47 protein-coding genes and 1 tRNA gene (1 of these 48 running past the window's edge) are annotated in these 56,988 nt (G+C 70.4%); 29 read left to right on the top strand and 19 right to left on the bottom strand.

The genetic code is table 11. From position 1 onward, the window contains the following. Nucleotides 1-445 precede the first annotated feature (445 nt). From OHS16_RS20425 to OHS16_RS20415, 3 genes are read right to left on the bottom strand one after another with little or no spacing between them, the layout of a single operon-like run. The gene (locus OHS16_RS20425) at nucleotides 446-2,119 is read right to left on the bottom strand and encodes a thiamine pyrophosphate-binding protein (protein ID WP_328538661.1); all 1,674 of its coding nucleotides are present in this window, start codon (nucleotides 2,117-2,119) and stop codon (nucleotides 446-448) included. Beyond that, nucleotides 2,116-3,084: an agmatinase gene (gene speB, locus OHS16_RS20420; protein ID WP_328538660.1), complete on the bottom strand. Its 969-nt coding sequence runs from the start codon at nucleotides 3,082-3,084 to the stop codon at nucleotides 2,116-2,118. Before speB ends, OHS16_RS20425 begins: the two co-directional genes overlap by 4 nt. A 42-nt stretch (nucleotides 3,085-3,126) precedes the next feature. Then, nucleotides 3,127-4,602, bottom strand: coding sequence for a sodium:solute symporter (locus OHS16_RS20415; protein ID WP_328538659.1), 1,476 nt, complete (start codon nucleotides 4,600-4,602; stop codon nucleotides 3,127-3,129). Between the two features lie 132 nt (nucleotides 4,603-4,734). On the opposite strand from OHS16_RS20415, the gene OHS16_RS20410 reads away from it, so the two are divergent. From OHS16_RS20410 to OHS16_RS20400, 3 genes are all read left to right on the top strand, one after another. Next, nucleotides 4,735-6,183, top strand: a complete 1,449-nt coding sequence (locus tag OHS16_RS20410; RefSeq protein ID WP_328538658.1) for a PucR family transcriptional regulator — start codon at nucleotides 4,735-4,737, stop codon at nucleotides 6,181-6,183. Between the two features lie 229 nt (nucleotides 6,184-6,412). Next, nucleotides 6,413-7,570: an acyl-CoA dehydrogenase family protein gene (locus OHS16_RS20405; protein WP_328538657.1), complete on the top strand. Its 1,158-nt coding sequence runs from the start codon at nucleotides 6,413-6,415 to the stop codon at nucleotides 7,568-7,570. A 20-nt stretch (nucleotides 7,571-7,590) separates the two neighbouring features. Then, nucleotides 7,591-8,472, top strand: a complete 882-nt coding sequence (locus OHS16_RS20400) for an acyl-CoA thioesterase (protein WP_328538656.1) — start codon at nucleotides 7,591-7,593, stop codon at nucleotides 8,470-8,472. Nucleotides 8,473-8,631: 159 nt separating this feature from the next. Here the strand turns inward: OHS16_RS20400 and OHS16_RS20395 are convergent, their stop codons facing one another. Together OHS16_RS20395 and OHS16_RS20390 are read right to left on the bottom strand one after the other, a co-directional pair. Next, nucleotides 8,632-9,411: a phosphatase gene (locus OHS16_RS20395; RefSeq protein ID WP_328538655.1), complete on the bottom strand. Its 780-nt coding sequence runs from the start codon at nucleotides 9,409-9,411 to the stop codon at nucleotides 8,632-8,634. A 31-nt stretch (nucleotides 9,412-9,442) separates the two neighbouring features. After that, complete coding sequence (locus OHS16_RS20390) at nucleotides 9,443-10,057, bottom strand: SACE_7040 family transcriptional regulator (protein ID WP_328538654.1); 615 nt, start codon at nucleotides 10,055-10,057, stop codon at nucleotides 9,443-9,445. An 84-nt stretch (nucleotides 10,058-10,141) separates the two neighbouring features. Between OHS16_RS20390 and OHS16_RS20385 the strand changes: the two genes are divergently transcribed. From OHS16_RS20385 to OHS16_RS20370, 4 genes are read left to right on the top strand one after another with little or no spacing between them, the layout of a single operon-like run. After that, nucleotides 10,142-11,749 carry a carboxyl transferase domain-containing protein gene (locus OHS16_RS20385; RefSeq protein ID WP_328538653.1) on the top strand — a complete coding sequence of 536 codons (1,608 nt, stop codon included), beginning with the start codon at nucleotides 10,142-10,144 and terminating at the stop codon, nucleotides 11,747-11,749. A gap of 5 nt (nucleotides 11,750-11,754) precedes the next feature. Beyond that, complete coding sequence (locus tag OHS16_RS20380) at nucleotides 11,755-13,752, top strand: acetyl/propionyl/methylcrotonyl-CoA carboxylase subunit alpha (protein ID WP_328538652.1); 1,998 nt, start codon at nucleotides 11,755-11,757, stop codon at nucleotides 13,750-13,752. After that, entirely contained in the window at nucleotides 13,749-14,690 is a 942-nt protein-coding gene (locus OHS16_RS20375) for a hydroxymethylglutaryl-CoA lyase (RefSeq protein ID WP_328538651.1), read from the top strand. Before OHS16_RS20380 ends, OHS16_RS20375 begins: the two co-directional genes overlap by 4 nt. Nucleotides 14,691-14,693: 3 nt before the next feature. Next, complete coding sequence (locus tag OHS16_RS20370; RefSeq protein ID WP_328538650.1) at nucleotides 14,694-15,851, top strand: acyl-CoA dehydrogenase family protein; 1,158 nt, start codon at nucleotides 14,694-14,696, stop codon at nucleotides 15,849-15,851. A gap of 73 nt (nucleotides 15,852-15,924) precedes the next feature. Here the strand turns inward: OHS16_RS20370 and OHS16_RS20365 are convergent, their stop codons facing one another. Beyond that, nucleotides 15,925-17,721 (bottom strand): SpoIIE family protein phosphatase, encoded by a 1,797-nt coding sequence (locus OHS16_RS20365; protein WP_328538649.1) that lies wholly within the window; start codon nucleotides 17,719-17,721, stop codon nucleotides 15,925-15,927. Between the two features lie 406 nt (nucleotides 17,722-18,127). On the opposite strand from OHS16_RS20365, the gene OHS16_RS20360 reads away from it, so the two are divergent. The 6 genes from OHS16_RS20360 (at nucleotide 18,128) to OHS16_RS20335 (ending at nucleotide 25,173) form a co-directional block, all read left to right on the top strand. Beyond that, on the top strand, nucleotides 18,128-19,156 hold the full coding sequence (locus OHS16_RS20360; RefSeq protein ID WP_328540921.1) for an ABC transporter substrate-binding protein: 1,029 nt from the start codon (nucleotides 18,128-18,130) through the stop codon (nucleotides 19,154-19,156). A gap of 4 nt (nucleotides 19,157-19,160) precedes the next feature. After that, entirely contained in the window at nucleotides 19,161-20,006 is an 846-nt protein-coding gene (locus tag OHS16_RS20355; protein WP_328538648.1) for a siderophore-interacting protein, read from the top strand. 134 nt (nucleotides 20,007-20,140) lie between these two features. Then, nucleotides 20,141-21,580: a pyridoxal phosphate-dependent decarboxylase family protein gene (locus OHS16_RS20350; RefSeq protein WP_328538647.1), complete on the top strand. Its 1,440-nt coding sequence runs from the start codon at nucleotides 20,141-20,143 to the stop codon at nucleotides 21,578-21,580. After that, the gene (locus OHS16_RS20345) at nucleotides 21,570-22,850 is read left to right on the top strand and encodes a lysine N(6)-hydroxylase/L-ornithine N(5)-oxygenase family protein (protein ID WP_328538646.1); all 1,281 of its coding nucleotides are present in this window, start codon (nucleotides 21,570-21,572) and stop codon (nucleotides 22,848-22,850) included. The genes OHS16_RS20350 and OHS16_RS20345 overlap by 11 nt, the downstream gene beginning before the upstream one ends. Beyond that, nucleotides 22,847-23,425, top strand: a complete 579-nt coding sequence (locus OHS16_RS20340) for a GNAT family N-acetyltransferase (RefSeq protein WP_328538645.1) — start codon at nucleotides 22,847-22,849, stop codon at nucleotides 23,423-23,425. The genes OHS16_RS20345 and OHS16_RS20340 overlap by 4 nt, the downstream gene beginning before the upstream one ends. Beyond that, nucleotides 23,422-25,173 carry an IucA/IucC family protein gene (locus OHS16_RS20335; protein WP_328538644.1) on the top strand — a complete coding sequence of 584 codons (1,752 nt, stop codon included), beginning with the start codon at nucleotides 23,422-23,424 and terminating at the stop codon, nucleotides 25,171-25,173. Before OHS16_RS20340 ends, OHS16_RS20335 begins: the two co-directional genes overlap by 4 nt. A 60-nt stretch (nucleotides 25,174-25,233) precedes the next feature. Here the strand turns inward: OHS16_RS20335 and OHS16_RS20330 are convergent, their stop codons facing one another. Further along, the gene (locus OHS16_RS20330; protein ID WP_328538643.1) at nucleotides 25,234-26,871 is read right to left on the bottom strand and encodes a beta-N-acetylhexosaminidase; all 1,638 of its coding nucleotides are present in this window, start codon (nucleotides 26,869-26,871) and stop codon (nucleotides 25,234-25,236) included. A 412-nt stretch (nucleotides 26,872-27,283) separates the two neighbouring features. On the opposite strand from OHS16_RS20330, the gene OHS16_RS20325 reads away from it, so the two are divergent. Beyond that, nucleotides 27,284-27,559 (top strand): hypothetical protein, encoded by a 276-nt coding sequence (locus OHS16_RS20325; RefSeq protein WP_328538642.1) that lies wholly within the window; start codon nucleotides 27,284-27,286, stop codon nucleotides 27,557-27,559. A gap of 26 nt (nucleotides 27,560-27,585) precedes the next feature. Beyond that, the gene (gene glmS / locus OHS16_RS20320) at nucleotides 27,586-29,403 is read left to right on the top strand and encodes a glutamine--fructose-6-phosphate transaminase (isomerizing) (RefSeq protein ID WP_328538641.1); all 1,818 of its coding nucleotides are present in this window, start codon (nucleotides 27,586-27,588) and stop codon (nucleotides 29,401-29,403) included. Between the two features lie 449 nt (nucleotides 29,404-29,852). On the opposite strand, the gene OHS16_RS20315 is transcribed toward glmS, so the two are convergent. After that, nucleotides 29,853-30,374, bottom strand: a complete 522-nt coding sequence (locus OHS16_RS20315) for a universal stress protein (protein WP_328540920.1) — start codon at nucleotides 30,372-30,374, stop codon at nucleotides 29,853-29,855. Between the two features lie 276 nt (nucleotides 30,375-30,650). On the opposite strand from OHS16_RS20315, the gene OHS16_RS20310 reads away from it, so the two are divergent. The 5 genes from OHS16_RS20310 (at nucleotide 30,651) to OHS16_RS20290 (ending at nucleotide 34,642) form a co-directional block, all read left to right on the top strand. Then, complete coding sequence (locus OHS16_RS20310) at nucleotides 30,651-31,064, top strand: hypothetical protein (protein ID WP_328538640.1); 414 nt, start codon at nucleotides 30,651-30,653, stop codon at nucleotides 31,062-31,064. A gap of 402 nt (nucleotides 31,065-31,466) precedes the next feature. Beyond that, nucleotides 31,467-32,675 (top strand): helix-turn-helix domain-containing protein, encoded by a 1,209-nt coding sequence (locus OHS16_RS20305; RefSeq protein WP_328538639.1) that lies wholly within the window; start codon nucleotides 31,467-31,469, stop codon nucleotides 32,673-32,675. A gap of 64 nt (nucleotides 32,676-32,739) precedes the next feature. Continuing rightward, a complete protein-coding gene (orn, locus tag OHS16_RS20300; protein ID WP_328538638.1) occupies nucleotides 32,740-33,342 on the top strand; it encodes an oligoribonuclease in 603 nt (200 codons plus the stop codon). A 113-nt stretch (nucleotides 33,343-33,455) separates the two neighbouring features. Next, nucleotides 33,456-33,528 (top strand) — tRNA-His (locus OHS16_RS20295). Between the two features lie 265 nt (nucleotides 33,529-33,793). Continuing rightward, the gene (locus tag OHS16_RS20290; RefSeq protein WP_328538637.1) at nucleotides 33,794-34,642 is read left to right on the top strand and encodes a peptidoglycan-binding protein; all 849 of its coding nucleotides are present in this window, start codon (nucleotides 33,794-33,796) and stop codon (nucleotides 34,640-34,642) included. 20 nt (nucleotides 34,643-34,662) lie between these two features. Here OHS16_RS20290 and OHS16_RS20285 read toward each other — a convergent pair whose 3' ends face one another. The 5 genes from OHS16_RS20285 to OHS16_RS20265 form a co-directional block, all read right to left on the bottom strand. Beyond that, nucleotides 34,663-35,712 carry a LacI family DNA-binding transcriptional regulator gene (locus OHS16_RS20285; protein ID WP_328538636.1) on the bottom strand — a complete coding sequence of 350 codons (1,050 nt, stop codon included), beginning with the start codon at nucleotides 35,710-35,712 and terminating at the stop codon, nucleotides 34,663-34,665. A gap of 346 nt (nucleotides 35,713-36,058) precedes the next feature. Next, on the bottom strand, nucleotides 36,059-37,522 hold the full coding sequence (locus tag OHS16_RS20280; protein ID WP_328538635.1) for a GH1 family beta-glucosidase: 1,464 nt from the start codon (nucleotides 37,520-37,522) through the stop codon (nucleotides 36,059-36,061). A 128-nt stretch (nucleotides 37,523-37,650) separates the two neighbouring features. Further along, complete coding sequence (locus OHS16_RS20275) at nucleotides 37,651-38,568, bottom strand: carbohydrate ABC transporter permease (RefSeq protein WP_328538634.1); 918 nt, start codon at nucleotides 38,566-38,568, stop codon at nucleotides 37,651-37,653. Between the two features lie 15 nt (nucleotides 38,569-38,583). Next, a complete protein-coding gene (locus OHS16_RS20270) occupies nucleotides 38,584-39,576 on the bottom strand; it encodes a carbohydrate ABC transporter permease (protein ID WP_328538633.1) in 993 nt (330 codons plus the stop codon). A gap of 187 nt (nucleotides 39,577-39,763) precedes the next feature. Continuing rightward, complete coding sequence (locus tag OHS16_RS20265; protein WP_328538632.1) at nucleotides 39,764-41,089, bottom strand: ABC transporter substrate-binding protein; 1,326 nt, start codon at nucleotides 41,087-41,089, stop codon at nucleotides 39,764-39,766. A gap of 630 nt (nucleotides 41,090-41,719) precedes the next feature. Between OHS16_RS20265 and OHS16_RS20260 the strand changes: the two genes are divergently transcribed. Further along, complete coding sequence (locus OHS16_RS20260; RefSeq protein ID WP_328538631.1) at nucleotides 41,720-42,325, top strand: TetR family transcriptional regulator; 606 nt, start codon at nucleotides 41,720-41,722, stop codon at nucleotides 42,323-42,325. Nucleotides 42,326-42,408: 83 nt separating this feature from the next. Here the strand turns inward: OHS16_RS20260 and OHS16_RS20255 are convergent, their stop codons facing one another. From OHS16_RS20255 to OHS16_RS20245, 3 genes are all read right to left on the bottom strand, one after another. Further along, the gene (locus tag OHS16_RS20255) at nucleotides 42,409-43,872 is read right to left on the bottom strand and encodes a glycoside hydrolase family 18 protein (RefSeq protein ID WP_328538630.1); all 1,464 of its coding nucleotides are present in this window, start codon (nucleotides 43,870-43,872) and stop codon (nucleotides 42,409-42,411) included. 271 nt (nucleotides 43,873-44,143) lie between these two features. Further along, complete coding sequence (locus tag OHS16_RS20250; RefSeq protein WP_328538629.1) at nucleotides 44,144-45,535, bottom strand: HAMP domain-containing sensor histidine kinase; 1,392 nt, start codon at nucleotides 45,533-45,535, stop codon at nucleotides 44,144-44,146. Next, nucleotides 45,532-46,221: a response regulator transcription factor gene (locus OHS16_RS20245; RefSeq protein WP_328538628.1), complete on the bottom strand. Its 690-nt coding sequence runs from the start codon at nucleotides 46,219-46,221 to the stop codon at nucleotides 45,532-45,534. The genes OHS16_RS20250 and OHS16_RS20245 overlap by 4 nt, the downstream gene beginning before the upstream one ends. 87 nt (nucleotides 46,222-46,308) lie before the next feature. Between OHS16_RS20245 and OHS16_RS20240 the strand changes: the two genes are divergently transcribed. Continuing rightward, nucleotides 46,309-46,845, top strand: coding sequence for a hypothetical protein (locus OHS16_RS20240; protein WP_328538627.1), 537 nt, complete (start codon nucleotides 46,309-46,311; stop codon nucleotides 46,843-46,845). A gap of 114 nt (nucleotides 46,846-46,959) precedes the next feature. Here OHS16_RS20240 and OHS16_RS20235 read toward each other — a convergent pair whose 3' ends face one another. Then, nucleotides 46,960-47,823, bottom strand: coding sequence for a spermidine synthase (locus OHS16_RS20235; protein ID WP_328538626.1), 864 nt, complete (start codon nucleotides 47,821-47,823; stop codon nucleotides 46,960-46,962). A gap of 43 nt (nucleotides 47,824-47,866) precedes the next feature. Continuing rightward, entirely contained in the window at nucleotides 47,867-48,304 is a 438-nt protein-coding gene (locus OHS16_RS20230) for a hypothetical protein (RefSeq protein WP_443042783.1), read from the bottom strand. Between the two features lie 218 nt (nucleotides 48,305-48,522). Between OHS16_RS20230 and OHS16_RS20225 the strand changes: the two genes are divergently transcribed. After that, nucleotides 48,523-49,893 (top strand): tetratricopeptide repeat protein, encoded by a 1,371-nt coding sequence (locus tag OHS16_RS20225; RefSeq protein ID WP_328538624.1) that lies wholly within the window; start codon nucleotides 48,523-48,525, stop codon nucleotides 49,891-49,893. Nucleotides 49,894-49,929: 36 nt separating this feature from the next. Here the strand turns inward: OHS16_RS20225 and OHS16_RS20220 are convergent, their stop codons facing one another. Then, on the bottom strand, nucleotides 49,930-50,526 hold the full coding sequence (locus OHS16_RS20220; protein WP_328538623.1) for a histidine phosphatase family protein: 597 nt from the start codon (nucleotides 50,524-50,526) through the stop codon (nucleotides 49,930-49,932). A 186-nt stretch (nucleotides 50,527-50,712) separates the two neighbouring features. Between OHS16_RS20220 and OHS16_RS20215 the strand changes: the two genes are divergently transcribed. The 6 genes from OHS16_RS20215 to OHS16_RS20190 all read left to right on the top strand — a co-directional run. Continuing rightward, nucleotides 50,713-51,612: a phosphatase PAP2 family protein gene (locus OHS16_RS20215; protein ID WP_443042655.1), complete on the top strand. Its 900-nt coding sequence runs from the start codon at nucleotides 50,713-50,715 to the stop codon at nucleotides 51,610-51,612. Next, a complete protein-coding gene (locus OHS16_RS20210; protein WP_328538621.1) occupies nucleotides 51,521-52,672 on the top strand; it encodes a hypothetical protein in 1,152 nt (383 codons plus the stop codon). The genes OHS16_RS20215 and OHS16_RS20210 overlap by 92 nt, the downstream gene beginning before the upstream one ends. A gap of 46 nt (nucleotides 52,673-52,718) precedes the next feature. Further along, nucleotides 52,719-54,335 (top strand): hypothetical protein, encoded by a 1,617-nt coding sequence (locus tag OHS16_RS20205; protein WP_328538620.1) that lies wholly within the window; start codon nucleotides 52,719-52,721, stop codon nucleotides 54,333-54,335. Continuing rightward, nucleotides 54,332-55,669 (top strand): AAA family ATPase, encoded by a 1,338-nt coding sequence (locus tag OHS16_RS20200; RefSeq protein ID WP_328538619.1) that lies wholly within the window; start codon nucleotides 54,332-54,334, stop codon nucleotides 55,667-55,669. Before OHS16_RS20205 ends, OHS16_RS20200 begins: the two co-directional genes overlap by 4 nt. Nucleotides 55,670-55,991: 322 nt before the next feature. After that, nucleotides 55,992-56,333, top strand: coding sequence for a hypothetical protein (locus OHS16_RS20195; RefSeq protein ID WP_328538618.1), 342 nt, complete (start codon nucleotides 55,992-55,994; stop codon nucleotides 56,331-56,333). 197 nt (nucleotides 56,334-56,530) lie between these two features. Next, nucleotides 56,531-56,988, top strand: the 5' portion of a protein-coding gene (locus OHS16_RS20190) for a bifunctional DNA primase/polymerase (protein ID WP_328538617.1). It continues 208 nt past the right edge of the window; only the first 458 of its 666 coding nucleotides appear in the window; its start codon is at nucleotides 56,531-56,533; its stop codon lies beyond the right edge, outside the window.

The raw sequence follows: 56,988 nt of genomic DNA, 5'->3' as shown, positions 1-56,988 counted from the left end.
AGCGCGTTCCCGGCAGGCCTGTAAGGGCTGACTCACGGGTGGCGTGAAAGTTGCACGACCGGCGTCCGTTCCACGCAAAGGCCGGCATCCAGTGCACCATCCGTGGCAGCCGTTCGGACCGCCGCGTTGCCGATGTCACACAGAAGTGCGTGTGACATCCGCAACGCGCAGGGGTCCGGTCGCCTCGCCGTCCACGGGGGTCCCTGGTGCGCCCTTCGGGCAACGGGGCGCCGGGGAGCACGTCACCGGAAGCAGGCCGCCAGGTCAACGAACACGCCACCGGGGGCCGGCCGAGAACACCGCGGCCCGGTGACGGGTCCCACCCGCCGGACTACGCCAGGGCCGCTCCCCGCACCACAGAACCGCCTCGCGGACCCACCTGGCAGGCCCACCTCACGGACCCGTCTCGCAGGCCTGCCTCACAGACCCGCCTCAGAGACCCGCCTCACAGATGCGTAGGAGCGAACATCCTGAGGACCGCGGGCAGTACGACCACCGACGGGCCCTCCGAGGCGAAGGACCTGGCCAGGTCTCCGGCGAGGGAGTCCGGGGTCGTGCGGACCGCCCGGACGCCGAAGGACTCGGCGAGTGCGACGAAGTCGGGGCGGGCGAGTTCGGTGGCGGTGGCCTCGCCGAAGGTGTCCGTCATGTACTCGCGCAGGATGCCGTAGCCGCCGTCGTCCACGATCAGCCAGGTGACCGGCAGGTCGTACTGCCGGACGGTGGCCAGTTCGGCGATGGAGTACATCGCGCCGCCGTCACCCGAGACAGCCAGCACGGGCTTCGTACGATCAGCCGCGGCGGCACCGATCGCCGCGGGGAACCCGTAGCCGAGCCCGCCGGCGCCCTGCGCCGAGTGCAGAGCGCCCGGCCAGGCGGACCAGGCCCAGTAGGCGAGGATCGTCATGTCCCAGAAGCTCGGCGATGCGGCGGGCAGCGCCTCCCGGACCGAGGCCAGGATCCGCTGTTCCAGGCCGAGATCCTGGCCCGCGATCCGTTCCCTCACCCGTGCGAGGACCGTGCGCACCGCGTCCGCGGCCGTCGGGTCGGTCCGCTCGGACACCGTCTCGATGAGGGCCGAGAGCGCGGCCCTGGCGTCGGCGTGGATACCGAGCCCCGCATGGTTGGACTCCAGCTTCCCGAGGTCCGCCTCGATCTGGATGACCTCGCCGCGCGGCTTGAACGTGTGGTAGTTCGACGAGAGTTCACCGAGGCCCGAGCCCACGACGAGCAGGACGTCCGCCGCTTCGAGGAAGTCGGTGGTGTGCCGGTCCTCCATCCAGGACTGGAGCGAGAGCGGGTGCTCCCAAGGGAAGGCACCCTTGCCGCCGAAAGTGCAGACCACCGGAGCGTCGAGCTTCTCGGCGAGGGCGAGCAGTTTGCCCGCCGCGTCCGACCGTACGACCCCGCCGCCGGCGATGATCACCGGTCGTTCGGCGCTCGAGAGCAGATGAGCTGCCACCGCGGTCAGCTCCGGGCGGGGCTCCAGATCGCGCGGGGTGGCGTCCAGAGCGGTGACCACCGGGAGCCGGGTCTCGGCGAGCAGCACGTCCTGCGGGATCTCCACCCAGACCGGGCCGTGCGGCGCCGTGAGTGCCGACTCCCAGGCCGCCGCGATCGCCGAGGGGATCTGGGAGGGTGTGCGGACCGTGTGCACGGACTTCACGACCCCCCGGAACGAGGCCTGCTGATCGCGGAGTTCATGAAGGTAGCCGCGGCGTCCGCCGCCGAGCCCGGCCGTCGGGATCTGGCTGGAGACGGCGAGCACCGGGGCGCTGGCCGCTGCCGCCTCCTGGAGCGCGGCGAGCGAGGTGAGCGCGCCGGGGCCGGTGGACAGCAGCAGCGGTGCCACCTCACCGGTGACCCGGCCGTAGGCGTCGGCGGCGAAGCCGGCGTTGTTCTCCACCCGGAGGCCGACATACGACAGCGCGGAGCGGCGCAGCGCGTCGAACATCCCCAGCGCGTGCTGGCCGGGGAGGCCGAACACCGTGGTGGCACCGAGTCCCTGCAGGGTTTCGACGACCAGGTCGCCGCCGTTGCGCCCGGGCGGGGGGTTCAGGGCCGCCTCGGTCTGCTCAGCGGTGGGACGGGACGTCTCCTGGTGGTGGTCGTGCGTCATTCGGCGCGCGCCTCGGCAATCTGTCGCGACATGATCGTGGTGAGTTCGTACGCCGCGTGGGAGGCGGCGACCGAGGTGATCTCGGCGTGGTCGTACGCGGGGGCGACCTCGACCAGATCGGCCGAGACGAGGTGGCAGGAGGCCAGACCGCGGACGATCTCCAGGAGTTCGCGGGAGGTCAGTCCACCCGCCTCCGGGGTCCCGGTGCCGGGCGCGTGCGCCGGGTCGAGCACGTCGATGTCGATGGAGATGTAGAGCGGGCGGTCGCCGATCCGCTGGCGCAGCTGGTCCGTCACCTCGTCGACGCCGCGCCGCATCACATCGGCCGACGTGACGATGCCGAAGCCCATCTTGGCGTCGTCGTCGAGGTCCTGCTTGCCGTAGAGGGGACCGCGGGTGCCCACGTGGGAGAGCGCGGAGGTGTCGAGGATGCCCTCCTCGACGGCCCTGCGGAACGGCGTGCCGTGCGTGTACGCGGCACCGAAGTAGGTGTCCCAGGTGTCCAGATGCGCGTCGAAGTGCAGCAGGGCGACCGGGCCGTGCTGCTTCGCCACCGAGCGCAGCAGCGGCAGCGCGATGGTGTGGTCCCCGCCGAGCGTCATCATCCGGGCGCCGGTGGAGAGCAGGTCGTCGGCCGCGGCCTCGATCGTCTCGACGGCCTCATCGATGTGGAACGGGTTGGCGGCGATGTCCCCGGCGTCGGCGACCTGCGCCAGCGCGAACGGCGAGGCGTCCTGCGCCGGGTTGTAGGGGCGCAGCAGCCGCGAGGCCTCCCGGATCGCGTTGCCGCCGAAGCGTGCTCCGGGCCGGTAGGAGACGCCACTGTCGAAGGGCACACCGACGACGGCGACATCGGCACGGCCGACCTCGTCGAGCCTGGGCAGACGGGCGAACGTGGCGGGTCCGGCGTACCGCGGGATGCGGGACGAGTCGACGGGGCCGCGCGGCGGTTCGGTGCTGCTCATGGAATATGCCCTTCTTTTCACGGATTTCAGCGGTTTGTCACTTTAGCTGTGTGACGGAACGGCCTGCGTTTCGGGTTCCGCCGCCTCGGCGTCGGAACCCCGCCCGGCGAGGCGTTCGCGCCACGCCGCGAGCACAGCGGGGTCGGTCGGCTTCGTCGCCAGCGAGACGACGACATAGGACACCAGGGAGGCCACCAGACCGTAGTAGATCGGCTCGTTGGCCAGAGCTCCGTACTTCCACATCAGGCCGAGCACGGTGAGCCCGCCGATACTGACGGCCGCCAGCGCCCCGTGGACCGTGCCACGCTTCCACAGGAGCCCGCCCAGAATCGGCACCAACAGGCCACCGACCAGCAGGTTGTAGGCCACGGTGAGCGCTTCGACGACATTGTTCAGCGCGATGGCGATACAGATCACCAGCATCCCCATGACAAGGATGAAGGCACGATTGCCGCGCACCTCGTCGTGGTCGGAGTCCCGGCCGCCCCTCAGCCCCCGCAGCCGTGACCAGATGTCGTTGTTGGCGACGGTGGCGCAGGCGATCAGCGCCCCCGATGACGTCGACATCACCGCGGCAAGCGCGGCGGCAAGCACCAGACCGCGTACGCCGACGGGCAGTTCGTCCTTGACGATGGTCGCGAAGGCGGCGTCGGCGCTGGGCAGCTTCGGGTACATGACCTTCGCCGCTGTCCCGATGACCGCACCGGCCACGGCGTACACCAGGCAGTAGGTGCCGGCGACGGTGCCGCCGATCCTGGCGACCTTGTCGCCGCGCGCGGTGAACACCCGCTGCCAGATGTCCTGGCCGATCAGCATGCCGAAGGTGTAGATCAGGACATAGGTGAAGATCGTCTCGCCGCCGATGCCGAGCGGGTCGAAGTAGCTGGTCGGCAGCTTGGCCTTCATCTCCGAGAAGCCACCGGCCTTCACCACGGCGATGGGCAGGAGCAGCAGCAGTACCCCCACGGTCTTGACGACGAACTGCACCATGTCGGTGAGGGTGATCGACCACATACCGCCGAGCGTCGAGTACGCGACGACGATCGCACCGCCGAGGATGATCGCCACGGTCCGGTTCATGTCGAAGAGGACATCGAAGATGGTGGCGTAGGCGATGGTCGAGGTGACCGCGAGCATCAGGGTGTACGCCCACATCACCACACCGGAGATGACTCCGGCCCGGCCGCCGTAGCGCAGGTCGAGCATTTCGGAGACGGTGTAGACCTTGAGACGGGCTATGCGCGCCGAGAAGAAGACACTCAGCGCGAGCAGGCCCAGTCCGATGGTGACGACCATCCAGGCGCCGGAGAGCCCGTACTGGTAGCCGAGCCCGACGCCGCCGATGGTGGAGGCCCCGCCGAGCACGATCGCGGCCATGGTGCCCGAGTACATCGCCGGCCCGAGCCTGCGGCCCGCCACCAGGAAATCGGACTTGGACTTGGCGCGGCGCATGCCCCACCAACCCATGGCGAGCATGCCCACCAGGTAGACGACGATCACTGCGTAGTCGACTGCCATGAGCCCTCCCTCTGTTCCGCTCTTCGGTGGCCGGCTGTGGCCTGCTGTCGAGGGTTGACACTAGGTGGCCGGAAAGCGACGTTGAAGTGTACGTTTCATCCATTGACTCTCCGACCGATGGATGGAACGTCCATGCCGGATCCCGCCGCTCCCCCGACCTCCCCCGTTCCGCTGACCGCGCTGCTCGCTCGCCGGGATCTCGGGCTGCGCCTGCTCGCGGGCCCGGCCGCCGAGGAGTCGGCCGTGCACTGGGTGCACACCAGCGAGATGGCGGACCCGTATCCGTATCTGCTCGGTGGCGAACTGCTGCTGACCGCGGGTGTGCAGCTCAGCGACCCGGACCGCTATGTCGAGCGGATCGTGGCCGCGGGCGGGGCGGCGCTCGGTTTCGGGGTCGCCCCGGTGTACGACACGGTGCCCGCCCCGCTGGCCGAAGCCTGTGACCGGCACGGTCTACCGCTTGTCGAGGTGCCGCCGGGGACCCCGTTCACCGCGGTGGCCCGCGCCGTCTGGGGGCTGATGGCCGAGGCCCGTCACCATGAGCTGCGCCGGGTGTCGGGGGCCCAGCAGGGACTGGCCGCCGCTGCGGCCCGGCCCGACCCGGTCCCCGCGGTACTGCGCCAGCTGGCCACCCGGCTGGACGGCCGGACCGTGCTGTTCGCACCGGACGGTACGGCCCTGCGGGCGGCGGGAAGGGAACCCGGCCCGGAGGTGAGCAGCGCACTCGCGGCCATGACCCGGGTCGTGCGTCCGGGGTCCGGCAGGCCGGCCCCGGCGTCCGCCACCGACACCGCCGGCTCGGGCCACCTGGCCGCGTACTCCGTCGCCGGCAGCGAGGGCCTCGTACTCGGCGTCGCCACCTCCCACCGCGAGCCCGGCGACCACACCATCGCCGGGGTCGCCGTCGTACTCCTCTCCTTGCTCACCGCCCCGCAGCAGGGAGCCGACGAGGCGGCCCGCTCGTCGGCCCTGGTACGGCTGCTGCTCGGCGCGGAGCCCGCCGATGTGGCACCTCTGCTCGGCGAAGGGCCGTGGACCGTGGTGCATGCCCATGGCGAGGGAACCCCACCCCAGCTCGGCAGCCCGTTGGTGGATGTGCGGGCGGACACCGTACGGATCCTGCTGCCCGCCGGGCACGAGGTGACCGGACATCCGGGCTGGACCCTGGGTGTCAGCTCCGCCACCACGCCCCGCGACCTCGCGGCCGCCGACGCCCAGGCCGGCCGGGCGCTGCGCCGGGCGGAGGCGACCCGCACCCCACTGGTCCGGCACGGCGGCACCGGCATCGCCGCACTCCTCGACCCGGAAGAGGCCGCGGCACACGCCCGTACGCTGCTTGCCACGCTGGGCCCGGAAGGACCGCTGCACGAAACCCTGCGCAACTGGCTGGCTCTGCACGGCAGCTGGGACCGTACGGCAGTGGCACTCGGCGTGCACCGCAACACCGTCCGCCAGCGGATCGCCCGCTGCGCGGCGCTGCTCGGCGCCGACCTGGACGACATGGACGTACGGGCCGAGTTGTGGTTCGCGCTGCGCTGGACCGAGGGACAGGCCGGTTCTCACCACTCGGCGGACCGCTGAGCTCCCGCCTCACAGACCCGGCGCCGGGCACGGGGGCGGCATGCTCCCGGCCCGGGCGATTCGTCCGTGACGGCGGGCCCGGGGCCCGCGCCCCGGAGCGCCGGGCGTGCTGAGGCTCACTCTGGACAGTCGGAGTGACCTACCGGTAACTTTGCCTGAGCAAGCGCTTAGGTGGACTACTCAGACGCCCGCCCAGAACGCCATCCAGAACCCGCAGAGGAGCATTCCCGTGCGCCGTACCGTTTACAACGAGGACCACGAGGCGTTCCGGGACACCATCCGGGCCTTCATCGAGGCCGAGGTCGTTCCGGTCTACGAGGAGTGGCTGACAGCCGGCCAGGCTCCCCGCGAGTTCTACTACAAGCTCGGCGAGCTGGGCATCTTCGGCATCGAGGTGCCCGAGGAGTTCGGCGGCGCCGGCGAGGAGTCGTTCAAGTTCCAGGCGATCATCTCCGAGGAGTGCGCCCGCGCCGGTGTCTCCTTCGGCGGTTCCAGCGTGCATGTCGCACTCTGCCTGCCGTATCTGAAGGCCTACGCCACCGATGAGCAGAAGAAGCGCTGGCTCCCGGACTTCGTCAGTGGCACCTCGATGTACGCCATCGCGATGACCGAGCCCGGCACCGGCTCCGACCTGGCAGGCATGAAGACCACCGCCAGGCTCTCCGAGGACGGCACGCACTACATCCTCAACGGCGCCAAGACCTTCATCACCGGCGGCGTGCACGCCGACCGCGTCATCGTGTGCGCCCGCACCGCCGCCCCGACCGCGGAGGACCGCCGCCACGGCATATCCCTCCTCGTCGTCGACACCACGTCCGATGGCTACGCGGTCGGCCGTAAGCTCGACAAGCTCGGACTGAAGACCTCCGACACCGCCGAGCTCTCCTTCACCGATGTCAGGGTCCCGGTCGAGGACCTGCTCGGCGAGGAGAACAAGGGCTTCTCCTACCTCGGCCAGAACCTGCCGCAGGAACGTCTCGGCATCGCTGTCGGCGCCTACGCGCAGGCCGCGGCCGCCGTCCGTTTCGCCCAGCAGTACGTGCAGGACCGGACCGTGTTCGGCAAGACCGTCGCGTCCTTCCAGAACACCAAGTTCGAGCTGGCCGCCTGCAAGGCGGAGGTCGACGCCGCCGAGGCGGTCAGCGACCGCGCCCTGGAAGCCCACGACCTGGGCGAGCTGTCCGCAGCGGAGGCCGCGTCCGCGAAGCTCTTCTGCACCGAGGTCGCGCACCGCGTGATCGACAAGTGCCTCCAGCTGCACGGGGGTTACGGCTACATGAACGAGTACCCGATCGCCCGCCTCTACGCGGACAACCGCGTCAACCGCATCTACGGCGGCACCAGCGAGGTCATGAAGATGATCATCGCCAAGAACATGGGCCTCTAGGAGCAGAGCGCACCGATCCCATGAACCCGGCACTTGAGTCCCTGCTCGATCTGCTCGACCTCGAGCAGATCGAGCAGGACATCTTCCGCGGCCTGAGCCGCTCCGCCGTCGTACCGCGGGTCTTCGGCGGCCAGGTCGCCGCCCAGGCCCTGGTAGCGGCGGGGCGCACCGTGCCCGCGGAACGCTCGACCAATTCCCTGCACTCCTACTTCCTGCGCCCCGGCGACCCGGGCGCGCCGATCGTCTACACGGTCGACCGCATCCGTGACGGCCGCTCCTTCACGACCCGCCGGGTGGTCGCCGTCCAGCACGGTCAGCCGATCTTCCATCTCACGGCGTCGTTCCAGACGTACGAGGAGGGCCTGGAGCACCAGGCGGCCATGCCGCAGGCTCCCGACCCGGAGACGCTCCCCACGGCCGCCGAGATGCTGCCGCGGCACGCGGACCGCTTCCTCGATCCGAGCGTGGTGGACCGGCTGCTGGAGGCCAGGGCCGCGGTCGATCTGCGGTATGTCGACGCGCCTCCGTTCGCCACGGTCGGCACCCCGCGCGAACCGCGTTCGCAGGTCTGGTTCCGCACCAGCGGCAAGCTCGACGGAGCGATCGACCAGCCACTGCTGCACGTCTGTCTGGCGACTTACGTCTCCGACATGACACTGCTCGACTCGGTGCTGCTCGCGCACGGCCGCGGTGGTTGGGCGACCGGCGACGTCGTCGGGGCGAGCCTGGACCACGCGATGTGGTTCCACCGTCCGTTCAGGGCAGACGAATGGCTGCTGTACGACCAGGAGTCGCCGTCCGCTTCGGGCGGACGCGGTCTCGGGCAGGCCCGTATCTACACCCGGGACGGGCAGCTCGCGGTCACCGTGATCCAGGAGGGCGTGGTCCGGGTACCGCGCTGACACACATGCGAACAGCTCGGCCTCCCGGCGCGTGGTGCGGTCAGGCACCGCGGTCCGGGAGCACGAGACGGCTCCCGCTCGTCGTGCCATGACCGCCGGAAAAGGGGTGCCCGGGCGTCGGCACGGGCACCGGGCCGGCAGACCGGACCGGCCGCACCCTCAGAGCAGCCCCGCCGAGTCCAGCAGATAGGCGGTCATCGGGTCGTAGTAGCGCGGGTCGGTGACATGGTCGTCGAGCGGGACGGTGACCTGCATGGTGCCCTCGGCCTCGCCGATGAAGAGCGCGGGGTCGTTGCAGTCGGCATAGCCGACGGAGTCGATACCGCGCTGGCCCGCGCAGCCCGCCCAGCCGTGGTCGGCGACGACCAGGTCGGGCAGCGCACGCCCCTCGCGTTCCAGACCGTCCAGGATGGCCGCCATCGGCGCGGGTGAGTGGGTGTGCCACAGCGTCGCGCCGCGCTCCAGCACCGCGACGTCCGCGAACTGGAAGACCATGCACTCGTCGGCGGTCAGGCCACCGGGAATCCTGATGACCTCGCATCCGGCGGCGCGCAGCGCGTCCGCCGTGGCGCGGTGCACGTCGAGCAGGCCGCCGGGGTGCCCGGTCGCGAACAGCACCCGCTCGCCGGCCGCCGCGGCCTTGCGCAGCCGGGCCGCCATCCGTTCCAGCGCGTCGACCGTCAGCTCCGGGTCGATCGTGTCCTGGCCGCGCCGGTGCCCGGGGTCGTCGTTCACACCGCAGCGTTCGGCCATCACCGCGAGGACGTCCTGCTCGTCCGCCCAGCGGTCACCGAGCTCGAGGCCGAGCCAGAAGTTACGGTCCCCGTTGGACAGCTTGCGGTAGTGGGAGAGGTTGTTGTCGCGCGGTGTGGCGACGTCTCCTGCGATACGGGTACGGACGAGGTGGTCGACGAGTTCGGCGCGGCTGGGTATCGGCATGGGCCCATTGTGCCGTCAGGCGCCTGTCCCGTCAGTCCGGCAGCGCGGCCGTCTCCCTGGTCCGTGCCAGCGCGTCGAAGGCGCCGTGCGCGAGGCGCCGCAGCAGGATCTCGGTGACGGTCCGGCCGGGGAGGCCTCCGGTGCCCAGATGCGGGGTGGAGTTCAGCAGCCCGAAGACGGCGTGCACGGCGGCGCGTGCCTCCTGCTCCGCGGTGTGCGGGTGGAGCTCCCTGACCACCGTGACCCACAGCTCGACGTACTGCCGCTGAAGCCTGCGGACGGCCTTGCGGTCGCTGTCGCGCAGCCGGTCGAGCTCCCGGTCGTGGACGGTGATCAGCGGGCGGTCGTCCAGCGCGAAGTCGATGTGCCCGTCGATGAGTGAGCCGAGCACCGCGTCGGGCCCGCCGACGGCATGCGCGGCACGCTGCCTGCCCCCTTCGAGCAGCCGTTCGCTGATCCCGACGAGCAGCTCGGCGAGCATCGCGTCCTTGCCTGCGAAGTGGCGGTAGAGGCCAGGACCGCTGATCCCCACGGCGGCGCCTATCTCGTCGACACCCACGCCGTGGAAGCCGCGCTCCGCGAAGAGGCGCGCGGCCTCCTTGAGAATCTGCTCGCGTCGCGTCGGGGCGTCCGTCCTGGTGGTCATGGGTCCATTCTAGACAGCGGGGTTAGCGAGCGTTAACCTTGCCGAAACATGTTAACGGTCACTAACACCAAGGGGGCCCGACGGATGCAGCAGGCACCGGTGCTGGCGAGCGCGGCCGATCCCGCGTCGGAGGCCTGGCGGGCCAACGAGTCGGCACACGAAACACTCGCCGCCGAGCTGCGCGGCCGGCTCGCGGCGGCCCGCCTCGGCGGCGGGGAGAAGTCCCGCGCGCGTCATGTGGCACGCGGAAAGCTGCTGCCGCGGGACAGGGTCGACACGCTCCTCGACCCCGGCTCCCCGTTCCTCGAGCTGGCGCCTCTGGCCGCCGAGGGGATGTACGGCGGGGCGGCCCCGGCGGCGGGGGTGATCGCCGGGATCGGCCGGGTCAGCGGCCGTGAGGTGGTGATCGTCGCCAATGACGCCACCGTCAAGGGCGGCACGTACTACCCGATGACCGTGAAGAAGCATCTGCGGGCGCAGGAGGTGGCGCTGGAGAACCGGCTCCCCTGTCTGTACCTGGTGGACTCCGGCGGCGCCTTCCTGCCCATGCAGGACGAGGTCTTCCCGGACCGGGAGCACTTCGGCCGGATCTTCTACAACCAGGCCCGGATGTCCGGCGCGGGCATCCCGCAGATCGCCGCGGTGCTCGGTTCCTGCACGGCGGGCGGCGCGTACGTGCCCGCGATGAGCGACGAGGCCGTGATCGTCCGCAACCAGGGCACCATCTTCCTGGGCGGGCCGCCGCTGGTGAAGGCCGCGACCGGCGAGGTCGTGACGGCGGAGGAGCTGGGCGGCGGAGAGGTGCACTCCCGGGTGTCGGGGGTCACCGACCATCTCGCCGAGGACGACGCGCACGCACTGCGGATCGTCCGGACCATCGTGTCCACCCTGCCGGAGCGCGGCGCGCTCCCCTGGTCGGTCGAGCCGGTCGATGAGCCGAAGGCCGACCCTGCCGGACTGTACGGCGCTGTGCCGGTCGACTCCCGTACGCCCTACGACGTGCGCGAGGTCATCGCCCGGATCACCGACGGCTCGCGGTTCGCGGAGTTCAAGTCGGAGTTCGGCACCACGCTGGTGACGGGCTTCGCCCGGATCCACGGGCACCCGGTCGGCATCATCGCCAACAACGGCATCCTCTTCTCCGAGTCCGCCCAGAAGGGCGCCCACTTCATCGAGCTGTGCGACCAGCGCGGCATTCCACTGCTCTTCCTCCAGAACATCTCCGGCTTCATGGTCGGCCGCAGCTATGAGGCGGGCGGCATCGCCAAGCACGGCGCCAAGATGGTCACCGCGGTGGCCTGCGCGCGGGTGCCGAAGCTGACGGTGGTCGTCGGCGGTTCGTACGGCGCGGGGAACTACTCGATGTGCGGGCGGGCCTACTCGCCGCGCTTCCTGTGGATGTGGCCCAACGCCAAGATCTCGGTGATGGGCGGCGAGCAGGCCGCTTCGGTGCTCGCCACCGTCAAGCGCGACCAGCTGGGCGACGACTGGAGCGCGGCGGACGAAGAGGCGTTCAAGGACCCGATCCGTGCCCAGTACGAGCAGCAGGGCAATGCCTACTACGCGACGGCCCGGCTCTGGGACGACGGCGTGATCGACCCGCTGGAGACCCGCCAGGTCGTCGGCCTCGCCCTGACCGCCTGCGCCAATGCCCCACTCGACGACCCCGGCTACGGCGTCTTCCGGATGTGATGAGGATGAAAATGTTCGACAGCGTTCTGATCGCCAACCGGGGCGAGATCGCCGTCCGTGTCATCCGTACGCTGCGGGAGCTGGGCATCCGCTCGGTGGCCGTCTTCAGCGACGCGGACGCGGACGCCCGGCACGTACGGGAGGCGGACACCGCGGTCCGTATCGGGCCGGCGGCCGCCTCCGAGAGCTACCTGTCGGTGGAGCGGCTGCTGGACGCCGCGGCCCGCAGCGGCGCGCAGGCCGTGCACCCGGGCTACGGCTTCCTCGCCGAGAACGCGGCCTTCGCACAGGCCTGCACGGACGCGGGTCTGGTCTTCATCGGCCCTCCCGCGTCCGCCATCTCCCTGATGGGCGACAAGATCCGCGCCAAGGCGACGGTGCAGACCGCGGGTGTCCCGGTGGTCCCCGGCTCGTCGGGCAGCGGTCTGACCGACGCGGAACTGGCGGCAGCGGCCCGCGACATCGGCATGCCGGTGCTGCTCAAGCCATCGGCCGGCGGTGGCGGCAAGGGCATGCACCTGGTCCGGGACGCGGACCTGCTGGCCGATGAGATCGCGTCGGCCCGGCGCGAGGCCCGTTCGTCGTTCGGTGACGACACGCTCCTGGTCGAGCGGTGGATCGACCGGCCGCGCCATATCGAGATCCAGGTCCTGGCGGACGGCCACGGCAATGTGATCCATCTGGCCGAGCGCGAGTGCTCGCTGCAGCGACGCCATCAGAAGATCATCGAGGAGGCTCCGTCCGTCCTGCTGGACCCGGCCACCCGGGCGGCGATGGGTGAGGCGGCCGTGCAGGCGGCCCGCAGTTGTGGATACGCCGGCGCGGGCACGGTGGAGTTCATCGTCCCCGGCAACGACCCCTCCTCGTACTACTTCATGGAGATGAACACCCGTCTCCAGGTCGAGCACCCGGTGACCGAGCTGATCACCGGAATCGACCTTGTCGAGTGGCAGGTCCGCGTCGCCGCCGGTGAGCAACTCCCCTTCACCCAGCAGGACATCGTCCTCACCGGTCATGCGGTGGAGGCCCGTGTCTGTGCCGAGGACCCGGCCCGGGGCTTCCTGCCGTCCGGTGGCACAGTCCTGTCGCTGCACGAGCCGCAGGAGTGGGGGTCCCCCCTGCTCGAGCGGATCCGAGAGCTTGGAGGAGGCGTACGCACCGACTCGGGCCTGAGCGAGGGCGCCGAGGTCGGCAGTCTCTACGACCCGATGCTCTCGAAGGTCATCGCGTACGGCCCCGACCGGGCGACGGCGCTGCGCAAGCTGCGCGCGGCGCTGGCGGACACCGTCACCCTGGGCGTTCCGACCAACGCGGGCTTTCTGCGCCGGCTGCTCGCCCACCCGGCGGTGGTGGCGGGCGAGCTGGACACCGGGCTGGTGGAGCGCGAGGCGGACGGCCTGGTCGACGGCACGGTACCGCCCGAGGTGTACACGGCGGCCGCGGCCGTGCGCCGGGCCGGTGCGGCGCCCCGGCCGGACGGCCCCGGCGGCTGGACCGACCCGTTCTCGGTGCCGAGCGGCTGGCGGCTCGGCGGTACGGCGGCGCCGCTGGCCCACTGGCTGCGCGTCCCGGGCCATGAGCCGGTACGCGCCGAGGGTGAAGGCCGGGTGGAACCGCGTTCGGTCTCCGTCACCGTCGACGGCACCGTGCACACCTTCCACCGGGCCGGGGACTGGCTCGGCCGGGACGGGGACGCCTGGCACGTCCAGGACCACGACCCCGTCGAAGCCACCCTGGACGCGGCGGCAGGGCGCGGCGGCGCCGGATCGCTCACTGCTCCGATGCCCGGCACCGTCACCGTGGTGAAGGTGGCCACCGGGGACGAAGTGGTCGCGGGACAGGGGCTGCTGGTGGTGGAGGCGATGAAGATGGAGCACCTCATCACCGCCCCGCACGCCGGCACCGTGACCGAACTCGACGTCAAGCCGGGCACCACCGTCGCCATGGACCAGATCCTGGCCGTGGTCACCCCGGCCGCCGGCTCTCCGCAGGAGGAATCATGAGCAACGGACTGCCGATGTCCGTGCCTTCGCCCGGTCTGCCACCGCGGATCCGTATCCATGAGGTCGGTGCCCGCGACGGGCTGCAGAACGAGAAGACCGTCGTACCGACCGAGGTCAAGGCGGAGTTCATCCACCGGCTGGCCGGCGCGGGCCTGACCACCATCGAGGCGACCAGCTTCGTGCACCCCAAGTGGGTCCCCCAGCTGGCCGACGCCGAGCAGCTCTTCCCACAGCTGCGGGACATCTCCGGGGCCTGCCTGCCGGTCCTCGTGCCGAACGCCCGCGGGCTGGAGCGCGCCCTGGATCTCGGGGCCCGGCGGATCGCCGTCTTCGGCAGCGCGACCGAGTCGTTCGCCAAGGCCAATCTCAACCGGACCGTGGACGAATCGCTCGCCATGTTCGAACCGGTGGTCGATCAGGCGCGCACGGCCGGGATGCATGTCCGCGGCTATCTCTCGATGTGCTTCGGCGACCCCTGGGAGGGGCCCGTACCGGTCGCTCAGGTCATCTCGGTGGCCAGGCGGCTGATGGACCTGGGCTGTGACGAACTGAGCCTCGGTGACACCATCGGGGTGGCCACCCCCGGCCATGTGTCCGCACTGCTCACCGGCCTCGAACAGGCCGGCGTCGCGACGCAGTCCATCGGTGTGCACTTCCACGACACCTACGGCCAGGCCCTTTCCAACACGCTCACCGCCCTCCGGCACGGCGTGACCACGGTGGATGCTTCGGCGGGCGGACTCGGCGGCTGCCCGTACGCGAAGTCCGCCACCGGAAACCTCGCCACCGAAGACCTGGTCTGGATGCTCGAAGGCCTCGGCATCGAAACCGGGGTCGATCTCGGCCGCCTCACCGCCACCAGCGTGTGGATGGCCGGACAGCTGGGCCGACCCAGCCCTTCCCGCACGGTCAAAGCCCTCTCCCACCAGGAGCAGTGAACAATGGACCACCGTCTCACCACCGAGCACGAAGAACTCCGCCGCACGGTGGAGGCGTTCGCGCACGACGTGATCGCGCCGAAGATCGGCGACTTCTACGAGCGGCACGAATTCCCTTACGAGATCATCCGCGAGATGGGTCGGATGGGCCTCTTCGGGCTGCCCTTCCCCGAGGAGTACGGCGGTATGGGCGGCGACTACCTCGCCCTGGGTATCGCCCTCGAGGAGCTGGCCCGGGTCGACTCGTCGGTGGCCATCACCCTGGAGGCCGGCGTCTCGCTCGGCGCGATGCCGGTCTTCCGCTTCGGCACGGAGGAGCAGAAGCGGGAATGGCTGCCGCGGATGTGTTCCGGCGAGATCCTCGGCGCCTTCGGGCTGACCGAGCCGGAGTGCGGCTCGGACGCGGGCGGCACCCGTACGACGGCCGTGCGGGACGGCGACGACTGGGTGATCAACGGCTCCAAGTGCTTCATCACCAACTCGGGTACGGACATCACCGGCCTGGTCACCGTCACCGCCGTCACCGGCCGGAAGGCCGACGGCCGGCCGCTCATCTCCTCGATCATCGTCCCCTCCGGCACTCCCGGCTTCACCGTAGCGGCGCCGTACTCCAAGGTCGGCTGGAACGCATCCGACACCCGTGAGCTGTCCTTCACCGACGTCCGGGTACCGGCCGCGAACCTGCTCGGCGAAGAGGGCCGCGGATACGCGCAGTTCCTGCGCATCCTCGACGAGGGCCGGGTGGCGATCTCGGCCCTGGCGACCGGACTTGCCCAGGGCTGTGTCGACGAGTCGGTCGGCTACGCGAAGACCCGGCACGCCTTCGGCCGCCCGATCGGTGACAACCAGGCGATCCAGTTCAAGATCGCCGACATGGAGATGAAGGCCCACACCGCCAGGGTCTCCTGGCGGGACGCGGCCTCGCGGCTGGTGACCGGCGAGCCCTTCAAGAAGGAAGCCGCGCTGGCGAAGCTGTACTCGTCGACCGTGGCGGTGGACAACGCCCGCGAGGCCACCCAGATCCATGGCGGTTACGGGTTCATGAACGAGTACCCGGTGGCCCGGATGTGGCGCGACTCCAAGATCCTGGAGATCGGCGAGGGCACCAGCGAGGTGCAGCGGATGCTGATCGCGCGTGAGCTCGGCCTGAACGCGAGCTGAGCACGGGGAATCACTCCGACAGTCGGCCGGGCCCCTGCCAGGGGCCCGGCCGGCCCCCGCAGGTGACGAGCCGTCAGCGGGGGATGTCCTGCTCGGCCCAGACGACCTTGCCCCGGGACGTGCGGCACGAACCCCAGCTGCGGCACAGCATGTTGATGAGTTGCAGACCCCGGCCGCCCTCGTCGCTGACGTCGGCGTGCTGGATCTGCGGCAGATCCGGCCCGGTGTCGGAGACCTCCACCATCAGCCGCTCGCCGCGCAGCAACCGCAGCTGTCCCGGACCGGCGCCGTAGCGCAGGGCGTTGCCGACCAGCTCACTGACCACGAGCTCCGAGACATCGGCCAGCTCGGTCAGGCCCCAACGCTCCAGTTGTCCCCTCACCAGTTTGCGGGCCCTGGACGCGGCGGTTCCGCCCTCCGGCAGGTTCCAGACGCAGAGTTCGGCATCCGGGGTCACGGCGCTTTCGGCGACCAGCACCACGGCCTCGTCGAAACGTCCTTCACCGCTCGGCGCCGCGGCGAGCAGGCTCCGGTCGTCCAGTCCCCCCGGCAGCATCCCGGTGGCTGTCCTCAGAAGTCCGGCGAGCTGGGTGTCCACATCGTCGACGCGGGTCTTGATCAGTCCGTCGGTGAAGAGGACGAGCCGGCCCCCGGCGGGAGCCTCCAGCCGCATCGGGTCGTACGGAATCACCCCCGCGCCCAGCGGGGCTCCCGTCGGCACATCCACGTAGCCGGCGCGGCCGGCCGCGTCCACCAGCAACGGCGGCAGATGCCCGGCGCTGGCCAGCGTGTACGTCGAGTCGGCCGGGTCGAAGACCGCGCACAGGCAGGTGGCGACCTGTTCGTCCTCCAGGTCGCGGGTCGCCAGGTCGAGACGCGCGAGCACCCGGTCCGGGGCGATGTCCAGCATCATCAGGGTGCGGGCGACGGTGCGCAGCCGCCCCATCGTGGCCGCCGCGGGCAGACCGTGGCCCATGACGTCGCCCACCATCAGCGCCGTGCGGCCGCTGGGCAGCGCCATCACGTCGTACCAGTCGCCGCCCACTCCATGGGTGTCCGCGGCGGGGGCGTAGTTGGCTTTTATCCGCAGACCCGGGGTATGGGGGGTGGCACGTGGGAGCAGACTGCGCTGGAGGGAGACCACGTGTTCGCGCTCGCGCCCGTAGAGGCGGGCGTTGTCGATGAAGACCGCGGCCTTGGAGGCGAGTTGCTCGGCGAGTGCGAGGTCGGTTGCGGAGAAGTCCTGGCTGCCCGCCGCGCGGACGAAGTCGGCGGTACCGAGCAGGACTCCGCGGGCGATCAGCGGCACGGCCATGTAACTGCGGACGCCCGCTCTGCGCATCTTGTCCGCGGCGCTCGGGGTGTGTGCGATGCGCTCGTAGTCCTCGTCCGTCAGATGACTGACCACGACCGGCTTGCGCTGGCCCAGGCAGTACTTGGTGAGGAGGGTCTCGCGGTAGTGACCGCTGCGGACGATCATCTCGCCGACCGGGGACGGCTCCAGCGTGGTGAGTTCGTCGATGGCATGCACGGCCATGGCCCGGGTGACCGGCACGCCGGTACCGCCCGTCGCGCGTTCGCCTTCCTCGCCCCGCAGCACGGCTTCGAGCAGATCGACGGCCGCGCCGTCCGCCAGCCGGGGAACGATGAACTCCGCAAGCTCCTGAGCGGTGCGCTCCAGGTCCAGGGTGGTGCCGATCCGGGTGCTCGCCGTGTTGAGCCAGGCCAGCCTGGAGCGGGTGGTGAACTGCTCCGCCGCGCTGAGGCCGCGCCGGAACCGCAGCCTGCGGGCAGCACTGCCGTGCCGGGGAGCGGCGCTCTGTGCGGCGAGTCGACTGGTCAGGCGCCGGGCCCGGCTGCCGCCGTTCACGTGCTGGCCTCCCGTCGCGTCCGGGGACGCTTGTTACCTCGAATGTGCTCCCGGAAGGACGCAGCCGCCTGAGGGCGCCGCCGGCCCCCTGGACTGCGGAGGCTGTCATGTTAGCTGCGTCACCACGTATTGATCCCCCGTCAACCGGCATTTTTGTCCGGGCTTTGGCCGGAGCGGCCCGCCGTGGGGCGTAGCGGCAACGCTGTCCGATCTCCGGCACGGGCCCGCGCGGGGAGCGTGTGAAGGCCGCCGGACGCGTCGCGTGAACCGGCAGGCGGTCAGGGCCTGGGCATACCCCCGGTCCCGGATGGGGCGACGACACCCTGGACAGAAGGTCAGGTTAGGCTAACCTGACCTGGAAATGACCAGTGGCCGTCCCGGCACGTACGGAAAGCAGAGCCCCGCCATGCCCAATGCCCGAGCGTCCCGCCTCTCCCGTCGCACCATACTCGCCGCAGGCGGCGCCATCGGCGTCGGTGCCGCCCTCAGCGCCTGTGGAAACAGCGACTCGAAGAGCTCTGGCCCGGCGGAGTCGGACTCCGGGCCGTGGTCGTTCAAGGACGACCGCGGGACGGTCGCCAAGGCCGGTTCGACCCCCCGGAAGATCGTCGCCTTCACCGGCACCGCGGCGGCCCTCCACGACTACGGCGTCGAGGTCGTCGGAGTCTTCGGCCCGACCAGGACCAAGGACGGCAAGGCCGATGTTCAGGCGGGGGACCTCGACATCAGCAAGGTCGAGATCCTGGGCAACGTCTGGGGTGAGTTCAATGTCGAGAAGTACGCGGCCCTCTCCCCCGAGCTGCTGATCACCGGTATGTACGACAAGGGCGCGCTCTGGTACGTGCCGGACGAGTCCAAGGACAAGATCCTCAAGCTCGCCCCGAGCACCGCGCTGATGGTGGCGCGGACCTCTATGCCGGCCGTGCTCCAGCGCCACGCGGAACTGGCCGCCTCGCTGGGCGCCGACCTGAAGGCGAAGAAGGTCACCGATGCCAAGACGCGCTTCGAGAAGGCCGCCGCCCGGCTGCGCGCCGCCGCCAAGGCCAACCCGAAGATCCGGGTCCTGATCGGCTCGGCGAGCGCCGACCTGCTGTACGTCTCGACGCCCGAACCGTCCGCCGACCTGCGGTACTTCAAGGAGCTCGGCGTCAACATCGTCGTTCCCGGCAAGGTGGACAAGCAGGGCTGGTTCGAGTCCCTGAGCTGGGAGAACGCCGACAAGTACCCGGCCGACATCATCATGATGGACAACCGCACATCGGCGCTTCAGCCGGCGGCCCTGAAGTCCAAGCCGACCTGGCGCGAGCTGCCCGCGGTCAAGGCAGGCCAGGTCATCCCGCGCTCGACGACCGACCCGATCTTCTCCTACGACAAGTGCGCCCCGGCCCTGGACGCCCTGGCCCAGGCGATCGAGAACGCCAAGAAGGTCGGCTGACCCCATGACGACGGTTGCCACCGCCCCGTTCCGCTTCTTCGGTCTGCACGTCGTACGGACGCGGCGGCTCGGCCCGTCGATGGTCCGCATCACCTTCGGCGGCGAGGACCTCAGGGACTTCGCCGCCGGAGGGCGGGACCAGAGCCTGTCGCTCTTCCTGCCGCACCCCGGGCAGCAGCGGCCTGTACTGCCGGCCGGCGACGACTGGTTCACCGAGTGGCGGGCGCTGCCCGAGAGCGTGCGTGCCGTCATGCGCTCCTACACCGTGCGCGGGCAGCGCCGCGATCCGGACGAGATCGACATCGACTTCGCCCTGCACGACGACCTCGGCGAGGGGGCCGGCAGGCCCGGGCACGGCGGCCCGGCAGGACGCTGGGCCCGGCAGGCCACGCCGGGCCAACAGGTGACCGCGCTCGGTCCCGCTGTCGCCCGGAACAAGGCCGTCCGTTTCCAGCCGCCCACCGGCACCGACTCCGTGCTGATCTGCGCCGACGAGACGGCCCTGCCCGCCGCGGCGGCCACCCTGGAGTGGCTGCCCGCCGGGACCAGGGCGCATGTCTGGCTCGATGTCCGGCACAGCCTGGACCGGCAACCGCTGTTCACCGAGGCGGATGCCCGTATCACCTGGCTGGTCCGGGCCGAGGGCGCGCCGCGGGCCGTCGACGCGGTACGCGCGGCCGCGCTGCCGGGAGCCTCGCCGTACGCGTGGATCGCGGGCGAGGCGGGTGGCGTGCGGGAACTGCGCCGCCACCTGGTCCACGAACGGGGGCTCGACCGCCGCCATGTCACGTTCGTCGGGTACTGGCGGCACGGGCTCAGCGAGGAGCAGTTGCGGGAGACGGCCGCCTGACATCTCCCCGTCCCGGCAGGGGCGTTGAGGCTCGTTGCACCCTCCTCACGAGTAAGTTAGGTTAGCCTTACCTAAGCAACTGGCTCGCCGCCCCACCCCCCGCCACCCCTCTCTTCCTCACCGGAGGACCGTCCATGCGCTCACACCTGCTCAATGACACGACAGCGGAGCAGTACCGCCGCACCGCCACCGCAGCCGTCGAGCGGGTGGCGGCCCACATCGCCTCCACCAAGAGCCCCTTCACCGGCATCACCCCCGACGAGCTCTCCCCTGCCGTGGACGCCATCGATCTGGACAAGCCCCTCGGCGACGCCGGAGCCGCGCTGGACGAGCTGGAGACGGTCTATCTGCGCGACGCGGTCTACTTCCACCACCCCCGCTACCTCGCCCACCTCAACTGCCCGGTCGTCATCCCGGCCGTGACGGCTGAGGCGGTGCTCTCCGCCGTCAACTCCTCCCTCGACACCTGGGACCAGAGCGCGGGCGGCACGCTGATCGAACGCCGGCTGGTCGACTGGACCGCCGGACGGATCGGCTTCGGACCTGCCGCCGACGGGGTCTTCACCAGCGGTGGTTCGCAGTCCAACCTCCAGGCCCTGCTGCTGGCCCGCGAGGAGGCCAAGGCCGCGGACCCCGCGACGCTGCGGGTCTTCACCTCCGAGTGCAGCCACTTCAGCGTCCAGAAGTCCGCGAAACTGCTCGGGCTGCGGCCGGAGGCCGTCGTCTCCATCCCCTGCGACCAGGACAAGCGGATGCGGACGGTCGCCCTCGCCAGGGAGCTCGAGCGGTGCCGCGCCGAGGGTGGTGTGCCCATGGCCGTCGTCGCCACCGCCGGGACCACCGACTTCGGCTCCATCGACCCGCTGCCCGGGATCGCCGAGCTCTGCGCCCAGTACGGCGCCTGGATGCACGTCGACGCGGCCTACGGGTGCGGGCTGCTCGTCTCGCAGCGCCGATCCCGGCTGGACGGCATCGAGCACGCCGACTCCGTCACGGTGGATTACCACAAGTCCTTCTTCCAGCCGGTGAGTTCCAGCGCACTCGTGGTACGCGACGCGGCGACCCTGCGCCATGCGACCTACCACGCCGACTACCTCAACCCGCGCGCCGCCGCCGAGGCCCGCATCCCCAACCAGGTGGACAAGTCCCTGCAGACCACGCGGCGTTTCGACGCACTCAAGCTGTGGATGACGCTGCGAGTGATGGGCGCCGAAGGGGTGGGCCGGCTCTTCGACGAGGTGGTGGACCTCGCCGAGGAGGGCTGGCAGCTCATCGCCGCCGATCCCCGCTTCGACGTGGCCGTCCGCCCCCAGCTCTCCACCCTGGTCTTCCGCTTCATCCCGGAGAACGTCACCAGCCCCGCCCTGATCGACCGTGCCAACCAGTACGCCCGCAAGGCGCTGTTCGCCTCCGGGGACGCGGTCGTCGCGGGCACCACTGTGGGCGGGCGCGCCTATCTCAAGTTCACCCTGCTCAATCCGCAGACCACCGTCGCCGATATCGCTGCCGTCCTCGAACTCCTCGCCGAGCACGCCGGCCAGTACCTGGGAGAGACCCTTGTCCATGCCTCCTGAATCCGGGCCCCGGCAGATCCACGACTTCATCGCCGTCGGACTGGGCCCCTTCAACCTGGGGCTCGCCTGTCTGACCGAACCGGTGGAGGAGCTCAACGGACTCTTCCTCGAATCGAAGCCGGACTTCGACTGGCACAGCGGGATGTTCCTGGAGGGCTCCACCCTCCAGACGCCCTTCCTCTCCGACCTGGTCACCCTGGCCGATCCCACATCGCCCTACTCCTTCCTCAACTACCTCAAGGAGTCGGGGAGGCTCTACTCCTTCTACATCCGCGAGAGCTTCTATCCACTGCGCGAGGAGTTCAACGACTACTGCCGCTGGGCCGCCGCGAAGATCCCCTCGATCCGTTTCGGCGAGACGGTGACCGAGGTGGTGTACGAGGAGCAGGACGAGGTGTACGCCGTCCGGACCGCCGACGGCGCCGTCCACCGGGGACGCAGACTCGTCCTCGGGACGGGCACCCCCGCGTACATCCCGGAGGCCTGCCAGGGCATCGGCGGCGACCTGATACACAACTCCCGTTATCTGGAGGCCAAGAAGTCGCTCCAGGCCAAGGAGTCGGTCACCGTGGTCGGCAGCGGGCAGAGTGCCGCGGAGATCTACTACGACCTGCTCCAGGACATGGACACCCACGGTTACGCGCTGAACTGGGTCACCCGCTCGCCCCGGTTCTTCCCGCTGGAGTACACCAAGCTCACGCTGGAGATGACCTCACCGGAGTACGTCGACTACTTCCACGCTCTCCCTTCCGGGACACGCGACCGGCTCAATGTGTCGCAGAAGAACCTCTACAAGGGCATCAACTCGGAACTGATCGACGCCATCTTCGACCTGCTGTACGCCAAGAACCGGCGCGGGCCCGTCCCGACCAGGCTGCTGACCAACACCAGCCTGGAGACGGCGGGTTACGACCACGGCACCTACACCCTCGGGCTGCGCCAGGAGGAGCAGCAGAAGGACTTCTCGCTCGCCACCCAGGGGCTGGTCATGGCCACCGGTTACAAGTACCGGGTGCCGGAGTTCCTGGCGCCGCTGCACGACCGGATCCGCTGGGACGAGCAGGGGCGCTTCGACGTCCACCGCAACTACAGCATCGACGCCGACCGGACCATCTACGTCCAGAACGCCGAGCTGCACACCCATGGCTTCGTCGCACCCGACCTCGGGATGGCCGCCTACCGCAATTCGTGCATCATCCGCGAACTGCTCGGCGGACAGGAGTACTACCCGGTCGAAAAGGCCATCGCTTTCCAGGAGTTCACCGCATGACCCCGCTCACCATCCGTCCGCTCGACCCCTTCCCGCGCTCGCACCCCGGTGCCGGTGGGGGAAGCCCCGTTTCCGACTGCGAGCTGGTGCTCGGTTGGGTCACCCACCCCAAAGCCGCCTTCTGGCTGATGCAGGACGCCACCCTGCCGGACATCGAGCGGGAGTACATGGCGATCGCCGCGTCCCGGCACCAGGACGCCTTCATCGGACTGCACAACGGCACACCGGCCTTTCTGATGGAGCGCTACGACCCGGCGGAGGTGGAGCTCAAGGGGCTGTACGAAGCCGAACCCGGTGATGTGGGGATGCACTTCCTCGTCGCACCCACCGATACCCCGGTACACGGATTCACCCGCGCGGTGATCACCGCGGTGATGGAGGAGCTGTTCGCCGATCCGGCGACCCGCCGGGTGGTGGTCGAGCCCGATGTCCGCAACACAGCAGTGCACGCGCTCAACAAGGCAGTCGGTTTCGAAGCCGTGCGTGAGATCGCCAAGCCGGAGAAGAACGCCCTGCTGAGCATATGCACCCGCCAGGGGTTCCTGGACCGCAGCAGCGAGGAGACCGGCCGATGACCGCGCACCTGACCCCCGCACTCTGGGCCGAGGCCACCCGCCTGCTCATCCGCAAGGCGCTCGCGGAGTTCTCCCACGAGCGGCTGCTGTCCCCGCAGCCGCTCGGCGACCACACCTACTCCGTGCGCAGCGACGACGGCGGGGGTGAATACCGCTTCAGTGCCCGGCTGTTCGCGCTCGACCACTGGCAGATCCCGGCGGAGTCCATCACCCGGCACCGGGACGGTGAACACCGTGCGCTGGACGCGCTGGACTTCTTCATCGAACTGCGTGACACGCTGGGCCTGAGCGAGAAGGTACTGCCGGTCTATCTGGAGGAGATCTCCTCCACCCTCTCGAGCACCGCATACAAGCTCGGCAAGCCGCAGGTCACGTCGGCCGGACTGGCCGCGGCCGGCTTCCAGGACATCGAGACCGGGATGACCGAGGGCCACCCCTGTTTCGTCGCCAACAACGGCCGCCTGGGATTCAGTGCCCAGGAGTACCTCGCGTACGCCCCGGAGGCCGCGAGCCCGGTGCAGCTGATCTGGCTCGCCGCGCGACGCGACCGCGCGACGTTCACCTCGGGGGCCGGTCTGGACTACGAGTCGCTGGTCCTCTCCGAGCTGGGTGAGGAAACACTGAGGCGGTTCGCCGGCACCATGGCCGGACTCGGCCTCGACCTCGACGCGTACTTCCTGATCCCGGTCCACCCCTGGCAGTGGCAGAACAAGCTGTCCGTCACCTTCGCCGCGGAGGTCGCCCAGCAGCGGCTGGTTCTGCTGGGGCCCGGCGACGACTCCTATCTGGCCCAGCAGTCGATCCGTACCTTCTTCAACACCAGCGCCCCGGCCAAGCACTACGTCAAGACCGCGCTCTCGGTCCTCAACATGGGCTTCATGCGCGGGCTCTCGGCTGCGTACATGGAGGCGACGCCTGCCATCAACGACTGGCTCGCGCACCTCATCGACGGCGACCCGATCCTGAAGGCCACCGGTCTGACCGTGATCCGCGAACGAGCAGCCATCGGCTACCACCACCGGCAGTACGAGGCGGCGACCGCCAAGGGTTCGCCCTATCTGAAGATGCTCGCCGCGCTGTGGCGGGAGAGCCCGGTTCCGTCACTGGAACCCGGCGAGCGGCCGGCCACCATGGCATCGCTGCTGCACACGGACCGGACCGGCGCCTCCTTCGCGGGCGCGCTGATCGCCGAGTCCGGTCTGGAACCTGCGGTCTGGCTGCGGCACTATCTCGAGGCCTACTTCACCCCGCTGCTGCACAGCTTCTACGCGTACGACCTCGTGTACATGCCCCATGGCGAGAACGTGATCCTGGTGATCGAGGACGGGGTCGTGCGCCGCGCGATCTACAAGGACATCGCCGAGGAGATCGCGGTGATGGACCCGGACGCGGTGCTCCCGCCCGATGTGGAACGCATCCGGGCCGATGTACCGGACGGGATGAAGCTGCTGTCGCTCTTCACCGATGTCTTCGACTGCTTCTTCCGCTTCCTCGGCGCGACGCTCGCCACCGAGGGCGTGCTCGACGAGCGGGACTTCTGGGAGACGGTCGCCACCTGCGTCCGGGAGTACCAGGAGTCCGTTCCTCAGCTGGCCGAGAAGTTCCGGCAGTACGACATCTTCGCGCCGGAGTTCGAGCTCTCCTGCCTCAACCGTCTCCAGCTCCGGAACAACCGGCAGATGGTCGACCTCCAGGACCCCGCGGGGGCGCTGCAGCTCGTCGGCACCCTGCGCAATCCGATCGCCTGACCGGGCCGGTGACCCCGGTGCCCGGAGAACGGTCCCTCCGGGCACCGGGGTCACCGGGCGCTAACCGGCCGCCGGCCAGGGCACCTGCGGGGACCGGTAGTAGTGCATGCCGAGTGCGTCCCAGCGCGGGGCCTGTGCCGCGAGCCGGATCCGGTAGGTGTCCCAGTCATGGGTGGCGGCCGGCGACCAGCCGAGCTCCGCGATACCGGGCAGCCGGGGGAACGCCATGATGTCGATGTCCTCGTTGTCGGTCAGTGTCTCCGTCCAGATCGGCGCTTCGACACCGAGGACCGATGCGGCGGGGGCGCCTTCCAGATAGCTGCCGGGATTCCAGTCGTAGGAGCGCCGCACCTCGACCAGCCCCGCCCAGTCCTGCCCGAGCGGTGTGCTCTCCGTGTACTTCATGTCCAGATAGGCGCGGTCCGCGGGAGAGAGGATCAGCCGGGTGCCCGCCTTCGCCGCGTTCGCCACCTGGGTCCGCTCGGCGGCGCCGGTGCCGTCGTAACCCCAGTACTGCGCCACCGCGCCCTTCACCGGGTCCGCGGCGGTCAGCTGGTGCCAGCCGACCACCGTCTTGCCGTACCTGCCGACAACGGCCTGCGCCTTTGCCATGAAGGCGGCGTAGTCCTGCTGGCTCGTCGAGTGGGCCTCGTCACCGCCGATGTGGAGATAGCGGCCAGGGGTCATCGCGGCCAGTTCCCGCACCACGTCGTCCACGAAGTCGTAGGTCACCGCCTTGGGGACACACAGCGAGCTGAAGCCCACATCGGTGCCGGTGTAGAGCGGGGGCGCGACCCCGTCGCAGTTCAGCTCGGCGTACGAGGCCAGGGCCGCATTGGTGTGCGAGGGGAGATCGATCTCGGGGACGACCTCCAGATGACGTGCCGCCGCGTAGCGGACGATCTTCCGGTAGTCGGCCTTGCTGTAGTGGCCACCGCTGCCGCCGCCGACCTCGGTCGAGCCTCCGTAGGCGGCCAGCCGCGGCCAGGAGTCGATGGCGATGCGCCAGCCCTGATCGTCGCTGAGATGCAGGTGCAGTTCATTGATCTTGTAGAGCGCCAGCTCGTCGATGTACCGCTCGACCTGCCCGACGGTGAAGAAGTGCCGTGAGACGTCGAGCATCGCACCGCGGTACGCGTAGCGCGGGACGTCGGTGATGACGCCGCCCGCGACCTTCCAGGGGCCCCGCTGCCGGCCCTTCTCCTCGATGGACGCGGGAAGCAGCTGACGGAGCGTCTGCACGCCGTGGAAGAGCCCGGCCCCCTTGCGGGCCGTGATGGTGACCCCGCGGCGCGAGCTGTCCAGCCGGTAGCCCTCGTCACCCAGTCCGTGGGCACGGGGGTCGAGCCGCAGACGGATGGAGTCGTTGCCGCGCCGACTCCCCTCGCCGACCGGCAGGGCATAACCGGTCGACGGCCTGAGCACCTCCGCCAGGTAGATGCCGGCCTGTCGTGCCTCTCGGGACTCCGCCTGGATGCTCGTCCTGCTGGTGAGGGTGTACGGAGTGCCACCCGGGCGCACCGAGGCGGGCGCGGGTACGACCTGGCCGAGCGGGCGGACAGCGGCCTGGACGAACGGCGGGCCGGGAGATGCGGCCGGAGCCGCTCCGGCTCCGGCCAGGCCGGCCGAGCAGACGAGCAGCAGCGTGCCGAGGAGCCGGGGCACTCCTGCCGACAGTGTTGTTCCGGGCAGTCTCACAAGCGGATTCCCTTCGAGGGGTCTCACCACTGTGGTGCTGGGCAACGAACTGGTCCCATGCGTACCTGACGCCCCAGGTGCGGTCAAGGTATAGACCACTCCTGGTGGCCGGGGGCGGGAATCCGGCTCCCCTGCGCGCCACTGCCGACCGGAGGGGACCGGAGACCCTGTCGCCCGGGCGTCCACGGATCCGGCGGCGGATCGGGGCGGATCGGGGCGGATCGGCGGCGGACGATCGCGATGGGGCGCTGCTCCGGCTGCGGGTCTCGGTGGGTGTATCAGTCGGGCATTCTCGACGCCGAAGAGTTCAAATCAGCCAAACAAGCGATCCCGAAGTGGCTCTAACGCCATCACGTGCCCGATATCGGGCAGAAATCTTGCAAACTATCGCCCGCCACCCCAATATCAACAGGTGCTCGAAAGCCGTCCGTCGTACGACGACCTCATCGACCACCTGGTGCGCAGCACCGCGCTCCAGCGCGGCGAGGCCGCCCGGGTGGTCCTTGACGTACTGGCGTACTTCGACGAGACGACGGAGGAGTTCGTCCGCAGGCGTCATCGCGAACTGCAGACCCGCGGACTGACGAACCCGGACATTTTCCAGCGGATCTCGGACGAGCTGCCTCATCGTGCAGTGGCACCGCCCGAGCTCTCCCTGCGGCAGTTGCGCCGCATGATCTACGGCTAGTACGGACGAGGGGCTGAAGAAGCGATATGTGCGGAATCGTCGGATACATCGGCAAGCGTGATGTGGCACCACTGCTGCTGGAGGGGCTGCAGCGACTGGAGTACCGGGGTTACGACTCCGCGGGGATCGTCATCTCCTCCCCCAAGGCCGCCGCTCTGAAGATGGTCAAGGCGAAGGGCCGTGTCCGCGAGCTCGAGGCCCGCATCCCCAAGCGTTTCGCGGGGACCACCGGTATCGCCCACACCCGCTGGGCCACCCACGGCGCCCCCAGCGACGCCAACGCCCACCCTCATCTGGACGCGTCCGGCAAGGTCGCCGTGGTCCACAACGGGATCATCGACAACGCGTCCGAGCTGCGGGCCAGACTGACCGCTGACGGGGTGGAGTTCCTCTCCGACACCGACACCGAGGTCCTCACCCACCTCATCGCGCGCTCGCAGGCGGAGAAGCTGGAGGAGAGGGTCCGCGAGGCCGTCCGGCTGATCGAGGGCACCTACGGCATCGCGGTGCTGCACGCCGACTTCCCCGACCGCATCGTCGTCGCCCGCAACGGCTCCCCGGTCGTGCTCGGCATCGGCGAGAAGGAGATGTTCGTCGCCTCCGACGTGGCGGCCCTGGTCTCGCACACCCGCCAGGTCGTCACACTCGACGACGGCGAGATGGCCACGCTCAAGGCGGACGACTTCCGTACGTACACGACGGAGGGTTCGACCACCTCGTCGACGCCGACCACCGTGGAGTGGGAGGCCGAGTCGTACGACATGGGCGGCCACGACACGTACATGCACAAGGAGATCTCCGAGCAGGCCGAGGCAGTCGACCGGGTGCTGCGCGGCCGTATCGACGACCGGTTCTCCACGGTGCACCTGGGCGGCCTCAATCTGGACGCCCGTGACGCGCGGGGCGTGCGCCGGGTGAAGATCCTGGGCTGCGGGACCTCGTACCACGCGGGCCAGATCGGTGCTCAGCTGATCGAGGAGCTGGCCCGGATCCCCGCGGACGCCGAGCCCGCTTCGGAGTTCCGCTACCGCAACCCGGTGGTGGACCCCGACACGCTGTATGTCGCGGTGTCGCAGTCCGGTGAGACCTACGACGTGCTGGCCGCGGTGCAGGAACTGAAGCGCAAGGGCGCCCGCGTACTCGGTGTGGTGAACGTCGTCGGCTCGGCCATCGCCAGGGAGACCGACGGCGGGGTCTACGTCCACGCAGGACCCGAGGTCTGCGTGGTCTCCACCAAGTGCTTCACCAACACGGTGGTTTCCTTCGCGCTGCTCGCCCTTCACCTGGGCCGGATCCGCGACCTCTCGGTGGCGGACGGCAAGCGGATCATCGCGGGGCTGCGGAAGCTGCCTGCCCAGATCTCCGAAATCCTGGACAGCGAGAGCGATATCGAGAAACTGGCCGCGGAGTACGCCGACGCCAAGTCGATGATGTTCATCGGCCGGGTGCGCGGCTACCCGGTCGCCCGTGAGGCCTCGCTGAAGCTCAAGGAGGTCTCGTACATCCACGCGGAGGCCTACCCCGCATCGGAGTTGAAGCACGGCCCGCTGGCACTGATCGAACCGGCGATGCCGACCGTCGCCATCGTTCCCGACGACGACCTGCTGGAGAAGAACCGGGCGGCGCTCGAGGAGATCAAGGCGCGCGACGGACGGATCCTCGCGGTCGCCCACCAGGAGCAGCCGAAGGCCGACCACACGATCGTGGTGCCCAAGAACGAGGACGAGCTGGACCCGATCCTGATGGGGATTCCGCTGCAGCTCCTCGCCTACCACACGGCACTGGCACTGGGCCGGGACATCGACAAGCCGCGTAACCTCGCGAAGTCGGTCACCGTCGAGTAGACCACTTTCGACAGGTCCGCTTCACCGTCCGCGGCCACCACACGTCGGCACCGCACGCGCGTGCACACGCGTGAAGGCGGCCCCCGCACACGCCACCATGCGCGCGGGGGCCGCCTTCCGGTATGCCGGTGCCGCCCAGCACCGGCCTGCAGCCACTCAGCCGGCGGCCGTCACTCCCCGGCCGGCGGCGCGCCCGGGAAGGGATTCGGGCCCTTCGGCTGCGGTGAGACTGTTGCCCCGGCGACACGTATGTACCCTTCACAAAGGCACAATCCACCCCTACGCGTCGGTAGTTTTACCGGCTGTGCAGCAGGGACCCGGTCACGCCGGCCGCCGCCGGAACGGCTGCGCTCCTCGGATCCGGCCCGCGCCCTTCGGCCTTCCGGCGGCTCCACGGCGTCCTGCGCGGCGCGAAGCCACCGCGCTCCGCGGCGGGGGTCAGCGGGGTGCTACGGGATGACGATCACGGGCCGCTGGGCGCGCCGCGCGAGCCGCCCGGCCACGGATCCGAAGATCCGGCCGACGATCCCGTGGGTCGACCCCACGACGATCCCGTCGGCCGAGTACTCACGGCCGACTTCCTCCAGCTCATGGCAGATGTCGCCGCCCCGCTCCACGAGGATCCAGGGCACCTCGGTCAGATAGTCCGCACAGGCGAGCTCCAGACCGAGCACTTCCGTGCGGTGGTCCGGCACATCCACGAAGACCGGGGGCTCACAGCCCGCCCACACGGTGGTCGGGAGGCGGTTGGCGACATGGACGATGATCAGTCCTGAACCCAGCCGCACGGCCATCCCGATGGCATACGCAAGGGCCCGCTCGCTGGAGGTCGAGCCGTCGAAGCCGACGACGACCCCGTGTCTGAAAGCGGGATCACAGGACTGACGTGGTTCTTCCGCCGCATGGAGGTCGGCCGAGGTGTCGGCGATCTGCTTGCGGTCCGCGGGTTCGGAGTGTTCGTAACCGGCCATCGGCATCTCGGCGAAGAAGATCCTCTTGGGAGGGAACGGCACCTGGCGATGGAGCTGTGTCCGGGAATCATCTTCCCAAGCCCATACCCCCAGGGTACGGCGACACTCCTTTCATGCCCAGTGCCCGCCGATGTACTCCGGCGTTCCAGGGAGCATGCCCGAGCAGGCCGGGGAATGGCAATGCCAGTTGGCATCTACAGCTTCCCGCTCCAGTGACCGGAGACGGCAACCGGCCGTTGGCAGGGAGTCACCCCGACGTCTCCCAGGGAGCAGCGCGTGCCCGCATCGCCGACCCGTCCCGACCCCGCACGCGCCGGCCGCACGGAGTCACGCCGCCCGGTCGCACCGCCGTCCGTGCCGCCTTCCGTGCCGCCTTCCGCACGCCCCGGTCCGCCCCCCGGACCCTCGTCGGGCTCGGCGAACGACGTGGTGCGCTGGGCGGCCTTCTGCTGCGTCCTGGTCCCCCTGGTGCTGCTCGTCCACGGGTCGGGCATCGGGGACTCGGTCCTGACCGGTTCGGGACTCGTCGCGGTGACCGCGGCCTGCCGGCTGCTGCTGCGTCAGTCGGAGCGCGGCGCCGCCAGGTCGGCCGGCCGGCCCGGCTCACACCGGCGTACGCAGCACGGATGGAATGGCCGGGGGGCGCACAGGGGCGCCCGTCGGCCCGACGAAAGTGCGCCGGTGAACTGACTGATTCGCACAGGTGCTCCCGTTACTTTTCAGCCAACTTCTCGGTAGGGCCCCAACCTTGGCGGAACGGTACGCCAACCCCCGTGCCACCTGCGATGAAAGGACCACAGCGGGCGCTCGCACCCTACGGGGACGGGCCATGCACGGAACGCCCACTTCCCTGAGAGCGCCCGGAGTGAAACGCTTCGTGATCGAATGCTTCGCGCCAAGTTGCCTTGTCGACATAGTGCCGTCCGTCGAACTTGTCACGCCGGCACCACACGACACAGTAGATTCGATCATGAGTAAAACGGCGGGGGATCTCGTGCTGGACCGAGGGGCCGTGACGATTAGAGGCAGTGTGCAGGAGCGACAGTCCCGACAAGAACAGGGAGCCGCGAGCACCGAGGGGGGCTTAGCACCATGAGCCAGGGCCAGGACTCCACCGCCGCACCGGAGGCAGCGAGGAAGCTCTCCGGGCGCCGCCGCAAGGAGATCGTCTCCGTGCTGCTCTTCAGCGGCGGCCCTATATTCGAGAGTTCGATTCCGCTCTCCGTTTTCGGTATCGACCGGCAGGACGCCGGAGTTCCCCGTTACCGGCTGCTGGTGAGCGCGGGTGAGGACGGACCGCTGCGGACCACCGGCGGGCTCGAACTCACCGCGCCCTACGGCCTGGAGGCGATCAGCAGGGCAGGGACGGTGGTGGTGCCCGCCTGGCGCTCGATCACTTCGCCACCACCACCCGAAGCGCTGGACGCTCTGCGCCGCGCCCACGAGGAGGGCGCACGCATCGTCGGGCTGTGCACCGGAGCGTTCGTCCTTGCCGCGGCCGGGCTGCTGGACGGACGGCCCGCCACCACGCACTGGATGTACGCGCCGACGCTGGCCAAGCGCTACCCGTCCGTGCATGTGGACCCACGTGAGCTCTTCGTCGACGACGGCGACGTCCTGACCTCGGCGGGCACCGCGGCAGGCATCGATCTCTGCCTGCACATCGTCCGTACGGACCACGGCGCCGAAGCCGCGGGAGCGCTGGCCAGACGGCTGGTCGTGCCGCCGCGCAGAAGCGGCGGGCAGGAGCGCTATCTCGACAGGTCTTTACCTGAGGAGATCGGCTCCGACCCCCTCGCGGAGGTCGTCGCCTGGGCGCTGGAGCACCTTCATGAGCAGTTCGACGTGGAGACCCTGGCCGCCCGTGCGTACATGAGCCGTCGCACCTTCGACCGCCGCTTCCGCTCGCTGACCGGCAGCGCCCCGCTGCAGTGGCTGATCACCCAGCGGGTGCTCCAGGCTCAGCGTCTGCTCGAAACCTCCGACTATTCGGTCGACGAGGTGGCGGGCCGCTGCGGCTTCCGCTCACCGGTGGCGCTGCGCGGCCACTTCAGGCGCCAGCTGGGCTCGTCCCCGGCCGCCTACCGGGCTGCGTACCGGGCGCGGCGGCCGCAGGGCGAAGGGGTGGTGATGGCCGCCCCGGTCCCGGAGACCGTTCCGCAGGCCCGCCGCACGGCGGCTGCGGGCGCGTTGCCGGGGCCGGCCGCGACCGCGTCCGTACCGCTGGATCCGGGCAAACCGAACTCGGATTCCTTCGCTGCCGGGCGCCCGACGGTGCCGGGCCAGCGGAGCGCGCCCTAGCGGATGGCGTCCGGTCGGGCCTCGGCCCGGCCCGACCGGGCAGCCAGCCCTTAAGGTAGAGCGTATGAACGATCGCATGGTGTGGATCGACTGCGAGATGACCGGGCTCTCGTTGACGGACGACGCACTCATTGAGGTGGCCGCACTGGTCACCGACTCGGAGCTGAACGTGCTCGGCGAAGGGGTGGACATCGTGATCCGCCCGCCCGCCGCGGCACTGGAAACCATGCCCGACGTGGTGCGGAAGATGCACACCTCATCCGGCCTCCTCGACGAGCTGGACGCGGGAACCACGCTGGCCGACGCCGAGGAGAAGGTGCTGGCCTACGTGCGTGAGCACGTGAAGGAGCCGGGAAAGGCACCGCTGTGCGGGAATTCGGTCGGCACCGACCGGGGCTTCCTGCTGCGCGACATGCCCGATCTGGAGAGCTATCTCCACTACCGGATCGTCGATGTCTCGTCGGTCAAGGAGCTGGCCCGCCGGTGGTACCCGAGGGCGTACTTCAACAGCCCGGAGAAGAACGGCAACCACCGGGCGCTCGCGGACATCCGTGAGTCGATCGCGGAACTGCGCTACTACCGGGAAGCGGTCTTCGTACCGCAGCCGGGGCCGGACTCGGACACCGCGAAGAAGATCGCGGCGAAGTACGTGCTGCCCGCCGAATAGCAGCTGAGGAGAGAACGCCGGGAGCCTCGCGGGGCTCCCGGAAAAGCCGGGAGCGAGCACCCTCCCGGACCCTGTACACTTTTTCTCGGCCGGTCGGAAACGACCGGGTCGCGGTGGGTATAGCTCAGATGGTAGAGCACCTGGTTGTGGTCCAGGATGTCGCGGGTTCGAGTCCCGTTACTCACCCTTGAAGGGCGAAGGCCCGGTCTGTGAGAACAGACCGGGCCTTCGTCGTACCCGGAGTCGCCCGGCCCCACCCGAGTCGCCTGCCCCGCCCGAGTCGTCCGCCGCGCCTGTACGCCGGTCGCCGCCGTGGCCGGATGCCGTGCATCGGGCGCCCTCCGCCGTCCGGCGACCGTGTCGTCCCGGCCGCCGGTTCCGTTGTCCCCGGTAGCAGGCCCATGCCCTGCGGCGACCGGGCCCGGGGCTTACTCCCTGTCCTGGAGTCACCATGTCCGACCTGTGGATGCCCGGTGCCCAGCACCTCGACATCGGCGATCACGCCGCAACCGAAGGCGGCCCCGCCAAGGCCGTGGCCCACATCACCTGGGACAAGAACGCCACCGCTTCGAAGCCGGCCGACCTGGTGCCGTACAGCGACCTCGTCGACTACTTCGGCCGTAACACCACCGGCAGGGGCGTGGCGCCCCATCTTCTCTGGGACCCGTTCACCGGCCGTTTCACCCAGTTCGTGCCGGCGACCTCGCGATCGAAGAGTCTGGTGGACCAGCCGGGCGGCACCCGCACCAACCGGGCGGGCCGTGTGGTGATCCAGATCGAGGCGCTGTTCTTCCCGTACTGCCGGGTGGACGGCATCGTCCACGCGGAACTCACGGACACCCCGTGCAAGGGCTGGGGCTCACTGAACAGCTGGGTCCGGAGCTGGGGAGTGCCCGACACCTGGCCGATGGGCAGGCCCACCGACTTCCGTTCGCACCGCGACGAGCGGACGTGGGAGCGGGAGGCAGGCTGGTACGGACACTCGCAGGTGCCCGAGAACGACCATCAGGACCCGGGCAGCTGGCCCGAGTTCAGGCCCGCCATCCCCTCGCAGTACGAGCCCTATCCCGGCGCCTCCTACTTCAGGCCGGGCCGTCACAGCGCGGTGGTCACCGCGATGGGCAGGCGGCTGGTCGCCGAGGGCTGCGACCGCTACACGTCCGGCCCGGGGCCGGACTGGACCGAGGCGGACCGGAAGTCGTACGCCGCCTGGCAGCGCAAGCTCGGCTACTCGGACGACGACGCCGACGGCATCCCCGGGCCCGCCTCCTGGGAGCGGCTGAAGGTGCCCAACGTCTGATCCCCTTCCGCGCCTCGGTGTTACGAGCTGAGGCGCGGAACCAGATCGGTCGGAAGCACCACCTGGGTCCGCTCGACCACCCCGGAGCCCGGTGTGCGGCGGGCCGCGATCTCCGAGAGCAGCAGGCGGGCCATGGCGCGGCCCATGTCCTCGATGGGCTGGCGCACGCTGGTGAGCGGCGGATCCATGTGCCGGGCGATGGACGAGTCGTCGAAGCCCACCAGAGCCACGTCATCGGGGACGCGCAGGCCCCTTTCGCGCAGCACCTGCCGGGCGCCGGCCGCCATCACGTCGGAAGCGGCGAAGACCGCGTCCAGGTCCGGTCTGCGCTCCAGCAGCAGCTCCATGGCGCGCCGGCCGCCCTCCTCGGAGAAGTCGGCGGGTGCCACCAGCGCTTCGTCGCTGTCGACGCCGGCCGCGGCGACCGCTCTGCGATAGCCGTCGAGCCGGCACTGGGCGCCGTACACATCCAGCCGTCCGGTGATCGTGGCGATGGTTCGGCGGCCGCGCGCCACCAGATGCCCGACGGCGCTCCTCGCCCCCTGGTAGTTGTCCGAGTCGACCGAGGGAAGGGTCTCGTGGTCGGAGCGCCGCCCACTGATCACCGCCGGAATGGAAAGCTGCTCCAGCAGGTCCGGCAGGGGGTCGTCGGCGTGCACGGCCACCAGCAGCACACCGTCGACGCGGTGCGCGGCAAGATAGTGGGCGAGCCGCTGGCGTTCGCGGTCGCTGCCCACCAGGGTGAGCAGCAGCTGCATGTCGGTGTCGGCCAGGGCGGCGCCGACGCCCTGGACGATGCCGGAGAAGTAGGGCTCGGCGAAGAAGCGGGTCTCCGACTCGGGCACCACGAGGGCGATGGCGTCCGTACGGTTGCCCGCCAGGGCCCGCGCGGCACGGTTGGGTACGTAGCCGAGCTCCGCCACGGCGGCCTCGACCGCCTCGCGGGTGTGGTCACTGACGCGCGGCGATCCGTTGATGACCCGTGAGGCCGTGCCGCGGCCGACCCCGGCCCGTGCCGCGACTTCTTCGAGCGTGGGCCGCCCGCCGCTCCGTACTCGCGCTGCCGCCATGGCTGCCTCCCGTTCGCGGTCAATTTCTCACAGTCGGATAACCAAACCAAGTCCGGTTGTCGGGTCCCTTGACACTCCGCGGGCACGACGGGCCCCTCGGCTCCAGCATCAATGGGAGCGCTCCCACTCTACGGTGTCGTGAACCGGTCGATAACCGCACGGCTGCCCTCGGCGGATCCGCCCGGGGAAACGGCTGAGACCCGGCGCACGGCCGGGTCTCCTGGGTCGTTCGATGCCGGGCGGCAGGACGGATCGCGGCCCGCCCGGCCGCGTCACGGTCCTGGGCCGTGTGAGAAGTCCCGGCTGCCCCGCAGGGCGGGCGGCGCCGCCGCTTCTCACCCAGCGCCTAGGAGAAGTCGCCCGCCGGGGGCAGTGCGTGACGGCGGATCACATCCGCGTACCAGTGGGCGCTGGCCTTCGGGATGCGGCGCTGGGACGCGTAGTCCACGTACACCGCGCCGAAGCGCTTGGAGTAGCCGTACCCCCACTCGAAGTTGTCCATGAGGGACCACAGGAAGTAGCCCCGGACGTCGGCACCCGCGGCGACGGCCCGCTGCACCGCGTCCAGATGACCGTGCAGGTAGTCGATCCTCTCGGGGTCCGCCACCTTGCCCTCGGGGGAGACGTAGTCGTCGAAGGCGGCGCCGTTCTCGGTCACCATCAGGGGCAGGCCCGGATGGTCACGGGTGACGTCGAGGAGCAGGTTGTAGAGGCCGTCGGGGTCGATGGCCCAGTTCATCGCGGTGCGCTTCTTCCCCTCGGCGAGGTGGAAGGCCACATGCTCCGATCCGGTCCACGGGGAGTGCTCGCTGCTGCCGTGACCGTCGTTGAGCGAGTCCCCTCCGCCCGCCGCGGGGGTGGAAACCACCGTCGGCGTGTAGTAGTTGACGCCCAGGACGTCGATGGGGCGCGAGATGGTGGCCAGGTCGCCCTCGTGCACCAGCCTGGACCAGTCGACCACGTGCGAGGTGTCCTCGATCAGGTCCTCGGGATACGCGCCGCGCAGGATCGGCCCGGTGAAGACCCGGTTGCCGACCGCGTCGATCCTGCGGGCGGCGTCCGCGTCGGCGGCGCTGTCGGTCAGCGGGCGCACCTGGTGCAGATTGAGGGTGATCGAGGTCTGCACGGCAGCGGGGAGTTGACCGCGCAGAACCTCGATCGCCCGGCCATGGGCGAGGTTGAGGTGGTGGGCCGCGTGCAGCGAAGCCGCGGGCTCGGTGCGGCCCGGCGCGTGCACACCGGACCCGTAACCGAGAAAGGCCGAGCACCACGGCTCGTTGAAGGTGGTCCAGGTGCCGACCCGGTCACCGATGGCGCCCGCCATGATGGCGGTGTAGTCGGCGAAACGCTCGGCGGTCTCGCGCTGCGGCCAGCCGCCCGCGTCCTCCAGCTCCTGCGGAAGGTCCCAGTGGTAGAGGGTGGCGACCGGGGTGATGCCGGCTTCCAGCAGTTCGTCGGCGAGCCTGCGGTAGAAGTCCAGACCGCGCTCGACGGCCGGACCGCGGCCGGTCGGCTGCACCCGGGACCAGGAGATGGAGAAACGGTAGGCCTTGAGACCCAGCTCCCTCATCAACTGCACGTCGTCGCGGTACCGGTGGTAGTGGTCCGCGGCGATGTCTCCGGTGTCACCGTTGCGGACCTTGCCCGGGGTACGGCTGAAGGTGTCCCAGATGGAAGGGGTGCGGCCGTCCTCGGCGGCGGCGCCCTCGACCTGGTAGGCGGCCGTGGCCGCCCCCCAGACGAAGCCCGTCGGGAAGTCTGTGGCCTCGGGCGCCTGCTTCGGGGTGATGTCGGGTCGTACGGCGGTCATGCGGGAGCGCTCCCAGGGGTGGACGAATAAGGGCAGGGGCAAAGGTGGACTCGTACTCCGGTGCCCGTACGGCCTGTGGTCGGGGACAGGCCGTACGAGGCGTCCGGGCACAACCGGGTGACGGGGTGTCACCCCTTGACGGCTCCCGACATGATGCCCCCGACGATCCGCTTGCCGAAGATCACGAACACCACGAGCAGGGGCAGCGTGCTGATCAGCGCGCCGGCCATGACGATGCTCTGGTCGGGAGTGTAGGAGGCGCTCAGCTGGCCGAGGGCCACCTGGAGCGTGGGGTTCTGCTGGTTCAGAGCGAGATAGGGCCAGAAGAAATCGTTCCACGCCTGCACGAAGGTGAGCATCCCGAGCACCATCATCGCGGGACGGGCCACCGGCAGCACGATACTGAGGACGACGCGGATGTTGTTCGCGCCGTCGATCTTGGCGGCCTCGATGAGTTCGTAGGGCAGCGCCTCGGACAGGTACTGGCGCATGAAGAAGACGCCGAACGCGCTCACCAGCGTCGGGAAGATCACCGACTCCAGCTTTCCGCCCCATCCGATGTCGGACATCATCATGAACAACGGCACGACGCTGAGCTGCGGCGGAATGGTCAGCGTGGCGATGACCGCGGTCATCAGTCCGCCGCGCCCCCGGAACCGCATCTTGGCGAAGGCGTAGCCGGCCAGGGTGCAGAAGAAGAGCGTCGCGGCCGTGATGCAGCCGGAGACGACGATGCTGTTGACGATCGCCTTGCCGAGATGCGCCTGGTCCCAGGCCGCGTCGAGGTTGTGCATCAGCCGGCCGCCGGGCAGGAACGGCGGTGTGCTGTCGAGTACTTCGTCCTGGGTGTGGGACGCGGCGACCAGGGTCCAGTACAGCGGCAGGACCGACGCGATACCGACGACGAGCAGGGCGATGTAGGCGAAGGGGCCCGCCTTCATCTGCTGTCCGGCGCCCGGCTTGAACCGGCTGGGGCGACGGGGGGCACCGTGGGCAGCCTGCCGGACGCTGGAGTCCCGGGTGCGGGTGGGGCTGGTGATGGTCATATGGATATCTCCCGGTCAGGCCGCGGACTTGCGTACGAAGCGGCCGATGAGCCAGTTGATCGCCGCGATGATCAGCAGCAGGGCGAGCATGGCCCAGGCCACTGCGGCGGCCGGACCGAGATGCCCCAGATTCCAGCCGTAGTTGTAGAGGTAGACACTCAGCGTCTCGTACTGGTTCTCGTTGCCGCCGGTCGCTCCGAGGGTGCCGCCCTCGAGCAGCAGCGGCTCGCCGAACAGCTGCATGGAGCCGATGGTCGAGATGACGATCGTGAAGAGGATCGTCGGCCGCAGCGAGGGGATGGTCACCTTGCGGAACTGCTGCCAGCGCGAGGCCCCGTCGATCGATGCGGCCTCGTACAGATCCGTCGGCACGGCCTGCATGGCGGCCAGGTAGATCAGGGTGTTGTAGCCGGTCCAGCGCCAGATCACGATGATCGAGATGGCGATCTTCGAAGTCCAGTGCCCGTTGGTCCAGTTGGTGTGGCCCAGCCCGATGAAGTGCAGGACCCAGTTCAACAGTCCGCCGTCGGCCCGGAACACCAGGGCGAAGACCAGCGCGGCCGACGCCACCGAGGTGGCGTACGGGGTGAGGATGATCGTGCGCCAGAAGGTACTTGCCCGCAGCTTGTAGTTCAGCAGATGGGCCAGGCCAAGCGCGACCAGCAGCTGCGGAACCGTCGACATGACGCCGATCAGGAAGGTGTTGCTGACCGCCGTCCAGAACTCGGAGTCCTGAAGGATCCTGGAGAAGTTGTCCCAGCCGACCCACTGCATCTGGTCGAGACCGGTCATCTCCACCCGGTGCAGGGCGATCCAGCCGGTGTAGATCAGCGGGTAGAGGCCGAAGGCCCCGAAGACGAGGAAGAACGGGGCGATGTACGCGTACGGCGATGCTTTGTCGTCGAACCGCCACAGCCGGCTCCGCCACTTCTGCCGGGCGGCAGAGATCTGCTGGGAGCCGCGGTCAGGCGGGCCGTAAGTGTCCCGGGTGGGGGTCGAGGTTGCCACAGGCGGGAGTCCTTCCCTGGGGTGCGCCGACCCGGCGCGATGAGCGGACCGGTCCGGCCCGGTGTGGCGGTGTCGGAACGCTGGTCCATGTGCGGTACCGGACCAGGGGCACCCGGCCAGTACGGCGGGGCCTCCCCGGTGGCGGCGCCGGTGCGGGCGGCCCGTCGGCCGCCCGCACCGGTGTTGGTCAGCCGACCGCCTTGTCGATCGACGAGATGGCCGCGTCCCAGGCGTCCTTGGAGCTGGTGTGCCGCTGCTCCATGTTGTTGATCTGGGTGGAGAAGGTGTCCTTGATCACGCCGTCCTTCGGGCCGAGCACCGTCTCCGGGATGGTCGTGGCCTCCTGTGCGTAGATCTTGCCGATCGGCGCGTCATTGAAGTACGGCAGCTTGGCGTTCTGCACGTCGGGAAGGGTGTAGGCGCCCTTGTTGGACGGGAAGGAGCCGATCGCCTTGAACACCGCGGCCTGCTGCTGGGGGGCGGTCAGCCACTTCACGAGCGCGCTGGCCTCGGCGACGTGCTTGCCGCTCTTGGGCACGGCCAGGAACGAACCGCCCCAGTTGGCCGACGACGAACCGGGCGCCGTGGTGATGTCCCACTTGCCCTTGTTGGCGACACCGGCATTGGTCGAGATCTGACCGGCCATCCAGGCGGGGCAGGGGACGGTCGCGACGGTGCCCTTGCGCAGTGCGTTGACCCACGGGGGGTTGAACTCGGCGAGGCCCTGGGAAAGGCCCTTGGTCGCCGCCTGGGCCGCCAGGTCCCAGCCGTCCTTGACGCTGGAGCTGGTCTTGTAGATCGGCTTGCCGCTCGCGTCGTAGTACTGCTGGGCGTTCGAGCTCACCACGGCGTTGAACATCGCGCTGGCCGAGTCCATGAAGTAGGTCTTGGCGGGCGCGCTCTTCTTGTACTTCTCGCCGAGCGCGAGGTAGTCGCTCCAGCCCCCCTCGACCAGCTTGGCCACCTTGTCGCGGTCGGTCGGCAGGCCGGCCTTCTTGAAGAGGTCGGTGTTGTAGCAGAGAGACATGGGGCCGATGTCGGTACCCGCGCCGATCACCTGACCGCCCGGTGTGGTGGCCTGCTTCTCCTTCCAGGACACCCAGTCGCCGACGTTGATCACCTTGCTGAGGTCGGCGAACTGGTTCGCCTTGGTGTCGACGACCTCCTTGATCCGGCCGACTTCGACGCCCTGGACGTCGGACAGACCGCTGTTGGAGTTCAGCTGCTGGAGCAGCTTGGGGTAGTAGACCTTCTCGTCGGCGGTGGTGTTCTCCTTGACCGTGATCTTCGGGTGCAGCTTGTGGTACTGCGCGAAGAGCCCGGCCTCCTTGTAGCCGAACTGCCCGAAGTCCGAGACGGTCAGCGTGATCGGCCCGTTCGATTCGGACTTGCCGGTGTCCGATGAATCCGAATCGCTGCAGCCGGCCAGCAGCAGGGCTGTGGCCGTGAGGCCCGTGGTGGCTAGTACCGCGGCTCTGCGGCTTCGGCCGCCGACGGTGCGGGTGATACGCATTCCACTACTCCTTGTTCCAGGGTGGGACTGGCGTTCTGACTGCGCGGCATTCGCGCTGGTGAGTGCGGGTGCCAGGAGGTGCAAGGGGGGAGGCACGGGCAGTGCCGCCGCACGCGATTTCGCCGTGCGATGTGGGAGCGCTCCCATGCGCCGATGCCGGAAGGTTGCTTCCTCGGAGGGGTGGGTGTCAAGAGTTGAAGACGCTTCCGTTGCCCGAGCGTGTCCGGCAAGTCATGCGAATGTGTCCGTCCGCCCTCTTGCCCGGACTCGCATGCGACCGCACGCAGTTCCGCCCAAGGGCACATTTCCCCAGGTCAGAGCCACACCTATGGAGAATCGGAATCCATGCGTCCGGAAAGGGTCACGATCACACCGCCATTTCCGTCCGATCGCCGGAAGGTGAACGGGGAAACGCGCCGCGGCGCGCCCCCGGGCGCCCTCCGTGTTTTTTCCCCGAACCCCGGGTTCCGGAAGTGGAGTTCGGCCCTGGCACGACCCGGCCGCCGTAAGCCGCCGTAAGCCGCCGGGTGTACGGCCGGGGAGACCGCCTCCGTACCTCCCGGGATCCGGCAGCCGGGCGCAGGCGGCCGCAACCGCAACGTTGCCGTTGGGCTGGATTAGGGTGGGCTCATGGCTTGGGACACCGAGGGGACGCGGCGACGGCTCAAGGAAGCGGCGACGGTCGAGTTCGCCGCGCACGGCCCGGACGGCACGACGATGGCCCGCATCGCGGAGCGCGCCGGGATCAACAAGGAGCGTCTCTACAAGTACTTCGGCGACAAGCAGTCCCTGTTCGGGACGGTGCTCCGCGACGAGCTGGAGAAGCTCGCCGCATCCGCGAAGCCGCCCGCCGCGGGCCTTCAGGACATCGGGGAGTTCGCCGGGCTCACCTTCGACTACCACGCGGCCCATCCCGAGCTGGCCCGGCTGCTGCAGTGGGAGGGTCTGGCGGGTGGCCGGGTGGCCGACGAGGTGAACCGCACCGCGCACTACCAGGAGAAGGTGCGGGCGGTCTCGGCCGCGCAGCGCGCCGGTGACCTCACCGACGACCTGGACCCGGCCGATCTGGTGTTCATGATCATCGCGCTGGCCGCATGGTGGTTCTCCGTGCCTCAGGTCGCCCGGATGCTCACCGGCACCGACGCCGGCGCTCCGGCCGAACTCGCCCGGCGCCGCGCCTGCGTCGTACGCGCGGCGCAGCGGCTCGCCCTGCCGTCCCACCCGGGCGTGCGGTAACGCCTTCCGACCGCACAGGCGTACGCCCCGACCGGGTGGGGGGTGGGAGCCGGCCGGGGCGTACGCGGTGGGGGCGGAAGGCGTCAGCTGTTCGCGCCGAACGCCTTCGTGAAGGCGAGCGCGTCCTGGTCGATCGACGAGCAGGTCGCGTCCGCGGAGTTCTTGGGACCGCCGGGGCAGGCCTTGTCCCGGGCCCCGGACCACATGGCCAGCCGGCCCAGGCCCTTCGACCTGGCGAAGTCCGCCAACTGCTTGGCGTCGTCGACCTTGAAGATCTCGGTGTTGACGTCGTTGACACCGATCATCGGGGTGACCGCGACCGTCTTCCAGGCGTCCGCGTCGGACAGCCCGAGCACACCCTTGATCTGGGCCTGGGTGGCGGTCGCCGCCTGGATCGCGTAGCCGCCCATGTCGCCGCTGTAGGACGCCCCGTAGTCCATCGCCATGATGTTGACCGCGGAGATCCCGACGCCGTTCTTCTTCGCGTCGGCGATCAGGTCCACACCCGGCTGCGTCAGGCCCTCGGGCATGACCGGCAGGGTGTACGAGACGTCGAGGCCCGGGTGGGACTTCTGGAGCTGGGCGATGGCCTGGGCGCGGCGGGTGTTGGACGCGGTGTCGGGGAGCGCACTGCCCTCGATGTCGAAGTCGACCTTGGTGATCTTGTAGGTGTCGATGACCTTGCCGTACGCCGCGGCCAGGTCGCCGGCGGACTTGCAGGCGATACCGAGTTCGGTGCCGGATGCTCCACCGAAGGAGACCCGGACGTCTCCGCCCTTGGCTCGCAGGTCACCGATCTGGGAGGCGACCTTGTCGTCACCGAGGGCGGTGACGCCCCCCCACAGCGGGGCACAGCTGCCGCCGGAGGTGACGAAGGCCAGGTTGAACTCCTTCACTCCGGTCTTGCCGGCCGTGTCGAGCAGGTCGTACGCGGGGTAGAGCGAGGTGTCGATGTACGGGGCGAAGCCCGCGCCCTTCGCGGTGCCGCTGCCCGTGCCCGTGGTGCCCGTGGGGGTGGGTGTCGGGGGCGGCGTCGCGGGGGCCGAGGGAGTGGCCGTCGGCTTGGGCGTGCCGGTGGGGCGGCCGCTCGGCTCGGGGGTGCCTCCGGCGTCGACCGAGCACTTGGTGCCGTCGATGACACAGCCGGTCGGGTCGCCCGCCTTGCCGCTCGCCGCGGTGACGAAGCCGATGGTGACGGACTTGCCCGCGGCGATGCCTTCCTTGTCCCAGCTCGCCGGCTTCACGGTGACGTGCCGGCCGTCCACTGTGGAAGAGGCGTTCCAGAGCGAGCTCAGCCTGGTCCCTTCGGGCAGGTCGAACTCCAGCGTCCAGTCCTTGAGCGCCTTGCCGGCGTCATTGGTCACGACGTACTGGCCGGTGTAACCGCCGTTCCAGTCCGAGGTCTTGGTGTAGGCGGCGCCGATGGACGCGGCCTGCGCGGTGCCGGTCAGTGCGAACGCTCCGCCGCCGGCGACCGCCGCGGCAATGACCGCGCCCATGACCTTCGTCCTGCCACTCACCTTGCGCCGGTGCGTCGTCGTACTCATCGCGTGCCTGCCTCTGCGTTACGGAAGTGGGGGGTGTGGAGCACGCTAGCGACTCGGAAACGGACAAATGACCAGTTCAGGACGGCAGTCGGAGTTCTTAGGGCGGGCTTAAGGAAGGCAAAGGGGACGTTTAAAGGTTCAGACCACCCTGTGCCCGGGTGGTAGCTGAAACAGACCGTTCGGCGATCGCGCCGGGCGGTGCGTCAGGCGGGTTTCGACTGCCGTAGCGGACGGATGCGGGCGTCACCTCGGACCGGTGCCGGGCGTCGCCTCAGACGGATGTCGGCCGGCGCAGCGCGGTGCGCCGTCGGCTGCGCACCCGGTGCCCGCGCCCCTGCGCCGTACGGCCGCCGTCCAGCGCGATCCAGATACGGACCTCGGTGCCGCCGAGGACCGAGCGGCCGATGCGGACGTCGCCGCCGGTCGACTCGGCGACCCGGCGCACGATGTCCAGGCCGAGTCCGGTGGAGCCCGCCCGCTCGCCGCTGTTACCGCGTGCCAGTGCGGCGGCCGGGTCGGCGATACCGCCGCCCGCGTCGGAGACCAGCACGATGACGGCGTCGTCCGCGTTGTGCACGTCGACCGCGAAGGGAGTGCCCTCGGGGGTGTGCCGGAACACGTTGCCGAGCAACGCGTCGAGAGCCGCCGCCAGTTCGGCCCGGACCACCGGGATGCGTACCGGCCGGTCGATGCCGGCGAGCCGCACCTCCCGGCCCTCGTCCTCGGCGAGCGCCGACCAGAAGGACATCCGCTCATGGATGACGTCGGAAGCGTCGCAGCCGGCGCCGCCCTGTCCGCCCTGGGTCTGCGGGCGCTGCTCGCGCGCGGTGCGGATGATGGTGTCGACCTCACGCTCCAGCTTCTCGACTGCGGCACGGGTCTGTTCGGCCGCCGGGCTGTCCCCGAGGGATGCCGCGTTGAGCCGGAGCACGGTGAGCGGGGTACGCAACCGGTGGGACAGGTCGGCCGCCAGCTCGCGCTCGTTGTCGAGGAGCTGGACGACCTGGTCGGCCATGGAGTTGAACGCGGAGGCGGCCGACCGCAGTTCGGGCGGCCCCTCCTCGGGAACCCGGACCGAGAGCCTGCCCTCGCCCAGATCGTGTGCGGCCCGTGCGAGCCGTTGCGCCGGGCGGACCATACGCACGCCGAGCCGGTCGGCCACCGCCACCGAGCCGACGATCAGTGCGGCCCCGACGCCTGCGAGCACCAGCCATGCGGTGCCCACCCCGTTGGAGACCTCGTTCTCCGGGACGTACACCTCCACCACCGCGATCTTGCCGGTGGAGAGGGCGGTCGGCTGGAGCAGCGCTGAGCCGCCGGGCACGTCGGTGATCACGGCCTGTCTGCGGGCCGCCTCGATGTCCTTGCGGCTCGCCCGCCGTTTCCCGATCTCGATGGCCCGGCTGCGCGGTTCGCCGGCCGCCGGCACATGCACCGCCATCCGGTTCGCGGCGCCGGCCGGGGTGGAGGCGACGGCCTTCTCCAGCGCCAGGCGGTCGGCGGTGATGGAGAGGGTGGGGCCGATCGCCGCCGCGTTCCGCTCGGCGTCGGAGAAGGCGCGGTCGCTGGCCATCTCCCTGATGACCAGGCCCAGCGGCACGGCGAAGGCCACCACGACCATCGCGGTGACGGCCAGGGACACCCGGACCAGGGCCCACCTCATCGGGGCGGTTCCAGTTTCACTCCGACGCCCCGGAGGGTGTGCAGATAGCGGGGTTTGGCCGCGGTCTCGCCCAGTTTCCGGCGCAGCCAGGACAGATGCACGTCGATGGTCTGGTCGTCGCCGTACGACTGCTGCCACACCTCGGCGAGCAGTTCCTTGCGTGCCACGACCACGCCAGGGCGCCCCGCGAGGAAGGTCAGCAGGTCGAACTCTCTGCGGGTGAGGTCGAGTTGGATCCCGTCCAGCTCCGCCTGCCGGCGCAGCGGGTCGACCGAGAGGCCGCCCACCCTGATCAGCCGCGAGGGCGGTTCGGCGCCCGCCCTGGCGCGCGAGCGGCGCAGTACGGCTGCCATCCGGGCGGACAGATGCTCCACCGAGAAGGGCTTGACCAGGTAGTCGTCGGCGCCGTCGTTCAACAGCCGTACGATTCCCGCCTCGTCGTCCCGTGCAGTGGCGATGATCACTGGGACGTCGGTGATGCCGCGCAGCATCTTGAGCGCCTCGGCCCCGTCGAGGTCCGGCAGCCCCAGATCGAGAATGACCAGGTCGAAGCCGAAATGGGCCACCTCACGCAGCGCCTCCAGGGCCGTGCCGACGCTCCGTACGGTGTGGGAGGCCTCGGTCAGGTGCCGGATGAGGGCGGAGCGTACGAACTGGTCGTCCTCGACCACGAGCACACTTGCCATGGGCGGCACCGTACGCCATTCGGGGGTCCTCGGGGGATCCTTCTGCGGGTGGCGACACGGCTGGGGCAGGTGGTGCACTATGGCGCGATGGTACGGCGACTGGCACAGGCCCTGGCGTGGTCGCTCACCACCGGCGCGGCGGTCACGCTCACCTGGTGGGGGGTGCACTCGGTGATGGCGGGCACCGCTTACGACCCGCCTCGGGCGCTTCCGGTCGCGGGCAGCCCGGAGTTGCTGTCGTCCTCGACCCAGCGGCCGGATGTGACCCGGTCGCCGTCCCCGTCCCCCGACGAGGGGCCGGGCCGTGCAGGCGCGACAACCACCACCCCGAAGCCCTCCCGGTCGGCGAAGCCGCACTCGTCACCGTCCGCATCGGCGCCGGCTCCCGCGTCCGCCTGGTCGGGGGATGTGCGGAGCTACACGCTCTCCGGCGGCCGGGTCGTCTTCGACCTCGGCACGAGGTCGGCGGAGCTGGTCTCGGCATCGCCCGGGGACGGCTGGCAGATCCAGGTCTGGAAGCAGCCGGAATGGATCCGGGTGACCTTCACTCAGGGGGACCGGGCGGCGTCCGTCTTCTGTACCTGGAACGGCCATGCGCCGTCCGTGGCGGTGGACGACCACTGACGGGGCAGCCGCCGTGTGCGCGGCGGCCCCGGCGGGGCACCCCGGTGCCGGGCCGTGTGTCAGAAGTCCCGCCCAGGCCTCCCGGCGGACGCCGCGCTGCTCCTCACACACGGCTCAGTCGAACACAGCGGGCGGCGGGGCGGGCGAGGCCACCGCGTCCGCATCGCTCACCACGCGCGCGCCACCGGCGAAATCCACCAGTGGGCGCCCGGACTCGACCCGCCCGGCGTACCCGTCGCCGGCGACCCGCCGTGTCAGCTCCCCCACCGGCAGCGCCACGGCGGCCCCTACGAGCACCGCGTTCCCGAACCTCCGCCCCCGCAGCACGGTCGGCTCAGCGGCCAGCGCCAGCTCGGGGAAGACCGCCGCGGCGGTCGCGATCTGACCGCGGAGATGGGCGAGCGGCGGACCGTCCGCCAGATTGGCGGCGTACCAGCCGGACGGCTTCAGCGCCCTGCGGACCTCGGTGAGGAACTCCGCGCTGGTGAGGTGAGCAGGCGTACGTGCGCCGCTGAACACATCCGCTATGACCAGGTCGGCCCAGGCGTCGGGGATCTTCGCCAGTCCTGCTCTGGCGTCGGCGGTACGGACGCGTATCCGCGCTCCCGGGTCCAGCGGGAGCTCCCGCCGCACCAGTTGGACCAGCGGTCCGTCGGCCTCGACGATCTGCTGGGTGGAGCGGGGGCGGGTCGCCGCGGCGTAGCGGGCCAGCGTGAAGGCGCCGCCGCCGAGGTGGACGATCTGCAGCGGCTGCCTGGGCGGTGCGACGAGGTCGATGACATGGCCGAGCCTGCGCTGGTACTCGAATTCGAGGTAGGTGGGGTCGTCGAGATCCACATGGGACTGCGGGGCGCCGTCGAGCAGCAGCGTCCGGCCGCGCGGGCGGTCCCGGTCGGGCCTCAGCTCGGCGACCCCGCCGCCCACCTGCTCGACGACGGCCTCGGGTGCTGACCGGCCCTGCCTCTTGTTCTTCGCCACACCCCCAGTATCGCCTCGGACGAGGCAGCCGCCCCAACGGGCTTCACCGGTGGCTGTCGGCCGCCTCGATCAGCCGCGCCGCCTCACCCAGTGCCGCCCTGAGCGCCGAGGGATCCGTGACCGGCGCGTCCTCCACGGGCGGCAGCAGCCAGCCGGTGCCGAGGACCGGCAGCCCGCCGGGAATGCGCAGTCCGCGTCCGTTGGTCTGGGTGCAGGCACTGCCCGGCATGTCCCAGCCGTCGGCCGTGCCCGGCGGCACCAGGAAGCCGAGCGTGTCGCAGGCGCCGTCGTGCAGCACCGGCCCCACCTCGGCGGCATCGGCCGCACGGCGCAGGATGTCCACAGCCTCCAGGCCCTGCCGGGCGGGGACCGTCACCAGATCGCAGGGACCGGCCCCGCCGTCCGGTGCCGCGCTGACCTCACTGCCGGGCTTGTGCCGGGCGGCCGTACACGAACCGCTCATCTCGATACCGGTCTCCAACAAGGCAACCCCTCCTCGTTCTCCGCAAGGTCCAACGCCTGCCGGACGTCAAGGGCTACGGCACCGCACCGCCGTAAAGGATGGCAGTTCATGGCAAATTGCGGGTGAGATATCCGTTTTGTACGCAAACACGGTGTGACCGGTCCCACGCAGACGGTACGTTTTGCGCGCCGGAGCGGTCCGGGCCGGCAGCACCATCCGCCAGAGAGGGCGCCGCCATGGCGATGTCACGGGCAGTACGCAACCCGGCATTCCGACAACTGCGCGGGCAGCGTTCGCCCGGCGAGTTCGCGGCGGCCGTCCGCCGCGCCGCCCGCGAGATCGGCGAGCAAGTGGCGTGCGACGCGCGGTACATCGGACGGGTGGAGGCCGGCGAGATCCGCTGCCCCAACTACGCGTACGAGCGGGTGTTCCTGCACATGTTCCCCGGTTCGACGCTCAGCGATCTGGGGTTCTCCGACCGGGAGACGGTACGCGGCAGAGGCGCGCACCCCGCGCCGCCCCCGGACGGACCGCACGGCCACCCCGGCAGCGGCAGGCCCCACGGCAACAACCCCAGCAGTACCAAGAACGACGAGGAGAGCGACGTGCTGCGTCGCGCATTCATGGCAGGCGGCTCCGCTGCGATGGCGGCCGTCTCGCTGGGCCTCGGTCCGGCCCCCGTAACCCGGTCACGTCATGTCGGCGATGCCGAGGTCAGTGCCGTCGAGGCGGCCGTACGGCAGATCCGGCTGCTCGACGACCGCCACGGCGCCGACGGTCTCTACCAGCGCGCGGCGCAGCCGCTGCATGCCGCCTACGCCCTGCTCGACGCGAACACGGCCCGGAGGTCGGCGGCGGACCGGCTGCATGCGGGCGCCGGTGAACTGGCCATCTCGGTGGGCTGGCTGGCGCACGACTCGGGCCGTTTCGACGACGCGCGCTCGCACTACGCCGAGGCGCTGGCCACCGCACGGGTCTCCGGCGATCCGGCGCTCGAGGCCCACGCCTTCTGCAACACGGCGTTCCTGGCCCGCGACGCGGGGAGGCCGCGCGAGGCGGTGCGGGCAGCCCAGGCCGGCGAGCGCGCGGCGAAACATCTGTCGTCGCCCCGGCTGCTCGCCCTGCTGACGCTGCGGGAGGCGGGCGGCTGGGCGGGGCTCGGCGACCGTGCCGGGTGCTCAGAGGCGCTCGGCCGGGCCAAGTCCCTGTTCGTACGCGGGGCTTCGGATGCTGACCCGGAGTGGATGACCTTCTTCGTGGAGGCGGAGCTGGAGATGCTGGAGGCCCAGTGCTGGTCGGCGCTCGGCGACTGGCCGCGGGCGGCCCGGCACGCGCAGCGCGCCGCCGATCTGCAGGACCCGCACTTCGCACGCAATCTCGCCCTGTACCGCGCGCAGCTGGCCGACGATCTCGCCAGGGCGGGGGCCCCCGACCGCGCGGCGCACGCCGGGCACCGGGTGCTCGACCTGCTCGACCGGGGCCAGGTGCAGTCGTCCCGCATCCAGGCGATGCTGGCGGGCACGGCACGGCGCTTGCTGCCGCAGCGCAGGGCGGCCGGGGTGCCGGACTTCCTCGAGCGGCACGCCTCGACACCCCGTCCGGTGTGAACGGACGGCATCCGGGCTGCCGCGGCCTGTGCCGCCTCAGAGCTCCAGATGACCGGTGTCGTTCCAGCGCTCCACCGCGGGGGCGTCATAGGCCCAGCCAAGCAGTGAGAGTGAGGTGGGGGCGAGCCGGATGCGGGCGGCGAAGGTGAGGTCGTAGCCCAGCCAGCGTGCCGCGAGAGCCCGCAGGATGTGGCCGTGCGCGAAGACCAGCACATCGCGGTCTGCCGTACGGACACGCTCGACGACCTCGTCCGCGCGGGCGGTGATGTCGGCGACCGACTCCCCGCCGGGGACGCCGTCGCGCCAGATGAACCAGCCGGGCCGGATCGACTGGATCTCGGCCGGGGTCAGGCCCTCGTACGCCCCGTAGTTCCACTCCAGGAGCCCGTCCCACTCCTCGGCCCGGTCGGCGAACCCGGCCAAAGCGCAGGTTTCGCTCGCCCGCACCAGCGGACTGGTCAGCACCCCGGCGTCCGGCACCCCGTTCCACGGTGAGCGGTGCAGCCGCTCACCCAGGAGCTTCGCCCCGCGACGGCCCTCGTCGAGCAGGGCTATGTCCGTTCTGCCGGTGTGCCTCCCGGACAGGGACCATTCGGTCTGTCCATGCCGGGCCAGCAGCATGCGGGGTGCCATGACGTTCTCTCCCTGTGAAGCGGGTGATGCTTTTCCCATCATCCCGTACGGCCCGCGGAAGCAACCCGGGGGACCGTATCGGCGTCACTCCTACCGATGGGGGCGGCTGAATCCGGTTTGGTCCACGCCCTATGGTTAGACGCCGGGTGACTGGCCCCGTTTGAATACAAGATGGAGAGCGTTCGGATGCCGTACACCGCGACCCGTGATCGGCCCCGTTGGTGGACAGAGCTCCTGGTGATCGCTGTCGTCTACAGCGCGTACTCGTCGGGCAGGCTGCTGGCACGCGGCGACACCCGGAGCGCGATCGACCACGGACTGTCGATACTGCACATCGAGAAGGTCCTCCATCTCAATGTCGAGCACCCGCTGAACCGCCTGTTCACCCACATATCCGCGCTCGGCATACCCGCCGACTTCGCGTATGCCTCGCTGCACTACCTGGTGACCCCGGCGGTGCTGATATGGCTCTTCCGCCGGCGCCCGGTGCAGTACCGGGCGGCACGCACCTGGCTGATGCTCTCCACCCTGCTCGGCCTGGTCGGATTCACCCTGCTGCCCACCTGCCCTCCCCGGCTGCTCGCTCCCGGTGAGGGCTTTGTCGACACGATGGCCCAGTACAGCTCGTACGGCTGGTGGGGCACCGAGGCCAGCGCTCCGCGCGGACTCGGCGGCATGACCAACCAGTTCGCCGCGATGCCGAGCCTGCACGTCGGGTGGGCCCTGTGGTGCGGTGTGATGCTGTGGCGCCACGGCCGTACCCCGCTGACCCGGATACTTGGCGTCGCCTACCCCCTGACCATCACTTTCGTGGTGATGGGTACGGCGAACCACTACCTCCTCGACGCATTGGCGGGCGTCGCGGTGATGGGTGCGGGACTTCTGCTGGCCGGTCCTGTGATGCGGCTCGCCGACCGAATACGCGAGCGGTTCGCCTCCGGCACTTCCGGGACACGGTCCCCGGTTGTCAGTGGCGGATGGAAGACTTCCGCGGGTGAGCACTTCCCCGGACAGCGGATCTCCTCCGCCTCCTCCCCCACAGCGGCCGACTCGGCCGGCGACGGCGCTCCGACAGCGGCTCGCTGAGCTGCGCGGCCCGGCCGTCGCTCCACAGCCGCTGGATGCCCGCGCGCTGGCGGCACTCGCCGCGAATCCCGGGTGCGAGCGGCGCGCACTGCTCGACGGCGCCGGTGTGAACAAGGCGGTCCTGGCCCAGGCACTGGGTTCGCCATCGGGCTTCGGCCAGTCCCAGTTCGCCTTCATGCGGGGCAATGCCTTCGAGGCCAGGGTCAAGGCGGACGGCGGCGCCGAACTCATGCGTCTGCTCTCCGAGCGGATGGGAACCGCCGAGCCGGCAGGTGTCGAGGTCCCGGATCTGAGCGCGGCAGGCCCCGAGGGACGGGCGGCGCGCACGGCGCTTGCGCTGCGCGAAGCGACCGCGGCCGGGCGATGGGCGCTCTTCGACCACCCGATGCTGGCCCTGGAGGTGGCGGGCTCCCCCGCCTATCTGGAACCGGACGCGGTAGTGGTGGACCCCGCAGGGCACTGGACGGTCATCGAGATCAAGTCCTTCCCCATGATCGACGCATCGGCGGACGCGGCGAAGGTGGGCGCGGCCGCACGGCAGTCCGCGGTGTACGTCCTGGCGCTGCAGCGGATCGCCGAGCACCTGTCCGGCGCATCGGTGGACGACCGCATCCTCCTGGTCTGTCCCAAGGACTTCTCCAACCTGCCGACCGCGGCAGCCGTCGACGTGCGCAAACAGCTCTCGGTGACCCGCCGCCAGCTGGCCAGGCTCACCCGGATCGAGGACATCGCGGCCGCGCTCCCCGAAGGCACCACCTTCGACCCGGGGCTGGGCCCCGCCGAACTGGCCGCCGCGGTCGAGTCGGTGGAAGCGGCCTACGCCCCCGAGTGCCTGGCCGCCTGCGAGATGGCCTTCCACTGCCGCGACCGGGCCCGCCGTGCGGGTGCGGTGGAATCCCTCGGCCGCAGTGTCCGGGGTGAGCTGGGCGGGCTGACCACGGTCGGCGCGGTGCTGGCGGCGGCGCGTGGCGAGGAAGGCGATCCGTCCGATCCGACGGTGGCGGCGCTGCGGAGGGCAGCGGCCCTCCGGGCGGAGGCCCTGGGGGGTGCGGCGTGCTGACCCCCGGCACGGCAGGTGTCCGAAGGCCCCGGCAGCAGGAGCGCGGATGTCGCTGATCAATACGCTGGCCCGGCTGGAAGCCGTTGCGGACGGACACGCGCATCCGACCGCCACGGTCCGCCATCGCCATCTCTCCGAGCGCCCGCTGGTCGTCGTCCCGCTCACCACCGCCGGCGAGGCCGGTGCGCCGCTCGGCGCTCTCGTCGGTACCGACCGCGCGCACCCGCGGCTGCTGGCGGTGGCCCAGCCGCGCGACCGCGATCTGCGATTCGCCTTCCTGGCCGAGCTGGCCGAGGCCGTTTTGCCGTACATCGGCACCTACACCGATGACGTCGAGGCCGCGGAGCGCTCCGAGGCGGACCCGGCGACCGGCAAGAAGACCAAGGTCGAGGTCGAACTGTGCGCGGACGCACCGCAGTTGATCGTTCCGAGCCGGGCCGGCATCGAATTCGTCCGGCTGCTCGGGCGCTCGATGCGCTTTCGCCGGACGGCCGAGGACGACCCGGAGACGCCCTATCCGGCGCCGCCGCGGGTTCCTCTGCTGGGTCGCTGGCTGACGCACTTCGGTGAGCGTGCCCGGGTGCCGGGATCCTCGCTGCTGCTGTCGGCGACCGATCTTCTGAACCGTCACTGGGCCACCGGGCAGAGCAGCCTCGAGGACCAGCATCTGGGTGCGTTGCTCGCCTGGATCGACCCGCCGGGCGGGTCGGGCGCGCAGGCGGCGCTCCGGGCCGAGCTCGAGCGCGACCGGTCGGGCCGGCTGCTGTGCCCGCCGGCCGGGCCCGCCACCGACCCCGCGTTCGACAACACGTTGCTCGCCCCGGCCATCGAGCGCTTCGATCTGGCCGGAACGGCGCTGGCAGCGGCCGAGGACGGACTGGCCGCCGATGCGGCACTGGCCGAACTGACCGCGGCCGAGCGCCATATCCGTACGCTGCTCGAAGAGGTGATGCGACCCACCTGGGACGCCGTCTGGCATGCGCTGGACCTGGTGCGGACGCTGCCCGACGGTGAACGGGCCGCCGCCCGGTGGACCCGCGACCGCTGGTCGTTCACCGGCCACCGGGACCGGGTCGCCGCCGGGGAGCCCCCGCAGCCCCGGCGGGACGACGCGGTGACCGCGGCGCAGAAGCTCGCCTCCCGGGAGGCGGCGCAGACCCTTCTGGACGCTCAGGAAGCCCTCGACGACCCTCTGGTGATGGCCGGCCGCCGGCTCTCCGGTGAGGCGTTCGCCGGCGAGGTGACCGATGTGGTGATGGCGTGGAGTGAATCGAAGCGCCCGAGCCCCCGCCCGTTGGTCACCATCCGCACGGACGACACCCCGCACCTCGGCGAGCGGGTCAAGGTGCACCGCGCACTGTCCGGGGATCCGCCGAAGACGCAGACCGCCGAGTTCGTCCGGTACGAGGAGGACGGCGCGCTGGTCCTGCGGCTGACGAACGGCATGGGCCGGGCCAGGGACCCGGCGCCGGGGACCGTGCCGGAGAAAGGCCAGCGGCTGTGCTGGACCCTCTTCGAGCACAGCTCGCGCGGCGGTCCCGAGCTGCCCGCGCAGGAGGACACCCCGTGGACCCACGGCGGGCCGCCGGGCGCAGCCGACCGGCCGGATTCCGCGACCGGTCCGACCGGTCCCGACCCCGTCACCCCGGAGGATCTGCTGTGACCCCCGATACGTCCGATCCGGGGACCGAGGCTGCCCGCGCGACACAGGCCATCCTCGACGACACCCTGCACGGGACCGCCCGGGGAGTGGTCGTCGACTCACCGCCCGGTGCGGGCAAGTCGACCCTGGTGGTCCGCGCCGCCCGCGAACTGGCCGCGGCCGGGCGTCCGCTGATGGTGATCGCCCAGACCAATGCGCAGGTCGACGACCTGGTGATGCGGCTCGCCGATGCGGACCCCGGGCTGCCGGTCGGCCGGCTGCACAGCAGCGAGCCCGATCCTTACGACAAGGCCATCGACGACCTGCCCCAGGTCCGTAAGTCGGCCAAGGCCGCCGATCTGGCGGGGCTCGACGTGGTGATCTCCACCTCGGCGAAATGGGCGCACGTGAAGGGTGTCGAGCCGTGGCGGCACGCCATCGTCGACGAGGCGTACCAGATGCGCTCGGACGCCCTGCTCGCGGTGGCGGGCCTGTTCGAGCGGGCCCTGTTCGTGGGCGATCCCGGCCAGCTCGACCCGTTCAGTGTGGTCGGCGCGGAGCAGTGGGCCGGGCTGGCGTACGACCCTTCGGCCAGCGCGGTGTCCACCCTCATCGCCCACAACCCGGAGCTGCCGCAGCACCGGCTGCCGGTCTCCTGGCGCCTGCCGGCCTCGGCCGCGCCGCTCGTGTCGGACGCGTTCTATCCGTACACACCCTTCCGCAGTGGTACGGGCCACGGTGACCGGCGGCTGGCCTTCGCTGTGCCGTCCGACGGTTCGGGCCCCGACCGGGTGCTCGACGAGGCGGCCGACACCGGCTGGGGCCTGCTCGAGCTGCCGGCCAGGCATACGCCCCGCACGGATCCGGAGGCGGTGGGGGCGGTGGCGCTGGTCGTCCGCCGGCTGCTCGACCGGGGCGGCGCCGCGGTGAGCGAGCGCTCGCCCGATCCGGTCCCGCTGACGGCGGACCGCATCGCGGTCGGCACCGCCCATCGCGACCAGGCTGCGGCGGTCCGCGCCGCACTCACCGGCCTCGGGGTCTCGGGCGTCGCGGTCGATACGGCGAACCGTCTGCAGGGCCGCGAGTTCGACGTCACCGTGGTGCTCCACCCGTTGTCCGGCCGCCCCGACGCGACCGCGTTCCATCTGGAGACCGGCAGGCTCTGCGTGCTGGCGTCACGGCACAGGCACGCGTGCATCGTGGTGTGCCGGGAGGGGGTCACCGAGCTGCTGGACGAGCACCCCTCCACGGAACCGGTGCGGTTGGGTGTGACGGTGAAGTTTCCCGACGGATGGGAGGCGAATCACGCGGTGCTCGCGCATCTCGCGGAACACCGGGTGCGGTACCGGCCGTAGCCGCATCCGTCCGGCGGCAGGGCCGGCGCCGTCGGTCCGCCGCGGGCCCGCGCGGCGGGCGATGCGGGCCGGAAGCCGGCTTCCGGTCGTTGGCCGGGCCAGGAACCGGCTGATGCGGACCGGATGTACGGATCCGGGCCCGGAAGGGTCGCGTACCAGCATGGAACGGGCACGTCCGGACACGGAACGCCGGAGGCCGGCACCGAAGGGTCACTACCGGGCAGGGAGGCGACCGGCGGGGCCAGGCCCCCGAGGCCCCCTTGCACGAGGCGGGACAATGGACGGTGGTCCGGAGACGCAACACGTACAGCAGGAGGCATCCATGGCGGAATCCGAACAGCGTGAGCGCAAACCGCGCCCCGCGCCATTGCTCTTCGAGCCGTCGGAAGCCTCCGCCGACCCCGAGCACTTCTTCGATCTGGAATCGATCGACGATCCGGCGGCGCTCCTGGTCCGTTCCACCGAGCTGACGCTCGCCTTCCGGGCCGCGGCCGACCGGGCGACCGAGTTCCAGGCGATCGCCGCCGCCCAGCTCGCCGACCCCCGTCGCTTCGACCGCCTCACCATGGCGGACATCGCCGAGCGCGCCCGGTGGACGGAGGACTACACCAAGAAGATGGTGGAGTTCGGCCGGGATCTGATGCGCAACGCCGGCCCGCTGTAAGGGGCGCAGCCGCCGGCTGGGCAGCGCAGCCCCCGGGGTGCGAAGCCAGGTGAGCGCACCCGGCGGGGCAGCGCACCTGGCTATCCGAGCACGCGGCTGGCATATGCAGGACGCAAGATACGCCTCCCGGCCCGCCCTGTCCCGGTTTCGGTCAACCCACAGAAACCAGACCGTTACTGCGGGTAGATCTGGATGTCATGAGCGCATGGCAGCGTAGCGACGGCAGCACGGGGATCTTCGCGGGCGGTGGGCCCGAAGGGCGGCCGCCCGGCGAGTTCAGCCGCACCCTCCGGGACGAGGGCGGACAGCACGCCGCCGAGGTCACCACCGCGGGCGCGGCCTGGCTGGCCTCCGCCGCCGCGTATCCCCGCAGTGCGCTCTCGCTGTGGCAGTCCCGCCCGGGCGCCCCCGTGGTGCTGCCCTGCGGAACCGTCTTCGACGTGGTGAACGTACCGTCGATCTTCGGCCGCCGGCTGCTGGACACACTCTGGTCCGAGGGCCCGGGCTCCGGTCCTGTGGCCGGCCACCGCGGCCGGATGCTGCTCTTCACCGCACCCGGCACGGCCCAGCGTCTGCCGTCCCTGCTCGAGTGGGAGGAGTGGGGCGAGGCGGTGCCGCCGATGCTCTGCCACGGGGTCGGTGATGCCGTGACCGT

This window comes from Streptomyces sp. NBC_00344 (assembly GCF_036088315.1).
Lineage (GTDB): Bacteria > Actinomycetota > Actinomycetes > Streptomycetales > Streptomycetaceae > Streptomyces.
This window is presented reverse-complemented; position numbering and strand designations above follow the sequence as displayed.

What these genes read in the sequence shown, in the direction of transcription:
- OHS16_RS20385 (WP_328538653.1), top strand. Translation starts at nt 10,142, where the DNA reads ATGCAGCAGGCACCGGTGCTGGCGAGCGCGGCCGATCCCGCGTCGGAG.
- OHS16_RS20245 (WP_328538628.1), bottom strand. Translation starts at nt 46,221, where the DNA reads ATGGCAAGTGTGCTCGTGGTCGAGGACGACCAGTTCGTACGCTCCGCC.
- OHS16_RS20250 (WP_328538629.1), bottom strand. Translation starts at nt 45,535, where the DNA reads ATGAGGTGGGCCCTGGTCCGGGTGTCCCTGGCCGTCACCGCGATGGTC.
- OHS16_RS20395 (WP_328538655.1), bottom strand. Translation starts at nt 9,411, where the DNA reads ATGCCGATACCCAGCCGCGCCGAACTCGTCGACCACCTCGTCCGTACC.
- OHS16_RS20390 (WP_328538654.1), bottom strand. Translation starts at nt 10,057, where the DNA reads ATGACCACCAGGACGGACGCCCCGACGCGACGCGAGCAGATTCTCAAG.
- glmS (WP_328538641.1), top strand. Translation starts at nt 27,586, where the DNA reads ATGTGCGGAATCGTCGGATACATCGGCAAGCGTGATGTGGCACCACTG.
- OHS16_RS20260 (WP_328538631.1), top strand. Translation starts at nt 41,720, where the DNA reads ATGGCTTGGGACACCGAGGGGACGCGGCGACGGCTCAAGGAAGCGGCG.
- OHS16_RS20290 (WP_328538637.1), top strand. Translation starts at nt 33,794, where the DNA reads ATGTCCGACCTGTGGATGCCCGGTGCCCAGCACCTCGACATCGGCGAT.
- OHS16_RS20370 (WP_328538650.1), top strand. Translation starts at nt 14,694, where the DNA reads ATGGACCACCGTCTCACCACCGAGCACGAAGAACTCCGCCGCACGGTG.
- OHS16_RS20215 (WP_443042655.1), top strand. Translation starts at nt 50,713, where the DNA reads ATGCCGTACACCGCGACCCGTGATCGGCCCCGTTGGTGGACAGAGCTC.
- OHS16_RS20355 (WP_328538648.1), top strand. Translation starts at nt 19,161, where the DNA reads ATGACGACGGTTGCCACCGCCCCGTTCCGCTTCTTCGGTCTGCACGTC.
- OHS16_RS20380 (WP_328538652.1), top strand. Translation starts at nt 11,755, where the DNA reads ATGAAAATGTTCGACAGCGTTCTGATCGCCAACCGGGGCGAGATCGCC.
- orn (WP_328538638.1), top strand. Translation starts at nt 32,740, where the DNA reads ATGAACGATCGCATGGTGTGGATCGACTGCGAGATGACCGGGCTCTCG.
- OHS16_RS20205 (WP_328538620.1), top strand. Translation starts at nt 52,719, where the DNA reads ATGTCGCTGATCAATACGCTGGCCCGGCTGGAAGCCGTTGCGGACGGA.
- OHS16_RS20345 (WP_328538646.1), top strand. Translation starts at nt 21,570, where the DNA reads ATGCCTCCTGAATCCGGGCCCCGGCAGATCCACGACTTCATCGCCGTC.
- OHS16_RS20280 (WP_328538635.1), bottom strand. Translation starts at nt 37,522, where the DNA reads ATGACCGCCGTACGACCCGACATCACCCCGAAGCAGGCGCCCGAGGCC.
- OHS16_RS20275 (WP_328538634.1), bottom strand. Translation starts at nt 38,568, where the DNA reads ATGACCATCACCAGCCCCACCCGCACCCGGGACTCCAGCGTCCGGCAG.
- OHS16_RS20265 (WP_328538632.1), bottom strand. Translation starts at nt 41,089, where the DNA reads ATGCGTATCACCCGCACCGTCGGCGGCCGAAGCCGCAGAGCCGCGGTA.
- OHS16_RS20285 (WP_328538636.1), bottom strand. Translation starts at nt 35,712, where the DNA reads ATGGCGGCAGCGCGAGTACGGAGCGGCGGGCGGCCCACGCTCGAAGAA.
- OHS16_RS20195 (WP_328538618.1), top strand. Translation starts at nt 55,992, where the DNA reads ATGGCGGAATCCGAACAGCGTGAGCGCAAACCGCGCCCCGCGCCATTG.
- OHS16_RS20360 (WP_328540921.1), top strand. Translation starts at nt 18,128, where the DNA reads ATGCCCAATGCCCGAGCGTCCCGCCTCTCCCGTCGCACCATACTCGCC.
- OHS16_RS20340 (WP_328538645.1), top strand. Translation starts at nt 22,847, where the DNA reads ATGACCCCGCTCACCATCCGTCCGCTCGACCCCTTCCCGCGCTCGCAC.
- OHS16_RS20220 (WP_328538623.1), bottom strand. Translation starts at nt 50,526, where the DNA reads ATGGCACCCCGCATGCTGCTGGCCCGGCATGGACAGACCGAATGGTCC.
- OHS16_RS20225 (WP_328538624.1), top strand. Translation starts at nt 48,523, where the DNA reads ATGGCGATGTCACGGGCAGTACGCAACCCGGCATTCCGACAACTGCGC.
- OHS16_RS20335 (WP_328538644.1), top strand. Translation starts at nt 23,422, where the DNA reads ATGACCGCGCACCTGACCCCCGCACTCTGGGCCGAGGCCACCCGCCTG.
- OHS16_RS20425 (WP_328538661.1), bottom strand. Translation starts at nt 2,119, where the DNA reads ATGACGCACGACCACCACCAGGAGACGTCCCGTCCCACCGCTGAGCAG.
- OHS16_RS20400 (WP_328538656.1), top strand. Translation starts at nt 7,591, where the DNA reads ATGAACCCGGCACTTGAGTCCCTGCTCGATCTGCTCGACCTCGAGCAG.
- OHS16_RS20305 (WP_328538639.1), top strand. Translation starts at nt 31,467, where the DNA reads ATGAGCCAGGGCCAGGACTCCACCGCCGCACCGGAGGCAGCGAGGAAG.
- speB (WP_328538660.1), bottom strand. Translation starts at nt 3,084, where the DNA reads ATGAGCAGCACCGAACCGCCGCGCGGCCCCGTCGACTCGTCCCGCATC.
- OHS16_RS20415 (WP_328538659.1), bottom strand. Translation starts at nt 4,602, where the DNA reads ATGGCAGTCGACTACGCAGTGATCGTCGTCTACCTGGTGGGCATGCTC.
- OHS16_RS20350 (WP_328538647.1), top strand. Translation starts at nt 20,141, where the DNA reads ATGCGCTCACACCTGCTCAATGACACGACAGCGGAGCAGTACCGCCGC.
- OHS16_RS20375 (WP_328538651.1), top strand. Translation starts at nt 13,749, where the DNA reads ATGAGCAACGGACTGCCGATGTCCGTGCCTTCGCCCGGTCTGCCACCG.
- OHS16_RS20315 (WP_328540920.1), bottom strand. Translation starts at nt 30,374, where the DNA reads ATGGCCGGTTACGAACACTCCGAACCCGCGGACCGCAAGCAGATCGCC.
- OHS16_RS20410 (WP_328538658.1), top strand. Translation starts at nt 4,735, where the DNA reads ATGCCGGATCCCGCCGCTCCCCCGACCTCCCCCGTTCCGCTGACCGCG.
- OHS16_RS20255 (WP_328538630.1), bottom strand. Translation starts at nt 43,872, where the DNA reads ATGAGTACGACGACGCACCGGCGCAAGGTGAGTGGCAGGACGAAGGTC.
- OHS16_RS20240 (WP_328538627.1), top strand. Translation starts at nt 46,309, where the DNA reads ATGGTACGGCGACTGGCACAGGCCCTGGCGTGGTCGCTCACCACCGGC.